Genomic DNA, 57,671 nt, shown 5'->3' with positions numbered 1-57,671 from the left:
ACGTCTGCACATGGATCTGCTTCTCGGCGCGCTCCGATGCGTCCCCAGTCAGGGATCCATGGTCTGGGGACCAGACCGCCGGTGGATAGGCGACATCGAGGGAGGAGAAGATGTCCTGATAGAAGTGCTCCTTGCCCTCAAGGAGTGCGGCGACGTCGGCCAGGAACTGACCGGACTCGGCCCCTTGGATGATGCGATGATCGTAGGTTGAGGTGAGGGTAACGGTCTTGGAGATTCCAAGCTCACCTAGGGTGCGGGGATCGGCGGCGCCGAACTCGACTGGATAGCCAATGGCACCAACGCCGATGATGGCGCCCTGCCCATTCATCAATCGTGGAATCGAGTGTTCGGTTCCGATCGTCCCGGGATTCGTGATGCTGACGGATGCTCCTTGGAAATCGTCGACCGTGGCTCGGTTCTCGCGGACCTTGGCGATCAGCTGATCGTAGGCGCTGAGAAACGCAACGAACGTTTTGGATTCGATGTTCTTTAAAACTGGTACCATCAGTGTTCGTTGCCCATCACGTCGTACGATATCGACTGCGACGCCGAGGTTGACGTGTTCGAAGGTCCGGATCGAGGCCGCAGTCCCATCAGTTGCGGGCACGAAGCTCGCGTTCATTCTGGGGTGTTTGGTGAGTGACTTGATGATGGCCCAGGTGATCAGGTGGCCAAAGCTGACCTTCGGGCGGCCCTCACGGCTCAGTTGGTTGTTGATGATGGATCGGTTGATTTCGAGTGCCTTCGCGGGTATCACGCGCACGCTCGTTGCGGTTGGCAAGGTGAGCGATTGATCCATGTTGCGCGCGAGGGCGAGGGCGGCTCCGCGGAGTGGACTCAAGGTGGCGTCGTCGACACTCTCTGGAGAGACTGGCTTGTCCACGGGCGACGTAGCTGGGGTAGCTGCGGTAGCTGCGGTGCGCGTCGGTGTGGTGCCATCTGTCGGCGAAGAGGTTTGAAGGTTGCCATTTGTCGCTGGTTGCATCGGGCGTACTGGTGCTGCTGGACTCGTGGGGGCTGCTGGACTCGTGGGTGCTGGACTCCGAGCGATATCGTCAGGCGCTACGGTGGTGGTGGTTGCTGGTGTGGCCCCGGTGGGGTTGGCAGCAGCTGCATGGCCGTTGCGGCCCTCGGTGGCAACCGCGTCGGTCACGGTAGAATTGGCGAACCTTGGTGCAATGTTTCGGCTCTTGAAGTATTGTTGCCAACTTGGTGGCACCGATTCAGGGTTGTCACGGTAGTGGTCGAGCATCTCCTCGACGAGCCAGTCATTGGGTCCAAAGTCAGTTTCAAAGGTATCTGCCACGCCTTATAAGTCTAGTCATCTTTGCCGGTCGAAGAAAACTCGATGCAGCTGCGACCGGTGGCGCAAGGCGACGACAGTTGGCAAAGGTTCGAGGGGCTGGGGTTGGGTCTACCTCGAACCTCGTTGGGATTGCTCCTGGCGCGTGTCAAGTATTTGACGCCATGCGTCGAAGTTCTAGGAATGGGTAATGGAAGACCACGTTTTGGTGTGATCGAAGGTACGGATACCGTTCAGAGCATCGAAACCACGCGACAGGATGTTCTTCAATTGCGCGAGTATGTCCGCACAATTTTGAGTGGCCAGCGTTCCTTTGAGATGCGGTTCCAATCGATCGCGAATGTCTTTGGGCCGAGAGTCGTGGGTTACGAGATGCTCACTCGTTTTGATGTTCCCGCGAAGATCACACCCGATCAGATCTTCCTCGAGGCAGATGCGATCGGGCTCGGCGCCGAATTAGAGGCTCTGATTCTCGCGCGGGCCCTCAAGGAGCGTCGTCGTGTACCCCGTGACTGTTTTGTCACGGTAAACGTCAGCCCACATCTGCTCGGTCAACCGATCCTGCGGAGGGTCTTCGATCGGGATCTGAGCGGTATCGTCGTAGAGCTCACCGAACACGTCCGTGTGCTCGATGTGGAGGCACTGCGCGACTCGCTGACATGGTTGCGTGCGCGTGGTGCGCTCATAGCGATGGATGACGCTGGATCAGGGTATGCCGGACTGCAGATGATCACGCAGGTCCGTCCAGATATCGTCAAGCTCGACCGGGAATTGGTGAGCGATATCGATACCGACGAGGTGAAGGCACTCATGTGCGCCTCCTTCGGCGATTTCGTGGGACGGCTCGACGGCTGGCTGTTGGCGGAGGGGGTCGAGACCCAAGCGGAGTTGGCCCGCGTGGTGCAGATCGGTGTGCCGTTGGTGCAGGGATGGGTGATTGGTCGCCCGGCACGACAGCCAGAACCCTTACGGGCCGACCTCGCTGAATGGTTGCGCTCCTATCACGACTCACGTCGCGCCCGGGTCGATTGCCTCTCGATGCTGATGGATCCCGTTCTGGTCAAGGCCGAGACACTCGTCGAGTCCAGCCCGACCTCGCCGGTGGATAGGGCGACGAGTCCCGTCGCTGCTGGTGATACCTGCGAAAAGCTCGCAGTCTGTGTCGTCGGGCGCAATCATGAGCTTGTTCGCGTGCTCGTTCCTGATCTGGGCGGATGGCGCGTATTGGTCACACCCATGGTGGCCCATCCGGAGGAGGGGATTCGAGAGGTAGCGGTGCGGGCGATCAATCGTCCGGTAGCTACTCGTTTCGATCCCATCGTCTGCGTTGGTGAGCAACGCGAGCCTGTTGGCATCATCCGGATGGAGCGGATTATCAGTTTTCTCGCTGATGTCTTCTCGGCCGGAGGTTCGGCAATGGAGGGTGTCTGTTAATCTGTGCCGCTCAGGCCTCAGCGTACGTCATGTTCGTTCGGCTTGGTAGAGCTTGGGGAGGAGGGCGATGAGTCGAGTCAGGGTACTCTGCGGTGTCTCACCCTCTTGTTCACGCAGCGTCAGCGAGGCCACCGATCGATAGATGGCGATCCGCGTCTCGAGTAGGGTTTGGAGATCTCCGCTGCGAGCGAGAGGGCGATCGGCGGTGGCTCCGATACGCCTGATGGCGGTCGTTGCACCGATCTCGAGGTAGATGATGTAGGTAGACCTGAGGAGCTCCTGGGTGTCCTCATGCATGATCGCGCCTCCTCCCAGTGCGAGGACGGTGGAACGCTGGGCGGCTACGGTCGCGATGACGTGGTGTTCGAGTTCGCGAAAGTTGGGTTCCCCCATTGTGGTAAAGAGGGCGGCGATGCTTTGGCTAGTCGCCTCCTCGATCAGGGTGTCGCTGTCGTAGAAGGCCGTCCCCAGATGGTCTGCGAGGAGGCGACCCAGTGTGCTCTTGCCAGCACCCATGAAACCAATGAGCACGATCTGGGGCCAATCTGGTGATTCCTTGTTGTTTGTAATCGTTATCGTTCTCCGCTGTCAGTGAATCATCGTGTAGGAGCCTAACGCCAAGTACGCAAACGATGATCATTTGCAGCTGGCTCGTTGTCGGGACGATCTTCGTGGTGTTGCCCCGTGGTGTTGATGGTGTGTCCTATGGATGACGACGCTACTTGCATGCAAACGATTGGCTCTTGCGAGGGTTCATGTTGGCGACCATTGCTACCTCGCTCGGTGTGGTAGGGCCTCGTGAAGCCCGCATGCGCCAAGGTTGGCTGCGCTCCTTTTTTGCGCTTCGCTCGCGCTCGTCAATAGATCACCAGGCGTTCTATAGGCGGCAGTCCATGGGTCGGTTGGCGGGTGAGCACCGCGGGGTGTTTGGGTCGAAAAACGATTAAGGGAATCAGCAAGTGTACCGAAGCTTTGGTAGACCTCGACCGAGGTCTGTGGGTTCCCAAGATGGAGGATGTCGACGCGATGAAACGGTTCGCATGTGGAGATGTGGTAGCGGGTTGTAACTGGACGATGCAGGTGGCTGATGAAGGAGAGTTGATGTCCCTGATCGCCGATCATGTGGCCGAGGCCCACGGCATTACCACCATCGATGATGAACTCGTGGCAGTCGTACGCGAGCATATCCAGCTGGTGAGCTAAGACTTCGCGCGCACATCCAGCCCAGAACTGGTCTGCCTGCTTCGGTGACTGGCGGGTGATCACGCTATGCGTTCGCCCTGACACATGCCCTGCGTAGAGGCTCACTTCATGCGACGCCGTGCTCGCTGACGGGTGGGAGCATAGTCGTTGCCACTAGGGTATCTTGGCGATAGGTTCGGTGGCCATGGTGAGGACGTTCGATTGAGTAGAGGCAGAACCCTCTCGATCAGGTGCGATGACCGATGGTGATGGCTGGTGGGAGAGGGAGAGATCGGTTATGACGTCCTATGATCCTCGGGAGTTCATCCCGCATCGTCCGCCGTTCTTGCTTGTTGACCAGATCACCGATCTCGATCCTGGTTCCTCGGGTCGTGGGATCTACCGTATCCCCACTGATCTCGCGGTGCTCGCTGGCCATTTCCCAGGTAACCCCGTCTTGCCTGGCGTGTACCAGGTGGAGGCGATTGCTCAGCTTGGTGCTGCCGTGGTGCTCAGTGATGAGCGCTATGCGGGGTCGCTGCCTCTCTTTGGGGGTATTGATCGCGCCCGATTTCGGAGAGTGGTACGGCCTGGCGATCTGCTGGAGCTGACGATTGAGATGACGAGCCTCTCGGCACGCGCCGGCAAGGGCCAGGGCCGCGCCACGGTAGAGGGTGAGCTATGTGCCGAGGTGGGCCTGTTCTTTATCATCGCTCCTGCTGGATCCTAAGATGCGGTTCGCAACCTGGAACGTGAATTCACTCCGAGCTCGACGTGAGTTGGTTGCTCAGTGGCTCCGTGAGCAGCAACCCGATATCCTTTGCCTGCAAGAGACCAAGGTGAAGGATGCGGAGTTCCCGGAAGATCTCTTCGCAGAGGTCAACTATCACGTTGCCCACTGGGGCGTTTCGGCTTGGAATGGGGTTGCTTTGGTCACCCGTGAACCAGTCGAGCAGCTTGGCCTCGGGATCGTTGACGATGCAGAAGAGGCGCGCTGCATCACCGGAATCGTTGGGGGTATCAGAGTATTCTCGGTCTATGTTCCTAATGGTCGCTCTCTCGATGACCCCCACTATGTCTACAAGTTGGAGTGGCTCGAGTTACTTCGCCAACGCGTCGCGGAGGAGCTACAGCGGGGTCCAGTGATCATCGCTGGGGATTTCAATATCGCCCCTACCGATGCAGATGTCTATGACCCAGCCGCTCTCGAGGGCGCCACTCACGTGAGTGAACCCGAACGGATGGCCCTGCAGCGGCTGCTCGATCTCGGGTTGGTCGATTGTGGGGCGAGGCAGCCCTCCGATGAACCCAGCTTCACGTGGTGGGACTATCGTCAGGGAGCCTTTCGGCGTGGCATGGGTATGCGGATTGATCTGGTTCTGGCGTCGGAGTCACTGCAGCAGAGAGTGCGTTCCGTGGCGGTCGATCGAGCAGCGCGCGCTGCGACCAAGCCATCGGATCACGCACCGCTGGTGGTGGAGTTCGAGGATCACGACTAGGGAACCCGAAGGAACTCTCCCCAGAGACGGTCGATGAGCTCAGGCGACTCCCTGACGAGCGGGGTACTCACGAGGGCGGCGACCGATTCCCTATCGGAGGGACGAAGGCGCGCGAGTCTGCGAACGTCGGCGTCTGAGAGGACGAGATAGGAGGCCAACTGACGCTCCTTGGCGACGGTTACACGCCAACGGTCCAATCGGGTTGCGATGGAGGGGTGGGCCTGCGAGTGGGGGATTCGTGTGTGGGGCTTCACCTCTGCGGAGTCGAGATGGGCGAGTAGGGTCGACGGTCCGCGACTGGGTTTTGACCAACTGATGGTGAGCGAGTCAGTCGCTCTCGTCATCGCCACATAGAGAAGTCGTCGTTCTTCAGCGAGTGCACTCGAGGAGAGCCCGTGGCGAGAGGGGTAACTCTTCTCGCCAATACCGACAAGGTGCACATGGTACCATTGGAGGCCCTTTGCGCGATGGAAAGTGGTGATGCTCACCGCATCGACTCCCTTGATCTGGAGTCCACGTAGCAGCTCTTCGAGGGCAAGATAATCTGACCTGGGGTCCTGCCGTCGGAGTTCGTTCGCCACTTCAAGCAGTATCCGTAGGTTGGGGGTGCGAGTCGGTGTTGAGGAGAGGAGCGCCTCCTCGACGGTGTCGCAGATCTCTGTGATCTGGAGGCGTTCTGTGCGCGCGCTTCGCATGAGTGCAATCACCTCTGGGGCTGAGGCGAGTGGGGTCAGCCCGAGGACACTGTGGGGGATATCGAAACGGCGAAAGGCCTCCTCGATCGGGGATAGTTGGCGAATGGTTCGCGCGAGGATCGCCATTGAGGAGTAGGGAATGTCGCGATGAGCCAGCTCCACCACTGCCCTGGCGGCACGCAATCCCTCCGCGGCTACCGAGTCCGTCCCGAAGAGACTGGGGAGCTGACCTCCCTGGCGCTGCGCCCGCATGCTGATTCGCCGATCATCACTGGCGACAGGGCTGGCCGCTGCAACGAGCGCGGCGGTGCTGCGATAGTTGGTGGAGAGGGTGAGGTGGGTCAGTGTTGGGATGTGGCTCGAAAGCTGCGTCATCAGCGCCGGATCCGATCCGTTCCAGCCATAGATCGCTTGGTTCGGATCTCCGACGACGGTAAGTCCTGAGAGGTTATTGCCCATCCATCTCTCAATGAAGCGAAGCTGGAGGGGGTTGACGTCTTGAAACTCATCGATGTAGACCCAGCGAGCCTGGAGGCGGAGGGCTTCGCCGACGCCGTCATCGCGTGTGACGAGTTCGGTGGCGATCCGTAGAACATCGGTCAGGTCCATGAGGCGTTGGCGCGCCTTGGCGCGCTCAAGAGCCACGAAGATGGCGATGAGCTCATCAGGGTTTGGCACTGCGATGATGGTTGGGTTGCGCTGGAGACCCTCAGCGTCATGGCCGAGCGCACGAAGGCGCTCGATCTCAGCCATGACGCCACGACGACGAGCCTCGGGGAGGCGCAACCCGAGGTCGGCTAGGAGTGTCGTCGTGTCACCGATGAGATGCGGGAGCGGCCTACCCAGCATCGCTGAACCCTCACGAACCAACCCAAGGGCATGGGAGTGAAAGGTGCCACAGGCCGGTGGTGGTCCGTCGAGGAGTCGATAGAGCCGCCGTGAGACCTCCCATGCGGCGGCCCGCGTGAAACTGATCGCGACCGTTTGGGTACTGCGGTTCGCTTGCGTGGCGATCTGGTAGGCAATTCTGTGAGTGATCACGCGAGTCTTGCCTGAGCCAGCCCCAGCAACGATGAGCACCGGCGCGGCCGCCATGACCGCTTCGCGTTGTTCGGAGCTCAGACCCTCAAGGAGTTGTGCTGGATTTGGCATCGGCTACCGTGGCTGCGCGGGGGCGGCACAGCAGAACCAAGGTTCGCTCATGATGGCGGTGCTCGGTGCACGTACCCGTGCCGTTGGAGCGCTCGGTGTAGACAATCCATTGGCCTCATAGGTTGCGGCGTAGATACGCCGAAACGTTGTGCCAAAGGTATCCTCACCGGCTTGGGCGGCAATCTGGTATAGCCGATCGCGCAGATAGGGTAGGCGCTCATCGCGGTAACGAACGGTGTAGCCCATCACTCGGGCATCGTAGGGGCCAAAATCCGTGTCATTGACTGGTAGCAAGGAGTTGGTCGGCGTGAGCAGTTCGATCGAGTACTGGATCGGTTCAACCACGTCAACTAAGTCGGAGTCGACGATGAAGTCAACGATAGCAACGAGGTCACTCATTGTCGTCCAGGGGGTAAATGGCACGAAGGTCGGATGTAGAGCGATGCCATTGGCATAGAGGAGATCTCTTGCGATTGGCACATCGGCGCCAGTGTGGCCCTTGTCCAGGTGACCGAGCACGTCATCGTTAAGGCTCTCCACGGCGGAGATGACGAAGTTGACGTGACTTGCCGCCAACGTGGGGATGAGGTCGCGGTGACGAAGGATCTCAGCGATTTTGGTGGTGATATCGAAGGTGACCCATGGCGCCTTCTCGGCCAAGGTGGTGAGCACCTTCAATGAGTGCTTGGGAGCGTTGAGAAAGTCCGGATCGCCAAAGCTGAGATGCTGGGCACCCGCTTCGATCTGCGCGAGACCATCCGTGATGACCGCCTCCGCATCGTTGATGGCAATTCTTCCGTTCCAGGTGGCAGCCACCGGGCAGTGAAGGCATCGGTGTCGGCAACCTACCGAGGTCTCGAGATAGCCGGTCACAAGGTCGTGGCCAGCGATGCTGACACTGCGATAGCTATCGAGTGGCATAAGCGGTGTTCGATTGACACGATAGGATCGTCGATTGGTCGCCTTGGCGGTTTGCGTGTGGGCTTGGGTATCGATGAAGGAGGATTGCACCAGCGCAGCAAGCTCGGAGGCGGTCGCTCGGTCCAGCCAGAGGGCCTCCGGTGGACGGTGGAGCGACTCCCGCAGTGCCGTGGCATAGAGCCCGACGACGATCAGCTGACGTTCTGGTTGATCGGGTTCGAGGGCGGCAAGGAGATCCCTGGCGACGAGCGCGCCGGTGAGCATCGGTGCCGTGAGGATGACACGTGTGGCATGGCTCATCGCATCGGCGGCGACCGTCAACGGAACCTTTGACAGGTCGAGAACTTCAAGACGTCCTTCAGGCAACTCCGCTGCGACCTCGGCGGCAAGCTGTGGCTGGTGGCCGAGTTCGTACGTGGAGATGAAGAGTACCGACATGAGACCAGTCTACCGGGCCGCGTTTACTGGATTGGTTTACTGGGTTGAGTCGATCACGATTCTGAGTTGGGCGCTCGCGTCTGCGAGGGTATGTTGCACGCTCGCATGGCTCAGCCCTTCTGCGAAAATAAAGCCGAGATAGCGATCGGTCAACGGCGGTGGATAGACCATGGTCCCTGGGTTGACGGTGATCTCGATACCGGTGACACCGCTGGTTGCGAGCGCCGCCTCGAGACCCCTGACCTCGCGGAAAATACCTCTCGCTGGTGTCGCTATCATGTAGATGCCCACCGACCGGTTCCGACGCCTGATGGGGCTCGTGTCTCCAAGGGCTCGTTGTAAGATGATGTCCTCAAGGCGCTGTCCGTCTCCAAAGCGAATCGCTGCGGAGCAACGGCCGCCGATCGATCGAGGGGCGAGTTCGAGGATGGTTGCATGCCCCTTGGCGAGACGCAATTCAGCGTGGAGAGGGGTGTCCGCCAACCCAAGGGCACGAGCGCCGCGCTCCACTGTGCTCGTGAGTTCGTGCTGCTGGGCCGGTGTGAGCCTGGCTGGCCCGACGTAGGTCGACTCCCAGAAGTACGGGCCTTCACCGATGTCGGGTTTTGCAAAGATCATGAGAACCTCAAGATCCTCACCGTTGAGGATACCTTCGATGGCGAACTCGGGCCCTTCGACGTAGCTCTCGAGGAGCAGCGGCGTGCCCGGGTCGATCACTCCGTTGAGGATCTCCAGATCCTGGCTAAGCGTTGCGCTGTTGACCCGGATGACCCCGCGTGATGCTGTTTCCCGTGGGGGCTTTACGATGAAGCGTTCCCCGAGATCTGCGACGAGGTCATCGATTGCCGCGGTGCCGAGCTGCGAAAGTGCCTCCAGCGTCGTGAAGAGGTGCTTTGGCTGGCTGAGTTCCGCTTCGTCGAGGGCTCTGCGTAAGGAGAGCTTGTCGACGGCACGCTCGACGGCCTGGGCTCGGCCGACGGTGAGGCCGAGTCGATCACTGAGGAGTGCAGCGAGGCGAGTAGAGGGTTCATCGATGCCAATGATGAGCGTCGGTGCGAGGTCGAAGAGTCGGTCGACGAGTTGTGCTAACTCCTCAGCATCTGGTGGCATCGTGCTCACATGAAGACTTGCATCTCCTAGGGGAAGGCTTGCGTCAGTGAGCAAGGTAAGCCGTTGTGTGGTGCGCGCCCCCGCCTGTAAAAAGGCGTCTGCTCGATAGCTCTCGGCTGGCACGACGAGGACGATGTGTTGCATGTGTCTAGAATGGTACTACGAACGATAGTGATTGCGTTCAACACGACGGGTCGGTGCTCATGTGCTTGGCTGTTTCGTCGTGGAGAGACCACTTCAAAGAAGTGAGGAATGGGAGCGATGAGCGATTTTCGGGTAACAGATGCGGCGGTAGGAGTGGTGTTGGAGGCGTTGGCCGACGAGGGCTCGTCTGAGACACTCGCACTTTGGGTCGAGGTCGCTGGTAACGACGGAACATCATTCATGTACGATGTCTATTTCCAGGAGTTAACGCAGGTGGATCCCCAGGACCTACAGCTCCGTTTTGGTGAGCTCAATGTGGTCATTCCTCAAGACTCCATCTCACGACTTGCAGGAGCGACCATGGAGGTCGGCAGCGACGGCGAGCTGGCCATCACGAACCCGAACACCCCAACCCCTGAGGCTACCGACCTACCCGATCTGGGTCCGGACGCACTCGCCAATGACCTCGCCCTGCGGGTTAACGCTATCCTCGAAGAGCAGGTGAATCCAGCGATTGCTGCGCACGGCGGGTATGCCGAGCTCGTGGGAGTCGTTGAAGAGCGTGCCTATGTGTTGATGGGCGGAGGTTGCCAAGGTTGTGGCTTGGCGGCCATGACACTGTCGCAGGGTATCGCCACGGCGATTCAGGATGCAGTTCCAGAGATCATCGACGTCGTTGATGTCACCAACCATGCTGCTGGCAACAATCCCTACTACCAACCTGCCAAGAAATAAGCGATCAGGCAACACGAGGGGGTTGCACGCAGGTTTGGTTGCGGTCGCATACAACTGCAACGCTCCAGCCAGACCTGACGCATGGTACATCGCCTTGTGAGACCGCTGAGCGCGCCAGCAGGCAGAGGTGTCAGCGGGTTCCCAAGCTGAGGCTATGGGGACGAATCGCACCGTGCTGCGTGGGGCGAGGAGTTCACGTCGTGATGAAGAGCCCTTTGCGGGCCGTCTGGAGCCAAGCGCGGTCATCGAGTCTGCCCTTCTCTCTGGCGTCGCTTGATCGCGGCTACCGTGCTGGAGTTGGGCCCATCATCAGTTTCGCCACTTGACTGCTCAGGTGCACTATGGTTGAGCGAGGAGGGCAAGGACGATGCCAGCCAATGCAAACACCCCGCCGGTGTCGGCGGGGTGAAGTGCGTTCTCGATCAGTGGTGCTTGTCGTTGGCGATTAGGCCTTAACGAGTTCGGCCTCTAGATTGATGGTCACCTTGTCTCCAACAACGACACCGCCGCCGTCTACTGCGGCGTTCCACTCGATGCCAAAGTCCTTCCGCGAGAGTTCACCGGTAGCGCTAAAGCCAGTGCGCACACCGCCATAGGGGTCGGCCTGTGTTCCATTGAACTCAAGGTCGAGTTCAATGGGCTTGGTGACCCCGCGGATGGTGAGGTTCCCAAGCAGCTTCCAGTCGTCCCCGTTGGGGCGGATTGCGGTGGAGGCGAATTCGATCGTCGGGTACTTGTCGGACTCGAAGAAGTCAGCACTTTTGAGATGGTTGTCTCGGGTCTCGTCTCGGGTCGTGATGGAGCTGGCATCGATCGAAGCGGTGACGGAACTCTTAGTGACATCCTCATCGATGGTGACACTCGCGGTGAACTTCTCAAAATGGCCACGAACCTTTGAGACCATGAGATGTCGAACGGTGAACTCTACGCTCGAATGGGCGGCATCGAGGTTCCATACCCCTGGCTCGATCCCAAGATCCTTTGCTGACGTACTTGCCATGTCTTCTTCCTTTCGCTTGTCGGTTAGACTGATGGTTCAATTGTAGACGAAATAATTGCGGGTGCAACCATTTATGCAAGAGTGTGCGAATTCATCAGTCCACGCAGTTACCTTGAACGCTTTCAGGTCGCTGCTCGGCGCCCATGCGCGACTTCTGTGGCAGCTTGATCTTCAACTCAATGAACGCCATGGGTTGAGCTTTGCCGACGTTGAGGTCATGTTGCATCTTCAAGCAGCTGTAGGTGGAGAGCTGCGTCTCTCTGAACTTGCACAACTCGCCTTGTTGTCGCGCAGTGCCCTGTCGCGAAGAGTGGATTCCCTCGTCGCCCAGGGCTGGGTCTTGCGTCGTAGCTGTCCTACTGACCGCCGGGGAACCTTTGCGGTGCTGACTGAGTCCGGCAGAGAAAAGCTCAAGGAGTCGGTCCCGACTCATGATGAGGTCCTAACGCAGATGTTGACCAATCGACTCGATGTGGCGGAATTGGACTCGCTGAGGGCGGTGCTTGATCGGGTTGTTGCGCATCAAGAGGAGCTTCGCCAACAGGCGTAGCCCAGATCCTTGAAGAAGAGGCCGGTCGCCAAGCAACTGTGACGCTTCGCCACGCTGGTTCGCACGCCTATTCGGTGATTGCAAGGCTGCGTCGCTGGCCATGTTCTCCACCAGCGGATGGGGGGAGACTGGTGGCGCTAGTTCAAATCGTTCTTGCAGGACCGGAGCTCTTGTACTGCGCCGAAACCCTTGTACTGCGATGTTGCGTTGCGTTTGGCGGCCGAGGTTGACCGGCTGACTCGCTGGTGCGTGAACTCAAGCTGATGGCATCGTGAAGGTCTCATGAAACCTGGCGAGAAGGTCGGGTTTGAGACCAAGTTCGATGAGGTAGTTAGTGACTGAGCCGTAGCTGGTGTTGAGGAAGTCGAGGGTCTTCTCGGCAGTCTCTGGGGTCGAGGCCACCACCGTTGCGGGGAGATCTTTCCAGCTTGCTCTGTCGATGTCGGGATCGTTCGCGGCGAGTACACGACGTAGCGCATACTGGGTGAGGGCGTAGTCGGCTGCGATCTGGGCATCTGGCACCTGTGCCATGGAGAGCGTCAACATCGCCACGATGCCAGTTCTATCTTTCCCTGCAGCACAGTGAAAGAGGAGTGGCCAGTTATCGGGGTCCAAGATGATCGCCATCGCTTCGCTGAGCGAGTCCGGTCGACTCGTCAGAATCGCTCGATACACCTGGGCAAGGTAGTCGGGGTCCAGGCGGTCGAGGTCGGATTCGACGGAGACATCGATGAGGGGTAGATGGAGGAGGCGCTGGCCTTGGGCTGACTCGAGATAGCCCTGTTCTTGGCGTTCTTCGTTCGATCGGAGATCGATCACGGTTTTGAGGCGAAGATTCGCGAACAGTTGGTTCCTCGACGCATCGGAGAGGCGAAAGAACGCCTCCGATCTGAAGAGGAGACCGCTACGAGTGACGCGTCCATCTACCGTTGGATAGCCACCGAGCTCTCGGAGGTTATAGAGGCCATCCCAGGGGAGGAACTGGCTGGGTAGGTCAGTGGTCATGGTTCCATGTTAGAGGCCGACCCCCTCAGATCGAGGAGGTCGGCCTGATGGTTTCATCAGAAGTGGTGAGCCAACAGGTGTTATCGGCCTACCAACCTGCGCTCGCAGCCGAGCTGTGCCAGCCAGAGCCAGCGGTGGTGCTAATGGTGGGTGTTGCTGCGCAGGATGTTATTGGGCTCGTTCCCGAGTAGTAGTAGGTACCTGCTCCAGCCCCGAGTGCGACATCTTCGATCGCGAAGCTGGTCCCGGATGCGGCTGTTTCCGCCAGACAGACAGAGGTCTCTGGTGTTGCGCTTGAACTCGAGCCTGACGAAGTGCTGCCGGATGAACTCGGAAGGAGGACGCTAATCGTGTTGTCAGTGAGTGCCTTCGTGTAAGCCGGATCGAGCTTTATCAGCCCCGCACTATCCACGTAACTCTGGTTGTTGGTATAGGCCACCGACTCCGAGGTCAAAAGGTTCCGTAGGTCGGTCTCTGTGGCCTTATTCTGGGCCGAGGTTCGGGCTCCGAGAAAGGTAGGGATCGCGATCGCGGCGAGAATACCCATGATCAGGATGACCACCATCAACTCGATGAGTGTAAACCCGGACTCATCACTTTTTGTTAATTTCCGATAGATCTGAGACATCCTTTTCTCCTTGCTGGCTTTCACGTCTCCGTGCACCGGAATTCCGGTACCTCCTCTGCTTCGGCGCGCTGGATGGGAAAACTTGAATGAAATAAACGCTGCAAGTGAGAATTATCTGTTGTGGGAGGCGCGGCTGCGGTTGGCGCGCTATTCAACTCGCCCGCGATTTCGTCCGAAGGCACTAATCATGGGTGTGGTGATCGGTCTTGTCTTTGGCCTCATTGGTGGATCGGCGATGACCTCACTGACCTATCGGATTCCCGAGGGGCTCCCGCTGATGATGGACCGATCGAAGTGTCCATCGTGTTCGCACCCGATTCGAGCTCGCGATAACGTGCCCGTGTTTGCCTATCTGTGGTTACGGGGGCGTTGTCGTGACTGTTCGGCGTCCATCCCGTGGCGCTATCCCCTGACGGAGCTAGCGGGTGCAGCGATCGGGGTGGTTGCGGCACTCACTCCCGTCGATACGCTCGACAAGTTCAGCTGTGGTCTGGCACTCCTGGTCGGGCTTGGGGCCGCCGTGATCGATCAGAGGACCTATCGGATTCCGAATGCGTTAACCTATCCAGCGGCACTCCTTCTCCTCGTGCTCGGCATCGCGAACGCGTGGATCTCTGGTCGGTGGAGCCCCTTCGTCCTCACCATCGGCCTTGCCGTAGCGATCCTCGTGTTCTTTGTTCTCCTGCGGGTTGTTTCACGCGGAGGCATGGGTCTCGGCGATGCGAAGCTTGCGGCAGTCTTGGTCCTTGGTGTCGCAGCGTTCGGTATTTGGAGTACCGTTCTCGCTGTCCTTGCGAGCTTTTTTGCTGGGTCAGTGGTGGGGGTTGGTTTGATACTCGCAAAACGGTCTAACCTTCGAGCACAACTCCCTTTTGGACCATTCCTCACCGTTGGGTTTGTGCTCACTACTCTTAGTGTTGTTATTTTTCACTGATAGCGGGGCAATTGGTCAACTTTGTCGCCGTTTTGGCCGATGCCCTCTTGGGAGTTTAGCGAGGATTCAAGGATGGAAAAACTCATACTCTTAGAGATCGGAGCATTCTCCATCAAGGCATGCGAGATCGAGGTGTCTCGGCGTTCGCGACCACCGCTTTGGCTCGCCCATCGCGTCTTGCCCGATGGGGCGCACGAGCATCCTGAGAAGGTGGTGGAGACGCTTCGAGGTCTGCTCCGAGAGGCAGGTACCCGAACCAAGGCGACACGGTTGATCGTGACCGATCCGGATCTTGTGGTGCGAAGCCTCAATGTTCCGAGCTCCGACAAGCATGAGCTGGAGATGACCTTTGGATTCGCGATGACAGAGGTCTTACCACTTCCCCTCGATGAACTTGTGGTCGATTATGAGACCGCGACTAAGGGGCGATCGCCGAACCCGAACGTCGTCATGGCCGGTGCTCCCAAGGCCACCATCGCTAAGGCGATCGATGTTGCCGAACGTAGTGGCTTGCGTGTCGATTGGGTCGATGTGGGGCCGCTGGCGGCGGCACGCGCCGTGAGTGAGCTCTCGAGAACCGAAGGCGAGGGCTATTACCTGGTGGTGGTCGGGGCCACCACCACCACGATCGAGGTGGTGGTGGGAGACCAACCACAACTCGTTCGTTCGATCAGGATGGGTGGCGAGCTCATCACCCAAGAGATCGCTCGACGCCTAGAGGTGGCGTACGAGGCGGCTGAGGGTCTCAAGAGAGCGATAGCGATCCAAGCATCAGAGGAGATCCATCAGCTCGACGGGTTCGCCACAGCAGATGGTATCGTCGCCGATGGTGTGCGCGCCATTGTGCAAGAGGTTGCCTCCTCGATCGATTACTTCGCTATTCAAAGGGGCTACACCGACATCGACCGGCTGGTGCTCGTAGGTGGCTCATCGGCGGTCGAGCGGCTTGGCGTGGAGCTGGGCGACAAACTCGCCCTGAAGGTGGAACGACCGGGACCACGACAGGTGCTCAGACTCATCGAAGCCGATGCTTTTGTGGAGGATTCATCGAGCAACTGGGTCGAAATGACTGGCGCGGTGATGCGCGCACGCACCCATGACAAAGGAGTCAAGTATGTCAATCTCCTCCCTGCGCGTGTCCGAGCACGCCGTCAGCATCGCCGCCAGCTCATGCTGGTCGGCGCGGCGGGCGTGGTGCTGATTGGCGCGGGTGCATTGTTGACCCTCCAGCGCTATCAACAGCTCCAACAGGTCCAAGCGACGCAAACATCGTTGACGACGCAGCTTGGCGTGCTAAGCGGCCAGATGGCTCGGTACGCAACGTACGGTGCCCTCGCCCAAGGAGTTCGTTCAGCTCGATCGACGGTGACCCAGCAGCTTGCGTCATCGATCGATTTTCCCCAGCTGTTGACCCAGATCGCCGGGGCTACCCCATCTGACTCGTGGCTGACCAGTCTCAGTATTGGCGCACCGACCACCTCGACGGGAGGTGCTTCAGGGCTAGGTGTCAGCTTTAGTCTCGAAGGTTGCTCACAGCTTGCACCCGCCCATTGGCTCGACTCGATGAGTAAACTCAGTTTCCTCGAGAACCTCTGGGTCTCCTCGTCGACCTTGACGCCACCAGGGAACACCACTCCGTCCTGTGGCGTCGGCGTTCCCTCTGCTGAGATGGTTGAAGCTGGCATGACAACCTATCAAGGGTCGGCCATCATCTCGAATAACTTTGCTCAGTACCGAAGTGCGTCGTACCTGCGACAGTTGGGGGCATCCTCATGAAAATCACTCGATCGACGATCACGACGGTTCTGGCTGGCGCGCTAGCCGTCATCATTGGAGTGGGGTGGTACTTTGGCCTGTATGCGCCGCTGGCTGCCCATATCGCCACTACGCAGACCCAGGTGGGTGTAGATCAGTCTCAGCTGGCCAACGATCGAGTGCAGCTGTCGCAGCTGATCGACGACAAACATCAGGCACCTCTTCTACGCGCACAGCTCAGAGCTCTTACTTCGGCGTTGCCCACCACCTTCTCTCTCGCCTCCTTCATCAGTCAGGCTGATGCAACGGCCAGTAAGGCTGGTGTGCCGTTGCTCCAGATCACCCCATTGCAGCCAGGTGCGGCGCCGAGTACTGGGGCCAGCTCGGCGATCGTACCAGGGGTCAGTTCGGTTGCCTTCACGGCAGAGGCGACGGGTACATTCGTGGCGTTGATGCATTTTTTGCACGGCCTTGATCATCTTGGAGAACTGGTCAATATCTCGACCATCCAGTTATCGTCACTCTCTGGTGGCGCTAGCAACAACCCCAAGATCAATCTTTCGTTTACCGGTGTCGTGTATTACCACCGCTAGGAGGTGTGAAGATGACCAGCATGGAGATCGCATCGCTTCTCGAAGAGCCCCGGGTGCCAGAGGTTGGACAAGAGGAGACACGGCATCGGCGACCACGCCTTCTGGTCGTGGTGGTAGGGGTAATCCTCCTTGTGGGACTTGGTGTTGGCGCGTACTTTGTGCTGGCGGGACACCCGCCATCGACTAACACCGCAGTGGCTGATACCCAACGCCCGAGCGTTCCCTCGTCCGAGACGGGACGATCAGCACCAGCGCCGGTGGTGGCCCACGCCACGGCCAGCGCACCGGTCCCGAGCAGTGAGTATTTCACTGTTAAGAACCCATTTGTGCCCAAGATGATCCAGACTGGTCCGGGATCCTCGACCCTGCCTTCTGGCTGATGCTGCCGGGGCGATCACGTTCGTGGGCTGCTAATCTCTAGCCATGCTTAGGTATCTCACGGCTGGTGAATCACACGGCCAATCGTTGGTCGTGATCGTCGAAGGGCTCCCTGCCGGTTTGGAGGTCACCGTTGAACAGGTTGGTGCCGAGCTTGCTCGCCGGCGACTCGGCTATGGTCGCGGCCCGAGAATGCGCTTTGAGGCGGACGAACTCGTGTTGCTGGCGGGGGTACGTCATGGCCGCACGTTGGGCTCCCCCGTCGCGATCGAGATCAAGAACTCGGAGTGGGAGCGCAAGTGGACCGAAGAGATGTCCCCTGCGCCGGGATATCCGACTAAGAAGTTGACCAAGCCGCGCCCAGGTCACGCGGACCTTGCCGGGATGCTCAAGTATGGTTTTGACGATGCTAGGGACGTGCTGGAGCGAGCCTCCGCACGAGAGACGGCGGCACGTGTGGTCGCTGGAGCGCTTGCGAAGGCGTTGGTTGCTCAGATCGGGATCCAGATCCTCTCGCATGTGGTGCAGATCGGAGAGGTCAAGTCCGATAGGAGTAGCATCCCGTCGCCATCGGACCTCAATCGTATCGATGACTCAGAGGTGCGCTGTCTCGACAAGGAAGTTGCGGGACGGATGATCGCCGAGATCAAAGCGGCCGCCAAGGTTGGTGACTCGCTGGGGGGGTCGGTCGAGGTCGTCGCTCACGGGGTACCCGTGGGCCTCGGTAGCCACGTGCATTGGGATCGCAAGCTCGACAGCCAGCTCGCCGGCGCCCTGATGTCGATCCAGGCGGTCAAGGCGGTGAGCATCGGTGCTGGCATCGAAGTCGCCAGACGTCATGGATCTGATGCACACGATGCCATCCAGTTCGATCCCACCACCGGGCAGTATCTGCGCCCCACCTGGCTTTCGGGCGGCATCGAAGGGGGCATATCCAACGGAGCTCCTGTCGTTGCCGAGGTGTGGATGAAGCCATTGGCGACACTGAATCGCCCAGTGCTTGAGACCGTTGACACCATGACCAAGGAGTCAGCATTGTCATTCAAGGAGCGCACAGATGTCGTTGCGGTGCCGGCGATGGGTGTGGTTGCAGAGGCGATGGTGGCACTGGTGTTGGCAAACGAGGTGACGCGCAAGTTTGGCGGTGATTCGGTGGCGGAGTTGGTGCGCAATTGGCAAGGATTTTGTGATCATCTTACGGCGACACCGTCGGCGGTGATTCGGTCTGATGCTGGGGAGTCGGCCGAGCATAAGCATCTCATAGATGAGTGAATTCGAGCCACAGCCGGCCTTTGTGAACGTCGCTGATCTCGATGGGGACCATGGCCAACCACGAGTGTACGACCTAAGCGTAGGTGGTGCGCAGATCCCGGTACTTCTTGGCGCCCATGCATGGGATTCCTTGGGGGAGTTGATCCCTACTCATTGGTCCCAAGTCGTGCTCATCACCCAGAGCGCGATCCCTGGGAACTTCGCACTTGATTCCGATGCGACGTGGGTGTTCATCCCCGCTGGCGAAGCGGCCAAGAAGGCATCCGTGGCCGAGGAACTAGCCCAGCGGTTAGTGGAGTTAGGGTTGGATCGCCGATCAGGACTGATCGCCGTGGGCGGTGGAGTCGTTACCGACCTCGTGGGCTTTGTCGCCTCAACCTATATGAGAGGTATCGAGTACCTGAACGTCTCTACGACGTTGCTTGGGATGGTGGACGCGGCCATTGGCGGCAAGACAGCGGTCAATCTGGCTGGAGGGAAGAATCTGTATGGTTCGTTCTGGCAGCCGAGTGCCCTCGTGTGCGACCTGACTTTCTTGACCACGCTGCCGCGGCGTGAATGGTTGAGCGGAGCTGGTGAGTTAGCGAAATACAGTTTTTTGACATCGGAGCCAATCGCAGGCTTGGGGTTGGCTGATCAGATCTACGCGGCTCAGCGTCTCAAGGAGTCCTTTGTCGCAGGTGACGAGCGCGAGGCGGGACGTCGGAGCCTCCTCAACTATGGGCACACCCTCGGACATGGCATTGAGGGAGCCATGCTTGCCAAGGGATCACATGGCGATATCTCCCACGGTGAGGCGGTGGCCGTGGGTCTGGTCTTCGCTGCGCGACTGGCGGAGCGTCTCGGCCGCATTGATGAGGGACGTGTGATCGAGCATCAGCGTGTCGTTGCGGCGTACGGGTTGGAATCCAAGCTTCCGTTCGGACTCGAGATCGACGAGCTGTTGCGCTACATGCGCCACGATAAGAAGAACTACGGGGGCTTCAGCTTCGTTCTCGATGGTCCAGCGGGACTTGAACTCGTCCACGATGTCGACGAATCCGTGATTCGCCGCACACTTGAGGAGTATCCAAGAAGGGAGGCCAAGGATGGAACCCACTGAAGCACGCCCTAGGAGCGGGGTCGCATTGCGTTTGATCGTGTTGGTGCATGGACCCAACCTGAACCTACTTGGTCTGCGACAACCCGAGATCTATGGAACCACGACACTCGATGAGCTTACGCAGTTAGCAGCGCAGACGGCCACAGAGCTAGGTTATGGGTTCGTGAATCACCAAACCAACAGCGAGGCGGAGCTCATCGATGTGATCCATGCGCTTGGTGCTGAGACTGCGGCACTGATCCTGAATGCGGGTGCCTTCACCCATTACTCTTGGGCGATCGCGGATGCCATCGCTGCAAAGCGTGTTCCCACGATCGAGCTGCATATCTCCAACCCGGCAGCGCGTGAGGATTTTCGCACTATCTCTGTGCTCTCGGCGGTAGCGAGTGGATCGATTGCTGGATTTGGCTCGATCGGGTATGTCTTGGCGGTCCAGGCGGCGGCCCTGCTCGACCAGGGAGGCGACAGCCGCCGCGGCTGAGGATTCGCTGGGTCTTGGCCATCTGTATCCAGATAGCGTCCACGTTGGCATTAGTATCGTCTAAGGATTCCCTAACTCGTGGCGTGGTCGCGCCGGATCCTTGCCAAACGATGGTATCGGTGGTGAACGCGGACAGCGGACCGACATGAGTGGGACATAAAGAAGGAGAGCCGTGTCGTCGAGACCGCGTAACAGAGCTGACTATACCCTTGCGGCGGAGACCCCAAAGAGGAAGCAACGGCGTCTGCTCTGGGCGGTGCTGATCGTGGCCGTCGCCGTCATCGTGGAGTTGTTGATTGTCTATCCCAACAAAATCACCAAGGTGGAACAGCAGGCGGACTTTAAGTCCTTTGTCGTCTCGATGCGCAGTGACGTGCTTGGATGCCAAGTCGCCTTGCAGGACGGCTATCATGCCCTTGCACGGATCCATGGTGGAGATACGAAGCAGCTGAGTGTGGCCAACACCATTCTTCAACAGGACGAGGCCTACTGTACGCTGGCCGTAAACTCGGATCTGTACAACCTAGCAACGCTTTCACCCCCGAATGATCTGAATCAGTTCAACTTGACCCCGGTCGCCCACAACCTCTATGCTTGGGCCTATCCCGGTGCGGCTGGCATCTTGGCTGACTCCGAGACGTTGCTCACCCAACCGGACAACCAGGGAGCGATCCAGAACTTGCGGACTCGTGTGCACAACATGGATATGCTGCTCAAGTCCGTCAACAGTGACTTAAGCAAGGTCTCAGCTCAGCTGCACCTTACGCCCCAAACGGTGAGTTTGAATCCCTTAACGGATATGCCATCCTTTGTCCGTGCCCAGCTATAGCATTTGGGTGGTGTTCGTATCCCGATGACCCTGAAGGGGGAGGGCCATGATGCTGACACTGGCGACCCTGTCAGTGATCGTTGCATCGTGTGACAGCGGGTTAGCGCGATGCTGGCGGATGAGGGCGATACTGGCTAGCGACCGCCCCAAGAACGCCATTGAGGAACTTGGGTGAGTCCTCAGTCGAGAGGAGGTCACCGAGTCTGAGCGCCTCTGCGATGACTACCGAGGTCGGGATCTCAGGTTTGAAGCGTAATTCCCAGACCCCAAGGGTCAGGATCGAGCGGTCGACAGGGTTGAGTCGACTGAGGCTCCAGTCATAGAGGTGCTCTGCGATGATTGCTTCGATGACGACCTGCTCGCGATCGATAGCCGCAATGCGCTCGGTCACAAAAGGGGGATAGGAGCGGGCCTTGTCCCCCAAGACGGCCATCGGGGACAGCTGGCGGAGCAAGGATTCATAGAGGATACTGATCACTTGTTCTCTGAGTACACGCGAATGCTCAACGGCATCGGCGTGTGAGCGGTGTTGCGTCATGGTCTAGGCACGGGTGAGATATTCACCGCTTCTGGTGTCAACTTTGATGCGGTCTCCCTGGTTCACGAAGAGCGGAACCTGTACTACGTACCCAGTCTCTAAGGTTGCTGGCTTGCGGGCACCAGAGACTCGATCCCCCTGGAGCCCGGGTTCAGTCGCTGTAATTGTGAGCTCGACGGCCGCAGGGAGCTCGACGCCGACGATGGTGCCCTCGTAGGTGGAGATCGTCGCGGTAGCGTTTTCGACGAGAAAGTTCTTGGTCGTTCCGAGGGCGGCATCGGAGACACTGAGTTGTTCGTAGGTCTGAGAATCCATGAAGATGTAGTCGACCCCATCGTTGTAGAGGTACTGCATCTCGCGCTTGTCGATGATCGCCTGCTCGATCTTCTCGTCGGCACGATAGGTGCGATCAATCACGGCCCCGGTGCGGAGATTCTTCAGCTTGGTGCGGACGAAGGCTCCCCCCTTGCCAGGCTTGACGTGTTGAAACTCGATCACCGTGAAGAGACCGTCGGAGATCTCCAGGGTCATTCCATTCTTCAAGTCGTTGGTGGTGGTTGAGACCGACATCGATTGCTCCTCGTATTGGGTGACTGGTACGCGTATGGCTAACGGCAGGAATTGCCCTGTCGGCCCATTCTACCTGTCAGATGGCTGATTCAGCCGAGGCTGATCCCCACTTCTGCGGAGTTGGAGAGAGCAATGGGCGAGGTTGACGTGGTCAGATACAGATCTTCAAGTCTGATCCCGAAGTCTTCGGCGTAGTACAGCCCAGGCTCGACCGTGATGCACATCGTCGGTTCAACGGCGATATCGACCGCTGTTGAGGTGAAGGGGAACTCATGGATCTCAAGACCAACCCCATGCCCGACCCCATGAAGGAGGTGCTCTTCGACTCCTTGATCTTGTAGATACGCACGGGTCGCCACCTCCACGGCATTGACGGTGTTGCCCGGTCGCAACTGGGCGACACCGGCGGCCTTCGCCGCCAGGACGATCTCATAGGCACGGCGATAACGGTCGGGGGGATCGCCGAGGTAGAAGGAGCGCGTCGAATCCGAGCAATAGCCATCAACCATCGCCCCGAAGTCGATGACGACTGGCGTAGGAGCCTCGATCCGCTGGCGAGTCGGTTGCGCATGGGGGAGTGAGGTGCGCCCACCAGACGCCACGATGGTCGGGAACGATACCCCTTCGCCTCCGCATTCACGCACGTAGTACTCAAACCAGCCGGCGAGTTCGAGTTCGGTGGGGGCGCCGGCTAGGTGGGAGAGCGTTTTAGTGATGGCGCGATCGGCAATCTCAGCGGCAGAACTGATAGAGGCGATCTCGCCATCCTCCTTGTGGGCCCGCATCATCGCAAGTGAAGCCGAGATGTCGGTGAGTCCCAGACCAGACTTCTCGAGTGCGAGATAGTTGGTCAGTTGAAGAGATGCCAAATCCACGACAATTTGGCCCGCTATTGCAAAGGTGATAAGTAATCCTTCAGGACCGAGGATCGGACGGGTGCCGATCTGAACATCAGCACCATGTCGTTGTGCCTGTAGGGCAGCTTGTTCGAGGTACCGTCCATCTGTACACAGATAGGTCGTCGGTTCTGGATGGCGTCGAAGCAGGAGGGTTCCGTTGGATCCGCGAAAACCGGTCAGGTAATGAATGAGCTCTAGATGGTCGCTGAACAGGAAGTCTGCACCACAATCATCCAGAATCTGGGTGATCTTAGCGAGACGGGTGGTGCCAGCAACGCTCCCAAGGTCTTCTGAGGGGTTCCTGTGAATTGCCCGGGAATTGCCGGTTTGCGTATGCAAATAATTTGATCGCATTGTCATCTAGGTTCTCCCTCTGTGCTAGATTGATCTCTATTGGTAGAGACTCTACTGCGTGCTGATGGGGTACCACGAGTGTGTCAGTAGTGTGTCGTGTGTGTGCAGGGGCTATGTGTGTTGAAACGCGAAGAGGATGAGGTCTAGATGAGAACCTTGCCGTTGTCTGAGGGCAGTTGGGACTGGACCAAGACGGTCAAAGGCTATGTCGGCCTCACCAAGCCACGCATCATCGAATTGCTATTGATCACGACGGTGCCAGCGATGGTGGTAGCCAAGCACGGGCTGCCCTCGCTCTGGTCCATCGTCATCACGGTGGCTGGCGGTACCCTCGCTGCTGGCGGTGCCAACGCAGTGAACATGTGGTACGACCGCGACATCGATGCGCTGATGAAACGAACCAAGAACCGGCCGCTGGTCACTGGTGCTGTCTCGCCGACCGGAGCCCTGATCTTTGCGATCGCTTTAGAGATCGTCGCCTTTACGATGCTCTCCGTCGGCGACAACGTGCTCTCCGCTTCACTAGCCCTCTCTGCCGCGCTCTTCTATGTCTTTATCTATACGATGTGGTTGAAGCGCTCGACTTCGCAAAACATTGTGATCGGCGGGGCTGCCGGTGCGGTCCCCGTTCTTGTCGGCTGGGCTGCGGTCACCGATTCGCTCTCCCTCGCTGCCTGGCTCATGTTCTTGGTCATCTTCATCTGGACTCCACCCCACTTCTGGGGTTTGGCCTTCCGTTACTCCGATGACTACAGCGCGGCGGGAGTGCCGATGCTTCCGTCGGTGGCGACGCGAAAGCGTTCTGCACGTGATATCTTGATCTACACCTTTGTGCTAGCCGCGACCACCGGCGCACTCGGATTCGTCGCTCATCTCGGATGGGTCTACGCTGTTGCTGCGATCGCTCTCAACGCCGGCTTTATCGGCTATGCGATCAAGCTCTACCGAGATCTCACCCCCAAGGTTGCGATGCGTATGTTCTCGTATTCGATCACGTACTTGTCGTTGCTCTTTGTTGGGATGGCAGTCGATGTGGCGGTGCGGGGTCACTGATGGCGGTTCATGAGCCTCTTGAGCGACCACGGGTCTCCCGTTTTGGCCCTCGAGTTTGGATCTTTTTGCTGGTGGTATCGGCGATCGTGGTGGTAGCCTATGCAGTCTACGCTGCATCGCTCTCTGGAGGCAGTTCAACGACCGCGTCGGCCTCGCTTGGCTCGCTCCCCGAGACCAGTTCTGGTACGTCGCCCCTCGTCGGCAAACCCGTCCCGGGCTTTTCGTTGCCAGAGTTGACCGCTGATGCCAAGCCAGCTTCGGGCTCAGTCTCCCCGGCGGATTTCGCGGGACATCCTCTGGTCATCAACTTCTTTGCCTCGTGGTGTACGGCGTGCCAGGCGGAGACGCCGATGGTGGCTTCCGTTGCTAAAGAGTTCGCTCAGAAGGTCGACTTCCTTGGGATCGATGAGAATGATACCGCGGCCAAGGCCGAGGCCTTTATTGCGAAGGATCATGTGGACTATCCTGTCGTCACCGATCATGCGTCGCTTCAGGGCAAGTACCTCCTGATAGGTTTGCCGACGACGGTCTTTGTAGCAGCAAGCGGCAAGGTAGTGGCAGTGGTACAGGGTCAGATGACCTCGCAGGTCTTGACGCATTGGCTTTCGCGGATTGAATGAGGCAAGTTTCTGGTGAGTCATCACCGGAACCGGCCAAGGGATCGTTGAGGTCCTTGGTCGCAACCCTTGTGAGGGGTGTCGGGTTGGATATGGGAATATTGGGATTGAGAAAGGGGGTGAAGGTTGAATAAGGGTGCAAGAATTTCGATTGTTCTTGTCTCTGCCGCAGTCGCTGTTGGATTGATTTTGTTTGGTATCTTTGGGTATCTGCGAACCTATCCGCCAACGGTTGTGTTTACACCTTCTCCTACACAACCACATACGGTTGATGTGACGTTACAGGTTGAGGGAGCAGTAGGAACAGGGCCTCACCCAAACTGGGTGGGCTGGTATGCAAAGGATGCACAGGGCAAGTGGGTGCGTACCACCCTCTACCAGGTGCCTGAGAAGACGTATGTGCACGTGACGGTCTATGAGTATGATTCGGGCGGTCCGCTTCGTAATCCATACTGGGGAAAGATCACGGGTACGGTTGGAAACGATGCTGTTCTCAATGGCAAGAGAGTGAGCGTGCTTGATGCGGCGGCAGGCAATGGCGTCGCGCATACCATGGTCGCTCCTGCGTTGAATCTGTCGGTCCCCATGTGGGGGCTGTCCGGTACCGAGAAGACCTTCTGTCAGTCGGGGCCGTGCACGCTAGCGAACGCGCACAACACCGAGACCTTTACCTTCTATACCGGCAACCATCCTCATAACTATCGTTGGCAGTGCTTCATTCCCTGTGGTGTTGGCTTCTTGAATGGGAATGGTGGTCCGATGGCCGAGACTGGGTATATGGCTGGTTTCTGGAAGGTGGTGGCCTGATGGCGGTAACCCAAGAGGACATGAACGAGCGCAAGGAGTATGCGAAGAAGGCCGGTTGGCGTATCTTTGCGATCTGGCTCGTCCTGTCGTTGATCGGTATAGCGCTGGTGCTCTACGTGTGGGGACCGCATATGCCCCCGGGCGATATGACGACTTCGGCTGCCAGCCAGCAGTTCGACTTCAAGGTGTTGACTGCGATGGTCGTTCCGGTGTTGTTGATGGTCTGGGTCTATGGGGCCTGGTCGTTGATCAACTTCCGTGCCACCAAGGAGGATCGTGGGGACGGGATTCCACTACGCGGAAACCGCAAGGTCCAGGGTATTTGGTACGTTGGTTCTGCGGTCCTGGTTCTCTTCCTAGCTGGATTCGGTACCTATGAGTTGATCAACGGGAATGGCGTTGGCACTGGCGAGGGACCTTCCCCGATCTGGAAGCCGACGGCGAAGCACATGTTGGTGGTGCAGGTTATCGCCCAGCAGTGGCGCTTTACCTACCGTTGGCCTCAGTTCGGCGGGATGGAGACCACTTCGATCGATCTCCCAGCGAATACGACCATCCAGTTCGACGTGACCTCACTTGACGTGATTCACGACTTCTGGGCCTATCAACTTGGCGTCAAGGCCGATGCGAACCCGGATGTCAATAATGTTGCCTACACCACGACCTCAAATCAGCTGGGTCGTTTCACGGTTCGTTGTGATGAGCTCTGTGGTATCTGGCATGGAGCTATGTATAACTATGGACACGTGGTATCGAAGTCGGCGTTCTACACATGGGCGTCGAATATGGAGGCACAGAACGCTTCGGTGACGAAGCTGTTGCCGCCTTTCGCGACTACTTATACTCCCTCGTACTCCGGTGCAGGTGGAGGTTATTATCCTTCGTATGACCCTAACGGTCATGCGGTGACGTACTAGAAGGAGCTTGTAAATGGCAATTGACATGACGCCAGCTGCCGGGGTGGGTTCTCCAACCGACCTCGAAGCTCGGGGCCTCAAAGCCGCCAAGCCTTGGTTTACTGGCAATATGCTGACCGCCCTCATTGGTGGAGCGATCGGCTACGCCTTTGGCCACTGGCTGGGTAACGCCATTGCTTCGAACTACTCCGTTGTGGCTGATGGTGCTGGCAATGAGGTGGCGATCTACCTCTCGCTGATCATCGGTTGTCTTGGGTGGTTCATAGGGCTTGGTGCGCTGAACTATCCTGTCCAGAAGCTTCTGGGACTGGAGCCGATCGATCCTCCGAAGAGTGAGAAGCGGTCGTTTTGGGAGCATTTCACGTACTCGACGGATCACAAGGTCGTCGGTGTGCAGTATCTGTTCGGCATGTTGCTCTACTTCCTCGTTGCAGGGTTGTTGGCACTTGGTATTCGCACCGAGTTGCTCTCGCCGGTGAACCATATCTGGGCACCGGATACCTACATCGAGATCGTGGGTGAGCATGGCACCATGATGATGATGATGATGACCTCTATCATCATGGGTCCGTTCGGTAACTATCTGATTCCGCTCATGATTGGGTCGAAGAAGATGGCGTTTCCACGACTCGAGGCCTCGTCCTTCTGGTTCACGGTTCCGTCGTTCTTGATCCTACTCTCTGCTCTGTGGCAGGGTGGGTTTCAGTCTGGTTGGACCGGGTACGCTCCGCTATCGATTCAAGGAGGTCCAGGTCAAAGCGACTATGATGTTGCCTTCGCCTTGATGGCCCTGTCGATGATTGCGGCGTCGATCAATATGACCGCCACCATTATCAACTACCGAGCACCGGGTATGCGCTGGTCGCGGATGCCGATCCTTGCCTGGGGTATGATTACGGTGGCCTTCACGATGTTGCTCTCTGTGCCGGTCCTCTTCGATGGGCTCTATGTGATGAGTCTTGACCGTGGAGTGCGTACCGCGATGCTCTATGCGGGCCATGGAGGGAGCTCCTTCCTTTGGGAGAATCTCTTCTGGTTCTTTGGACATCCCGAGGTCTACCTGTTGGCGTTGCCGGGCTTCGCCCTCACTGTTGAGTTGCTCCCCGTCTTTGCGCGTAAGCCGGTCTTTGCGTTGAAGACTTCGACAGCGGGTCTCATCGGAGTGGCGGTGTTGAGCTTCTTCGTGTGGCAGCATCACCTCTTTATGTCGGGGATGAACCCGGATATGCGTCCGTTGTTCATGTTGACGACAGAGCTGATCTCCATTCCTACTGGGTTCTTGTATCTGGTGGCAATGGGTACGGTCTGGCGTGGCAAGATCCGCTTCGAGGTTCCAATGCTCTTCCTGTTGGCAGTGTTCTGGAACTTCCTCTGGGGTGGTGTGACTGGCGTCTATAACTCTGACGTTCCAGTGGATGCATTGGTGCACGGAAGCTTCTTCGTCATGGCGCACTTCCACTTCACGATTATGGGGCAGCTCATCTTCGCGGTCTTTGCGGGCGTCTATTACTACGTCCCCTTGATCTTTGGTATCAGGTTGAACGACAAGCTTGGAAAGGTCAGTTTCTGGATCATCTTTGTGGCCTTTAACTCCACCTTCCTGCCGTTGTTCATGATCGGTCTGTTGGGTCAGCCCCGACGTGTCTTTGAGTATGCGATTCGTCTGCAGCACCTGAACCAGTGGGTCTCGGTCTCCTCGTATGTCTTGGGCTTCGGTATCTTGTTGTACGTGTTCAACCTCATCTGGTCGCTCGCGGTCACCAGGACGCCTGCTGGTCCGAACCCGTGGGAGTCTCGAGGTCTCGAGTGGCAGGTGGGTTACCCAGTGCCACGTGATAACTTCGTGAAGATTCCCGTCGTGCATCGTGATCCGTACGGTTACGGGACCGGTGATGATACGCCAGTGGCTGACTTGAATCCCGTGGGTGATAAGGCTGCTGTGGTGACTGGAGGTGATGCATAGTGGCAACTGATGTACAATCAGCCGATGCTCAGCCGGTCATCGATGAGGAGCAGTACTACCATGACGCCCAGTTAGGAGCGCTCTGGACGGCTTCGCGTACCTTGATACCGGTGGTAGCGGCGACCTTTGGTGGCATCTACTTCGCCTACTTCTACCTGCGGTCGCTCAACTCGAATGGGTTGTGGGATCCGCATGGGCAGACGGCGTCGAAGATCATCGGATTATCGATACTGTTGTTGGTCCTTGTTGGGACGGCCTTTCAGTTGATGGCGGGACGACGGCTACGCAGAGGATTCAGTACGGACTTCATCGTCGGTGCTGCTTCGAATGCGTTGTTCCTGGTGATCGCCACCGGTCTGCAGATCTGGGAGCTCACACGGCTCCCATTTCCGCCAGCAGCGAGCGGGTATTCCGGGGTCTTTATCGCGTTCGCACCAATTAATGCACTGGTTATTGGGCTCAGTGCCTATTGGGTGTTTACGTTGATGATGCGTGCGATCAGGAGCTATAACTTCTACCGTGCTGATGGTGGTATTGGGGTATCGGCGCATCGTGCAGCCGAGAACTTCCGGGCCAACCTCGATGGTTTCGGAGCCTATAGCATCTTCTTCGCGCTGTTGTCGATCCTGTCCTGGTACCTGTTCTACGTCCTGCATTAGGAGGGCGTTCGCACGGTCGATGTTGTTGGTTAATCGGTAGTTACGAGTTGGAATCAGAGGGAGTCGTGTTCACGATGGTGAGTAGAGAGGTGAGTGTTCGATGATTTCGTTTATTGTCATTGGTCTCCTCTCGCTTTCGTGCGTCCTCGGCGGCGGGTATCTCGTCCGGCGAGCAGGCAGCGTTCGGGGTATTCGGGGGAGGTTGGGACTCGCGGTGGTTGCACTCGGTGTCCTGATGAACCCTGTCGCCGTCGACTTTGCTACCCACTCTCTCTGGTTCCATTCGTTGCTGCTGGTGCTTGTCTCGCTCTGGCTCATCTTGGTGGTGCTCTCCAAGGAGGTTATCCGCGGTATCGACCGGATCAAGGATCGGGGTCGCTGGGCCGAGCTGGGTCTCCAGTGGGTCTGGGGGCTGGTCGTACTCCAAGATATCCTGCTCTGGGTTGGCTTCCAGGATGGCTTTGAACACGCTGCGGTGAATGACCCGTTACTTTTGGCAGTATTGACGTACCTTGAGGTTATTACCTCGGGTGCGATTATCTATGTGCTCTCTGGTGATGGTCGGCCACGGGTGACGCATGTACGTCAGGTGATCATCGCCTGGTCGTCTGCGATGGTGATCATGGCGTTAGGAGTCTCGTTGGGGCTCTCCGGTCCTTGGTTCGGTTTCGTCTCCGCTTCGGCTGCGGCGTTGCACCAAGAGGCGGAGCAACAGATTGCCGCCGTCATCTTCGTCATCCTGGGAGGTGCTCCGTGGTTCCTCATCGGTACGCAGAAGATGCGACTGTGGTTGGAGTCAGAGGAGCGTGAGGCGGTGGTGAGCTTTGCCTCTCCGGTGCATCGTTTCGGACGTTCGGTTAAGGTTAATCAGGTGAGGCGGGGGCGCGTTGAAGGGAGGTGAATGATGTTCGGAAGTGTAACTGGGTATACAGCTGGTGCTGATATGACTTTTGCCATCCCGATTGGTATCTTTGCTCTGTCGGTGCTCTATGGCTTCTTCGCTCGGAAGAAGTTGTCAAAGCGCCGGTAGGTCGGCAAGTGGTGAGGTGTGAGTCCCGGTGTTGCCGGGGCTCTTCCTCGTTTTGGGGCCCAATGGTCGGTCACCCTCGTGTTCTGGTTCGATAACGCGGCGGGTGCGTGAGCCGAATCGGTGTCGGCCGGATCTCAATGGCAGGGGCGTGTCAGGGGCCAGATGACACGACTAGGATCGTATCGACCGTTAACTGAGTCCCGTGAGGCTCGGACGGAAGGAGATGCATGTCGCGTAGTTCGGTACTGCTAGACGGGGTTGATGTGGAGCGCGTGGTTGCGCGCATGGCCCATGAGATTATTGAGCGGCTCCATCTTTCACCCGCCTCTGATCGACTGTCCTTGTCGGTCGTCGGTATACGTTCCGGTGGTGTGTGGTTGGGACAGAAGCTCAGCGATCGCTTGATCGAGTATGCGAAGCTTGAGATCGCCTTCTCCGAGATCAATATCGCCTCCTTCCGTGATGATCGTCCGAGGACGGCGGTCCTTGATGCGGCAGGGGTCGACCAGCGACTCCCAGCCGAGGGTGGCGTGGTGATCCTCGTCGATGACGTGATCCAGAGTGGGAGGACGGCTCGGGCTGCATTGGAGGCCATTCTCTCGAACTACCGGCCGGCACTGATTCAATTGGCCGTCCTGGTCGACCGCGGCCATCGGGAACTGCCGATCTGCCCAGATTATGTGGGGAAGAACCTGCCCTCGGCGCTGTCGGAGTATGTGGCCGTGACCCCTCAGGGTGTCACGATTCATCGGGCATAAGGAGGCATTCGGAGTGCAGACGCTCTTCACCGATGGGATCGTTTTTACGGGGCACGAACTTCGAGCGGCTGATGTCCTCGTAGTGGATGACCGTATCGTCGCGATCGGACCAGGCTTGAGTCGAGGTGATGTTGAACGCATTGTCGACTGTGAGCAGCGGGTGCTCGCACCCTCCTTCATCGATCTTCATGCGCATCTACGGCATCCAGGGATGGGTGAGGCTGACGATCCGGCCAGCATCGCCGCTGCCGGGCTTGCCGGTGGCTTTGGTGTGATTGTCGCGATGGCCAACACGGTACCCGCAATCGATTCGCTTCCTCGATGGGAGAAAGCGTTAGCATCCTACGTTGGGCTCCCGGTCGAGGTGGTCCAAGCAGCGGCCGTCACGATGGGCCGTGAGGGTCAGGAGTTGGTGGATTTCGCCGCGCTTGCCCAGGCGGGTGCGGTGGTGTTTAGCGATGATGGATCCGGTATTCAACGCAGTGATGTGATGCGCGATGCATTGGAGGCATCCGCGTCTTGGGATGTCGTCATCGCGCAACACAGCGAGGATGCGCTGTTGGCCTCCGGTGGGTCCGTCAACGATGGGCCTTTCGCCCAGGAGCTAGGGTTGTCCGCGATACCTGAGGTTGCGGAATCGGTGATGGTTGCCCGCGATATCGAACTGCTCAAGGTTATTCCGGGACGATTGCATCTCCAGCACGTGACCTCGCGGGAATCGCTTAACCTCTTCCGGCAGGCCAAACGTGAGGGCCTACGAATCTCGGCCGAGGTGACGCCCCATCATCTCCTGCTCTCTGATCGATACGTGGCATCGGGAGATCCGAACTTCAAGGTCAATCCTCCGCTGCGTTCGGTAGCGACGCAGATGGCGTTGGCCCAAGGGTTGTTGGATGGAACCTTTGATGTGCTCGCAACGGATCATGCCCCCCACCCTCCGTCGCGCAAGGATCTCCCCTTCGCTGATGCGGCCTTTGGCATGCTGGGTCTCGCCGAGGCCATGGCGGCCGCTTGGACGGCGCTTGGGCGTGGTTTTGGGGATGAACAGGTGCGGGTGGAGTTTGGCCACGAGCCTTCTGGGCCATCGTGGAAGGCGCTTGGTCGGTTGTTGGGCTCGCTCACCTCTGGGCCGGGCCAGATTTTAGGTCGCTCAATAGGCTTGGATGCTGGCAAGCCCGCGGATCTGGTAGTGATCGATCCCAATCGAGGGCCAAGGGAGGTCCCGAGTCGGTGGTACCGCTCGCCGAACTCCCCCTACCGTCAGGAGACTCTCATGGGTCGAGTCGATGCGCTTTGGTTGGCGGGTAGGCAGATGGTCGCAGATGGTGAGGTGATTGTCGGTGTCTGAGGGTAAGCGCAACGAGGATGATGCTTCACCGCTCCAGCAGCCCCACCCTGATCTTGGAGCCCAAGACTCCTTGAGGTACGCAGGATCGGAGCGGTTCAAGGGCGAGGATCTGCACACGACACCGGGTTGGCTCGTTCTTAAAGATGGCACACGCTTTCCTGGTGAGTTCGTGCATACCGCTCAGTCCACCCCGGTGGAGCCGGTTACGGCTGAGGTGGTCTTTAATACCGCGATGAGTGGGTACCAAGAGGTGATCAGTGACCCCTCGTACTACGGCCAGATGGTCTGTTTCACGACCGCCCAACTCGGAAACTACGGGGTGACCGCGGCTGATTTCCAGAGTGAGAGGGTCTGGGTGGGGGCGGTGCTTGCGCCGCGCTACACCACCCGCGTCTCGAACTTTGCGGCTGAGCGTTCCCTCCTTGAGGTGCTGGAGCTTGCTGGAGTGCCACTCTTTGTGAACTTCGATGCGCGGGCTCTAGTGCGCCATCTTCGCGATGTGGGTGCGATTCCAGGCCGGTTGACGACCGAGGATCCAGAGGTGGCCTTTGCCCAGGTCCGTGAGGCCGTCGGTACCGACGGCAAAAACCTGGTCGACGAGGTGTCGACGACGTCGGGGTATACCATCGCACCGCTCGCTGGGTCACCAGCTGGGTCGATGGCGCGACTTGTGGTGATCGACTACGGGATCAAGCGAGCGATGTTAGCGAGCTTGCGGGGTCCGTGGGAGATCGTGGTGGTCAACGCGGCTCTTCGCGCGAACCAGATCCGCTCCCTTAATCCCTCGGCGGTGTTTCTCTCCAATGGACCTGGCGATCCAGGTGCACTCGGTGAGAAGGTGGATACCATCGCCGCGCTCTTGGGGGAGGTACCGATTGCCGGGATCTGTCTCGGCCACCAGTTGCTCGGTCTGGCCCTTGGTGCTAGGACCTACAAGCTCAGGTTTGGTCATCACGGTTCTAATCATCCGGTTGCTCGTCTGGGTGATCAAAGCGTTGCGATCACCGCGCAGAACCACAACTATGCCGTCGATGAGGGTTCGCTCGCCGATCTATCGGTGAAGGTGGAGATCACCCATCGCAACCTCTTCGATGGTGTGGTCGAGGGCTTTCGCTGTCCCGAGCTACGGGCGCTCAGTGTCCAGTATCATCCGGAGGCGGCCCCTGGTCCCCTCGAGGAGCGCAGTTATATGGCGTCTGCGATCGCTGGCCTCATCGACGGGGAAGGAAACGCGCATGCCTAGGGTGGCGGGGATTGCATCGGTGTTGGTGATCGGGTCAGGGCCTATCGTGATTGGGCAGGCCAGCGAGTTTGACTACTCCGGCGTGCAGGCCTGTCGGGTGCTCCGCGAGGAGGGCATTCGGGTGATCTTGGCCAACTCCAACCCAGCGACCATTATGACCGATCCTGAGTTCGCGGATGCCACCTACCTTGAACCTCTCACCCTGGACGTCATGATCAAGATCATCGCAAGAGAACGACCCGATGCCTTGCTCCCGACGCTCGGTGGCCAGACCGCACTGAATCTTGCGATGGAGCTTGACGCCAGTGGCACCCTTGCGCGCTATGGCGTGCGGATGATCGGCGCGAAACCGGAGGCGATTCAGGTCGCTGAGAGTCGTGAGGACTTTAAGCAGCTGCTCATCTCGATGGGTTATGAGCAGGCTACCATCAAGGGCGGCATCGCTCGCTCCATGGAGGACGCGAGGGGTATTGTGACCAGCCTCGGTTTCCCGGTGATGCTACGGCCATCCTTTATTCTCGGGGGAGCAGGCACGGGCATTGCTCGCTCCGAGGAGGAGTTCCAGTTGATGATGGAGGCCGGTCTGCAGGCCTCTCCGGTCAACGAGGTGCTCATCGAGGAGTCGATCGCTGGCTGGAAGGAGTTCGAGCTCGAGGTCATGCGCGACGCCCGAGATAACTGTGTGGTCGTCTGCTCGATCGAGAATTTTGACCCGATGGGGGTCCACACTGGGGACTCCATTACGGTGGCACCGATCCAGACGCTGACAGATGCTCAGTACCAGGAGATGCGATCGCTCTCCTTTGCGGTACTCCGTGGGGTGGGTGTCGAGACCGGTGGATCCAATGTCCAGTTCGCGGTCGACCCCGCTACCGGCCGGATGGTCGTGGTGGAGATGAATCCTCGGGTATCGCGCTCCTCGGCCTTGGCCTCGAAGGCGACGGGCTTCCCGATCGCGAAGATCGCAACCAAGCTCGCCCTCGGCTATACCCTGGATGAGATTCGCAACGATATTACGGTGGTGACACCAGCGAGTTTTGAGCCAGCGCTTGACTATGTGGTGGTCAAGATCCCGCGTTGGGTCTTTGAGAAGTTCGAGGGAGTTCCCGAGGTCCTCTCGACGTCGATGCAGTCAGTTGGCGAGGCGATGGCGATCGGCCGTAGTTTTGCTGAGGCGCTACAAAAGGCACTCCGTTCCATTGAGCGCTCGCGGGATGGACTCAACGCCGACGAGGGCGAACGACCCTTTCGGCAGCTGCGTGATGAGGAGCTGCGTGAAGAGTTGGCGATCGCCTCGCCGAGTCGTATCTTCTTGGTCGCCGAGGCGCTCTATCGTGGCGTGGGCATCGATGAGGTGCACGCCACGACACGTATCGACCGTTGGTTTCTGGGTGAGATCGATCGCATCGTTCGCATTCGGCGTTGGTTAGAGGGTCTGTCGGGAGACCTCGCGAACCTCGGTCGTCGCGAGCTGCTCACCGCACGGCGTGCCGGTTTCGGTGATGCACAGCTGGGTTATCTCTTCGGGGTCGACCCATCGCAGGTGCGGTCGCGGCGCCTCAGTCTTGGGTTAGCGACGACGTACCAATCCGTTGACACCTGTGCAGGGGAGTTCGAGGCCCACACGCCCTACTTCTACTCCTCCAATGAGGAGGCGACGGAGGTCACCGGGTTTGGGGTCCCGACGGTGATCATCCTCGGCTCTGGCCCGAATCGGATCGGTCAAGGGATTGAGTTCGACTACTGCTGTGTGCACGCGAGCTTCGCGCTCCAGGAGATGGGGTACCGGACGGTGATGGTGAACTCCAATCCTGAGACAGTCTCGACCGATTATGACACCTCCTCACGGCTCTACATGGAGCCTTTGGCGCTCGAACACGTATTGGACGTCATTGAGACTGAGCGGGCGCAGTCGGATCTACGTGGGGTCTTTGTCGCCTTCGGTGGGCAGACACCTCTCAAACTCGCTCGTCATCTCGATCCGGAGCTCATCCTTGGCACCTCTGGTGCAGCGATCGACCGTGCAGAGGATCGGAACCGGTGGTCAGCGTTATGTGAGTCGTTGGGTATTCTCCAGCCACCCGGAGCTACGGTGACGAACCTTGAGGAGGCACTCGCAGCGGCAGCCAAGGTCGGTTACCCGGTACTCATTCGCCCTTCGTATGTCCTTGGTGGCCGGGCGATGGAGATCGTGGCGAACGAGACTGACCTGCGTCATAGCTTCGCTCGCCTCGCTTCGCTCGCCGATGAGGGCCAGATCTCGCAGTCGCGCCCCGTGCTCATCGACCGGTTCCTCGAGGATGCGATCGAGGTGGATGTCGACGCTGTGCGCGACAGCACGGGAGAGGTGCTTATCGGTGGCATCATGGAGCACGTTGAGGAGGCCGGCATCCACTCTGGTGACTCCGCCTGCGTACTACCACCGGTGACGCTAAGCCCGACAGTGTTGGCGCGGGTTGAGGAGATCATACGGGCGGTCGCCAATGAGCTAGAGGTCGTCGGTCTCATCAATATGCAGTTTGGCATCAAGGATGAGACGGTCTATGTGATCGAAGCCAATCCGCGTGCCTCTCGCACCGTTCCCTTCGTCGCCAAGGCCACCGGCATCCCCTTGGCCAAGATTGCGGCGCGGGTGATGGTGGGAGAGACCCTTGCCCGGCTGCGGGATAGTGGGGTTCCGACCAGTCGACGCGGTTCGCATTACTCGGTCAAGGAGGCGGTCCTTCCCTTCCATCGTTTCCCGGGGGCCGATTCGTTGCTGGGTCCCGAGATGCGATCGACCGGTGAGGTGATGGGGGTTGATACGACCTTTGAGCTCGCTTTTGCAAAATCACAGATCGCCGCCGGTACCGTGCTCCCCCATGACGGTATGGTTTTCTTGTCCCTCGCCAATCGGGACAAGGCGAGTGGCTTAGCCCTGGCTCGACAGCTCGTTGATCTTGGTTTTACACTCGCTGCGACCTATGGCACGGCAGGCTTTCTTCGAAGCAACCAGGTCCCGATCGAGATCCTTGTTGACAAGGTACACGAGGAACGGGTCAAAGATATCGGCACCGCTCGGGACGGCTCTGTTGACGCCGTTTGGCTGTTGAACTCGAGACAGGTCGTCTTGGTCATCAACACACCGGAGGGTTCGGGGCCGAGAGTTGATGGCCAGCGTATACGAGCGAGCGCGCAACGCCTCCGGGTCCCCTGTATCACGACGATGTCAGCTGCGCTAGCGGCCCTCGGTGGGATTCGTGCGCTACGGGCCTCTGGGTACGCGGTGGCGCCAATTCAGGAGTATCACGGGTGACCGACGCGGTTGACCTTGGTGTCACCCTCGGTACACAACGCCTGCGGAACCCTATTATGACGGCGGCGGGTACCGCTGGCTATGGGGTTGAGTTCTCCAACGTCATCGATCTCAGTGTGCTTGGTGCCCATGTGGTCAAGTCGCTCGCTATCTTTGCTCACGCGGGTAACCCGAGACCACGACTCGCACCCCTGCCAGGTGGCATGTTGAACGCGGTGGGATTGCCAGGTCCTGGTGTTCAGGGTTGGTTGCGCGAGTACTACCCTCCGCTGCTCCGGTCAGGTGCGAACTTCGGGGTGAGTATTTGGGGGAGGACCATCGACGAGTATGTCGAGGCGCTCGAGGTGTTGCTCGCGGGAGCCCCAGAGGTCGCCTTTGTCGAGCTCAACATCTCCTGTCCGAACACTGAAGCAGGTGATCGGCTGTTTGCTCATGATGCCAAGGCAACCACGGCTATCGTTCGTCGATGCCGGCGGGTCTGCACGCAGGATCTCTTTGTCAAGCTCTCTCCCAATACCGAGCACGTGGTCGAGGTCGCAACCGCGGCGATAGAGGCCGGGGCGAGCGGTCTCGTCGCCATCAACACCGTCTTTGGGCAGTGGTTGCGAGGTGGGGAACCTGTGCTCGGTACGCGCCGCGGTGGCGGTCTCTCTGGCTCGCAAATTCACGGAATCGCTTTGCGTATTGTTGCTGACCTACGAGCCCACTTCCCTGATATTCCTATTGTTGGGGTAGGCGGTATTAGTACCGTGGATACTGTTATTAGCATGCTGGCGGTAGGGGCGGATGCTGTGCAAATCGGGACGGCCAACTTCGTCGACCCTCGCCGCCCGCAATTGCTTGTTGAGGAGCTAGCGGCTAGGCTGAGAAGCATCGGCAGTGACTCCCTTCGCGAATATCTGATGGATCTCCGAAACTCATAGCTGCTTCGTTCCGCCTGTTGGGCAAGCGGTCTGGCAGATGATCTCGGGTGTGTCGGTGTTGCGAGGGGACTCAATGGTGAGTGGGGCATCTTGTGAGATGGAGTGTCTCGTACCAGGCACTGTGAGCTGGAGTCGTCTTGTGCCAGCGGTGCTCGATGTGGCTCATGGAGAAGGCGGTTGACACTGGGAGGGCGTCGATCGTCTTGGCGGTACATGACGTTCGTAGGTGGTACATGACGTTCGTAGGTAGGGTGGCGAGAGGAAGTAATGGGAGAAGCAATGCATGCACCAACGCGAGAACGCTTTGCGTTAGCATTAGATCGTGATGACGCCGTCGCGGCGCTTCGATTGGCAAGTGGCCTTCGAGAGTATTTTGCGATTGCAAAGGTGGGTCTGGAACTTTTCACGGCAGCCGGGCCTTCAGTGGTTTTTGCACTGAGGGAGGCAGGGTTCAGGGTCTTTATCGACCTTAAGCTCCACGATATTCCTACGACGGTGTATCGTAGTGCTCGTGTCTTAGGATCACTTGGACCGGCTTTTGTTACCATGCACGCCGTTGGCGGTGTAGAGATGCTGCGCATGGGCGTCCAGGGGTTGATGGAGGGTGCCACTAATGCAGGCGAGGATATGCCCATTGCCCTGGCGGTAACGGTCTTAACCTCTGAGCCGACCGAGGAGGAGGGCCGGCTTGAGACGCGCATCTCAACGGCGCTCGCGGCAGGCGTCCAGGGGTACGTTGCTGGTGCAGAGGATCTCAGCGTGACAAAGAGAGTTGCACCGAGGATGATCTCGATGGTCCCTGGTATTCGTGCAGAGGGTGGTCCGGCTCACGATCAGGCACGCTCGGCCACCGTTAAGGAGGCCTTCGCAGCGGGGGCCGACTATCTCGTCATCGGGAGGATGATCACGGAGGCAGCGGATCCGATCGCGGTCGCAGCGTCCCTTCTGGCAGGGCTCGAAGGGTGAGAAACCTGGGTTTTTTCTGTTTTCTTGTCAAAACGGTCCCTTTCGGCCCTGGTGTCTGCTAATTTGCGGTTATGCCATTGCCACCACAGTTGACACCAGAACAGAGGGCCGCAGCACTTGCAAAGGGTGCTGAGGTGAGAAGGGCCCGCGCCGAGGTGAAGGAACGCCTGAAGTTGGGGAGCTTGCCGCTAGCGGACTTGCTCGCCGATGCTGAGAACGATGAGGTCGTCGGGAGGATGAAGGTGCTTTCAGTGCTCGAGTCACTTCCAGGGATCGGTAAGGTCAAAGCCCGCCGGATTATGGAAGAGATCGGCATCGCCGAGACTCGACGTGTCCAGGGGCTAGGAGCGGTGCAGCGCAAGCGTCTCATTGAGGAGACCAAACGCAAGCCTCCCGTCGAGGAGTAGGATCAGGGCCACTGATCGTCGTCCTCTGTGGGCCCGGAGGGGTCGGTAAGGGGACGGTCGCAGGCGAGGTGGTCAAACGACTTCCGGTACTGTCACTCTCCCGGTCGTGGACGACCAGGGAGGCTAGGCCCGGTGAGTCGGTTGATGCCTATACGTTCGTGAATCGCGAGCAGTTCTTAGCGGCTGCTCGCGATGGGTTCTTTCTGGAGTGGGAGGAGTTCAACGGGAATCTCTATGGGACTCCACGTGCCTCTCCTCGTCCTGGAAGCGTGCTCCTGTTGGAGATTGATGCCAAGGGTGCGCGTACGGTTCGACGCCTCTCGCCCACTGCGTTGATTATCGGCCTTGAACCACCTTCCTTGGCGACGTTGGGTGAACGGATGGCCCAACGAGGCGATGATACCCGCCATATCGAGCGTCGACTCGCTATCGCCGCCGACGAGATGCGTGTCGCGCGAGACGTTGCCGATTGGATAATCGTCAACAACGACCTTCCAGAGACGGTCGATTCGGTGGTGGAGAGGATCGAAGACTGGTTGGCGACGAGGACGCGTGGTGAGTGAGAAGATTGTGTGGTGGCACCATATCCCTCGATGGAGCTGCGCGAGCGATCGCTAGAAGGTTCCTCGTCCCCGTTCCACTTCCTTTGTGGGGAGAGTGTTCTTTTTCGAGCCGCTGGTTCGACTCGGTAATCGCCCGCGGCGTACAAGTTCCGATACATAGCTGACCGGGCGTGCACTACTGCGTTCCCAACGTCACGTAGTATCGCAACCGGTTGCAAGGATAGCCAAAGCCTCAGCCCTGTGCATGCTTGACGCATGGGCGATGCGCTCGCGACCGCCCTATTCCTTGGTCCGTAAGCGCCGTGCCAGATGAACAGCTCTGCATGCGTGCACCATCGATCAACTGCTAATTTCCGCGGGCCCTGCTTGCTTCGATAGTATTGGGAGTATTGCAGCGAGGAAGGTAGACCATGGAGTGTGAGAAGCGAGTGGGGCGTGGACAGCAACGACGGTCGAATCAGGGGTCATGGTGTGCTGTTCGCAACGTCATCATCTGGAGAACGGTCAGAGGGGATGCTCGTAAGGAGCTGGGGAACCGATGACCCTGCCTGACATCACTCCGTTACCCGACTTGTTGCGCGGACGATCGCTCACCGGACCAAGCCGTTCGAGGAGGCCAATCTATCTCGATCTGCTACCACCTTGCAATGTCGCCTGTCCCGCTGGGGAGAACGTGCAATCGTGGCTTGCTCATGTCGACGCTGGTCAATTCGAACAGGCATGGCGCCAGCTCGTCCTCGATAACCCGTTTCCATCAATCCATGGCAGGGTCTGCTACCACCCGTGCGAGAGCAGTTGTAATCGGGTAGAGCTCGACAGTGCAATCTCGATTCATGCGTTAGAGCGATTTCTTGGTGACAGCGCTTTGGATCATGGTTGGGAGTTTGAACGTCCCAGCGAGCATACTGGTAAGCGTGTTCTGGTCATCGGTGCGGGACCGAGTGGCCTCTCTGCCGCCTACCACCTGGCACGACGTGGCCATGAGGTCGAGATTCATGACGCCGGTTCGGAGCCTGGTGGGATGATGCGCTATGGCATTCCCGCCTATCGGCTCCCCAGGGAGGTACTCACTGGAGAGCTGGAGCGCATAGCTTCCCTTGGCGTCCGAATCATCGGAGACCACAGAGTCGTCGACCTAGAGGAGGAGCGTCGCGAGGGCGGTTTCGACGCGGTATTTGTGGCGATTGGTGCACACCTCTCCAAGCGGGTGGATATACCAGCCCGCGACGCTGGTCGCATCCTTGACGCGGTCTCGTTCTTAGAGGATGTTGCTGCGGGTGAGTCTCCAGTGATAGGGAGGAGAGTCGCTGTCTACGGTGCTGGCAATACCGCTATGGATGTGGCCCGAACCGCCCGACGGCTTGGAGCGGATGAGGCGATGATTGTCTATCGCCAAACCCGTGCGCAGATGCCAGCGCATGAAGAAGAGGCCACCGACGCCGAACAGGAAGGGGTGCGAATTAACTGGTTGCGGACGATTACCGCCTTCGATGCTCCCGAACTCACCGTCGAGGTGATGGAGATCGATGAACAGGGAGTTCCACATCCGACCGGCCGTTTTGAGCATCTTGCGACGGACACCCTGATCCTGGCGCTGGGCCAAGAGACCGAGAGTGGTTTCTTGCGTTCGATTCCAGGGGTGGAGTTTAGTGCCGACGGAACCGTGAAGGTCTCCGACTCGATGATGACCGGTCACCCGGGGATATTCGCCGGTGGCGATGCTGTCCCTGCTGAACGTACGGTGACGGTAGGAGTTGGACATGGCAAGAAGGCGGCACGACACATCGATGCGTGGCTCGCACATCGACATGATGTGGACCAACCCAAGCCACAGACCGCCACCTTTGATACCCTCCATCTCTGGTACTTCGGTGCTACACAGCGCCGCACCCAGGCCGAGCTTGCGCCGGATGAGCGGGTCGTCGACTTCGCTGAGGTTGTGGCGGGGCTATCGGCAGAGGAGGCGACCTATGAAGCTGCTCGTTGTCTCTCCTGCGGGAACTGCTTTGAATGCGATGGCTGCTTAGGGGCCTGCCCGGAGGATGCGGTGATCAAACTTGGGGTGGGTCAGCGCTACCGTTTTGACTACGACCGTTGTACCGGCTGCGGGAGCTGCTTCGAGCAGTGCCCGGTTCACGCTATTGAGATGATTCCTGAGGTGCGGTGATGCGAGTAACGGTAGATGGGAACGAGGCTGCGGTCTTCGTAGCCTATCGGCTCAATGAGATTTGCTGCATTTACCCGATCACCCCGGCCTCACCGATGGCGGAGCTTGCTGATCAGTGGTCGAGTAGAGACGTGAAGAATGTCTGGGGCAGTGTTCCCACGGTGATCGAGATGCAAAGTGAGGCCGGCGCTGCCGGTGCGATGCACGGGTCCCTGCAGGGTGGTGCGCTGTCGACGACATTCACGGCATCACAGGGACTCCTGCTGATGATCCCGAACATGTACAAGATCGCTGGCGAGTTGACCTCAACGGTGTTCCATGTCGCTGCACGTTCAATCGCTGCGCAGGCGTTATCGATATTCGGCGACCATTCCGATGTCATGGCGGTGCGCCAAACGGGCTTTGCCATGCTCTCCTCCGCCACCGTGCAGGAGGCGCACGATCTAGCGGTCATCGCGCAACGAGCCACCCTAGAGGCTCGTGTCCCCTTCGTCCACTTTTTTGATGGCTTCAGGGTCTCGCACGAACTCAATACCATCGAGACCCTCTCGGATGAGGATCTTAAGGCTCTGGTTCCGGTTGAACTCATCCGAGCGCATAGGTCCCGGTCGATGTCGCCTGAAAACCCCTTCATCCGAGGTACGTCACAGAACCCCGATGTCTACTTCCAAGCACGTGAGGCGGTGAATCCGTACTACGCCGCGACGCCTGGGATCGTTGCAGCCGCGATGGACCACTTTGCCGAGAGGACCGGTAGGCGTTACCGCTTGGTTGAGTACGTGGGACACCCTGAGGCTGAACGTGTGGTGGTCGCTATGGGCTCGGGTGCGGTGACCCTTCGTGAGACGGTGACCAACCTATGTGCCAACGGCGAGCGGGTGGGAGTTCTCACCATACGTCTCTATCGGCCGTTCCCTGCCGAGGATATTGTCCAGGCGCTGCCAGCTAGCGTTCGAAGCATCGCGGTCCTCGATAGAACGAAGGAGCCAGGGTCCTTCGGCGAACCGCTCTTTCTCGATCTCCTCGGCGCGATCGCGGAAGCCCACCAGTGCGGTGAGGTTGGTGTCATGCCGTTGGTGATCGGCGGGAGATATGGTCTCTCCTCCAAGGAGTTTACCCCGGCAATGGCGGCCGGTATCTTCGCCGAACTCGCCCGTGATGAACCAAGACGGCGCTTCACGGTTGGCATCAACGATGATGTCACTGGAACCAGTATCCCCTACGACGCATCGTTTGATATTGAGCCAGCGGACACCGTGCGAGCAGTGTTCTTCGGTCTTGGCTCCGACGGTACGGTTGGGGCCAACAAGAATACGATCAAGATTATCGGGTCTGAGCCCGATATGTTTGCCCAGGGCTATTTCGTCTACGATTCTAAGAAGTCGGGTTCCGAGACGGTATCGCACCTACGTTTCGGGAATCATCCCATCCATGCCCCTTATCTGATCACCGAGGCTAGCTTCATCGGATGCCATCGTTTCGAGTTCCTATCGCACCCGGAGGTACTCAACATCGCTGGGCATGGTGCGACGCTGTTGCTGAACTCGCCCTACCCGCCAGACAGGGTGTGGCAGATGCTGTCTCGGCAGGTGCAGAAGCAATTGATCACCAAGCATATCCAGCTTTTTGTGATCGATGCGGGTCGCATTGCCACGGAGGTGGGACTCGGTGGTCGGGTCAACACCGTACTGCAGACGTGTTTTTTTATGTTGTCGGGTGTGATGGACAGAGAGCGGGGTATCGAGCAGGTCAAAGCCTTCATACGCAAGAGCTATGCGCGACGTGGAGAGCGGGTGGTCGAGGCCAACCTTGCGGGGGTAGAACGCGCCCAGCAGGAGCTCAAGAGCGTCCATATTCCCGAGGAGGTGAGTTCTACCAGCGAGGTAGCGCCCCGTGTCCCTGCGAGTGCACCGGAGTTCGTGAGGAATGTCGTCGCCAAGATGATGGCTGGGGGCGGTGACGAGTTGCCGGTGAGCGCGATGCCTGCGGATGGTACCTGGCCCAGCGGTACCGCCGCCTTTGAGAAGCGCAACGTCTCTGATATCATCGCCGACTGGGATCCCGAAACCTGTATTCAGTGCGGGAACTGTAGTTTTGTGTGCCCGCACAGTGTGATTCGGTCGAAGTACTACTCGACATCCCGGCTTGTGGATGCACCGGTCGGATTCAAGACGGCTCCGTTGAGGGCGAAAGGTTTGCCAAGAACCTCCTACACGCTTCAGGTGTACGCAGAGGACTGTACTGGGTGCGGACTCTGCGTTGAGGCTTGTCCGGTTACGGTCCCAGGTGGACAGGGCCGACGAGCCATCAATCCAGCCCCCAGGGGTGAGGAGATGGAGTCGGTGCGGAGCGCGGTGGCGTTTTTCGAGTCGCTCCCGCCCATGAAGCGATCCAGGATTGACTTTGGTACTGTCCGTGGTACGCAGTTTCTCGAGCCGCTATTCGAGTTCTCTGGAGCGTGTGCGGGTTGTGGTGAGACCCCCTATTTGAAGCTGCTCTCGCAGCTCTTTGGTGAGCGAGCCGTCATCGCCAATGCGACTGGTTGCTCCTCGATCTACGGTGGCAACTTGCCAACCACACCGTGGACGAAGGATTCCACCGGCCACGGGCCAGCCTGGTCAAATTCACTTTTCGAGGACAACGCCGAGTTTGGACTAGGTTTTCGCCTGGCCGCTGACCAGCACACCGAGCTCGCCAGAGAGCGCGTTGGCACGCTGCGCAATGAGCTGGGGGCCGATCTGGTAGATGCGATCCTCCAAGCCCCCCAGCGGACAGAGTCAGAGCTCCAGGAACAGCGCGAGCGTCTCGATGAACTCAAACGTCGCCTTGCACAACTCGATACCCCGGTCGCGCGTGATCTCTCGAGTGTTGTCGATCACCTCCGAAGGCGGAGTGTATGGATTGTTGGTGGGGACGGTTGGGCGTACGACATCGGTTCTGGTGGTGTCGACCACATCCTGGCCTCCGGTCGTGACGTCAACATCCTTGTTCTCGATACAGAGGTCTACTCGAACACCGGCGGGCAGATGTCAAAAGCGACACCTCTTGGGGCCGTAGCGAAATTTGCGGCGGCGGGGAAGACATCAGAGAAGAAAGACCTTGCGTTGCAGGCCATGGCCTATGGAAGTGTCTATGTTGCCAGGGTGGCGATTGGAGCGGATCCGCAGCAGACGTTGCAGGCGTTTCGCGAAGCAGAGGCGTATGAGGGACCATCGTTGGTGATTGCCTACAGTCACTGTATCGCCCATGGGATCGACATGAGCAAGGGTTTGGACCAGCAGTATCGGGCTGTTGCCAGTGGCTACTGGCCCTTGGTGCGTTACGATCCGATTCTGCGCGCTGTTGGTGAAAACCCATTTCTGCTGGATTCGCCGCGACCTCGCTTGGCGTTCTCCGAGTACGCACAGCGAGAGCTCCGCTACTCGATGCTTGCCTCTTCGGATCCTAGCGAAGCGGCTCGTCTGGCTAGGTTGGCCCAAGAGGCGGTCGACCAACGGTGGGCAACCTACGAAGAGATGGCAACGCGCCCGGCCCATCGCTTCCCAATGGATGGGCGCAGGGACCGAGTATGAATGTATCGACCACCTACATGGGTATTGACCTGAAGAATCCCATTGTCGCCTCGGCATCGTCGTTGACCTACACCCTCGACGGGGTGCGACGTCTCTCCATGGGAGGCGTCGGTGCGATTGTCATGCACTCACTGTTCGAGGAGGAGTTGCTTGCCGATGCAGAGCAACGAGCTCGACTCCTGGAGGTCGGATCCGAGAGCTTCGCTGAATCGTTATCCTACTTTCCTGATCCGTTGCCATCCAAGAAGGCTACGCACTATCTCCGGTTACTCGAACAGGCTGTGACCACGGCTGAGGTGCCGGTGATCGCGAGTCTCAACGGCGCGACACCTGGCGGTTGGACCGCGCATGCCCGAGAGATTGAGGACGCTGGTGCGGCGGCGATTGAGCTCAACATCCATATGGTGCCTGTTGGTCCAGGTATCGATGGACGCAGAGTCGAGGACCTCCATGTCGAGATCCTCCAGCAGGTGAAGGCCGCGGTGCGCGTGCCCGTTGCGGTGAAGTTGAGCCCCTTCTTTAGCTCCGTTGCGGAGATGGCATCCCGTCTCGATGAGGCTGGCGCCGATGCGGTGGTGCTTTTTAGCCGGTTCCCGCATCCTCGGATCGACCCCGAGGCACTGGAGGTGATTCCTAGCGTTGATCTCTCAAATCCTGTCGAGTCTCGTCTTCCACAGACCTGGGTGGCGCTGTTGCATGGACATCTCCAGGCTGCCATCGGAGCGAGTGGCGGGGTCGAGGGGGTTGAGGACGTCGTGAGCTATCTTCTTGCCGGTGCTGATGTGGTGATGACCACCTCAGCGCTCCTTCGTCATGGGCCAGCGTATGCCGAGAGTCTCGCGGAGGGGCTTACACTATGGATGGCCCGGAAGGGGTTTGTGGCACTTGATCAGGTTCGGGGCCTACTCGCGGTTTCCCAGGGCAACGATGCCGCCACATGGCAACGGGCACAGTACGTGGATACCCTTCGCGTCGCCAATGCGAATTGGCAAGGCCCTTGGTGATGTCGCAATAGGGGCACACGGTCGTGGTCTTGCGTCGCATACGTGAATAGCGTCACTGCCTTCTCCGACCTCGAATGACCTCATGGCCCCTTGTCGGCATCCGTGAGAAGCTGCTGATCGTGTGAGGGCCGGCTAGTGATAACCGTAACGGGATCTTCGGAAAGAAGCGCTTGGGCGACATCAGAGGCGACGAGGAATCGGTAGCTGGTTGCGAGGGTGGTTGGTTGGAGCGGGACCTTCATTTCAGGGCGACCCGGTATGTTCTGCTGTACACTTTTCCTCACCACAGGAAGGCAATTGTTTTCAGGCGATCTTGCTGAGGTGAACTTGCTCACCCCACCGCGGTGGCGTTGCGAAGAACGGTACGCAAGACGCAGCCGGTAGGAACCGGCCAGATCGAGGCCAATAACCGTGAGATCTCTTGGGGACGCCTTCTCTTGCGAGGATGGAGTTGCGATAGTACAGGTGAAGCTTCGCTCTGTGGTGCTTGTCCGGGCAGGCCCATGGGCGAGGTGGATCGCGACTACCATACAACCCTCTGGTTTGCTCCTTTTACGGTTGATGGAAGATCCTGTGACTCCCTAGTCTTCGCCAACGTACTGCGGGTACCGCCTCACCCTTAGCGTCTTGCAAGGTTATCCATTGCCAGGTTGCCCGACCATCTGGACCGCTAAAGCTCCACGTCATCTCGAAGACACCCGGAGCGTTCACGACGGGCTTGACGCGCAGGTTGGCTGGCCACGTAGCCAGACCCTTAGTCTCGACGAATCGTTCACAGGCTATGTTAAACTGGCGAGCCGCATCGCGAAATAGCTGGCGTTCTTGTTCGGAGAGTCGCCGATAGTCGGCCTTGAACGGATCGGTTCTCTCGAATCTCACGAGTCAAGTTCGCCCAGCAGTTCGTCGATGCCGTCCGCGTCAGTGACATGCCCGGAGGCGATGGCTTCGTCGGCCTCGCGTTCTAGCTGCTGCCAACGCTCGGACCAGAACCACGCCTGGTCCATTGGCACTGCGAGGTGTGGACGAAGAACGATCTCTCCGTCGCGCTCGATCACCTCGACCTGTGCACCTGCCTGGTCCAAGCCTAAGCGGCGCCGGATCGCTGGTGGAATTGCGATTACCCCCCGACTCTGGACCACGATAAAAGTCTTCTCTTTAGCCACATTGACAGCATAGCAGTAATGCCGCATTATTTGCCAGTTGTAGATACCCGAGTCAAGCCACGGGAATCGGATTGCCCAACCGTGAAAAGTTTTGAGAGCAACCGCGAGCTTCATTGCTCAAGCGTTCCGTGATGTTTGTGTGATGTTCAATTTCCCCGGGATCTCTGTCTATGGATCGTGCTTGCGTCAATGCTGTGCTTAGGCCTCATCGGTTGCGCTGTGTTTGGCATCGATCTTCCCGGCCAACTCGGTGCCGTATACGAGAGTCGCCTCCATCAGTTCTCGGCACAATCCGAAAACCGCTGCCACTCATGTGATGCGTGTCGCCACAGGAAGGGCATCGCCTGCCAAACCCTTCATGACCTGCCATATTTCGGGAATACTGATGGCATAGGCAAGGCGAGGGGCAGTTTCATCGCGAAAGCTCATCAGGGTTCCAACAGTTGTCGTAGAGATACACCATAATGATAAGTAATGAACCTGCGTGATTGGGCACTGTCCCAGGGTATACATCCACAAACCGCATATAGATGGTATCGGACAGAGAAGTCGCCTGTCCCAGCACCCAAGGTTGGCCAGCTCATCCTGGTTGGAGATTTAGCATCGGAAGATCCAAAACATGGATCGTCGGTTATCTATGTGCGAGTATCCTCCTCTGACCAGAAACCAGACCTAGACAGACAAGTGGCACGAGTACTAGCTTTCGCTACCGAACATGGTTATTCGGTGGACCGCGTAGTAACCGAAGTTGGCTCCGCTCTCAATGGACATGGACGCAAGGTTTTGTCACTATTGAGTGATCCAGAAGTGGAAAACATTCTGGTTGAGCACCGAGATCGCCTCTGTCGGTTTGGAGCCGACTTCATAGAGGCCGCGCTTGCGGCCCAGTCAAGGAACTTGGTTGTGGTAGACTCAGCCGAGGTAGACAACGACCTTGTCCGCGATGTCACAGAGTTACTCACATCGTTGTGTATCCGACTACATGGACCTAGGGATCACCTTGGCGGGCGATGTAGAGTCACAGCCGTCTATATCCAAGTCTGCCGTTATATCTGCGCGAGTGTCTTCCGCGGATCAGAAACAAGACCTAGACCGTCAGGTAGCCAGAGTCCTTGCCTGGGCAACAAATCACGGGTACTGAGACCGAGGGGCCGCGTGCGAAGAGACCTCAAGCTCTGTCCATTAGTGGGCAGATGTTTTAGCACAGAGATGATTAGCACAGAGGTGAATCCATTGCAGACGACTAGAATAGCGGTCGTGGTAGGCCGGTATTTGCTGGTGTGTCACGGAGCGTCCGCCCCGGTTGCAGAGTTCTACATCATACAGAGCTCTACGACAGACAGAGTTCTACAACATTGAGGAGCCAACTATGGAACGTTCAAGATCGATGCTTATGCCACCGATCGAGGTCCTTCTTGAGGAGACAGGATCAAAATTTATCCTCGTCTCCCTTGCAGCCAAGCGAGCGCGCCAGATCAATGAGTACCGTAGTCGGCTCGGCGATGGCCTTGGAACGTTGATCCCACCGCAGATGGAGTCAGATGCTGCGAAGTCACTCTCCCTGGCCTTCGATGAGATCGCCGCTGGCAAGATTGTCCCAGAATTTCCTGAGGAAGTAGTCGAGGAGCCGATCGACGACGACGAACCAGAGTAATACCCGAAGCCCCCGTGTCGTCGTTCTCATCACCGGGGGTGTCGCGGCGTTCAAGTCACTTGAGGTCATTCGCACGCTGATCGACTCGGGTTACGAAGTGGAGACGGTCCTCACTGAGGCTGCGGAGCAGTTTGTCGGGGTTCAAGCCGTCGCCGCTACGGCCCATAGGCCCCCCTACCGTGTGATGTTTGGGGCCTCACCATCCCCGCACACCGAGTTAGCCGAGTGGGCTGACCTTGTGGTGGTGGTGCCAGCCACCGCTGATTTCCTGGCCAAGATGGCCAATGGTTTTGGGGATGATCTTGCTTCGACACTGATCCTTGCTTTTGATGGCCCGGTCGTGCTCGCACCAGCGATGCATTCAGCGATGTGGGAAGCCAAGGCGACCCAACGCAATATCGCCACCTTGATCGCAGATGGCGTGCATGTCATCGGACCGACACAGGGCCGACTCGCTGGTGGTGACGTCGGTGTTGGGCGTCTCGTCGATCCCTCGTGGGTTGTCGAGGCAGTCCGATACTGGCTCAAGCCAACCGCGAAGTCGTTGTCGGGTTGGCGGGTGACGGTATCGGTTGGCGGTACCCGCGAGCCGATTGACGCTGTCCGCTACGTCGGCAATCGCTCGAGCGGACGTCAGGGGTATGCGCTCGCCAAAGTGGCAGCCGTCGCCGGTGCATCGGTGCGCTGTGTCGCCACCGTGGATCCGCCGATGCCGCCCGATCTGATCGAGGTGATCCGGGTTGAGAGCGCCGAGGAGATGTTGGCGGCCATGCGCAGCGCGCAGTCGGAGGCTGACCTGTTGATCATGAGTGCTGCTGTCGCTGATTATCGGATCGCAGAGCCCTTCGCTGGTAAGGTCAAGCGGGCCGATCGGGATCGGCTGGAGTTATCGTTGACTCCGAACCCGGATATCTTGGCTGAGCTTGTCGCCCATCGTACCAAAGGGCAGCTCATTGTCGGATTCGCGGCTGAGGTTGAGAGGCTTGAGGAGAGCGTGGCTCATAAACTTGCCACCAAGGGTGTCGACCTCATGGTGGGCAACAATGTGGCTGTTCCAGGGTCGGAGTTTGGTTCTACGACCAATGCGGTCTATCTCCTCGATCGTCTGGGGCGTTCCCAACACCTCCCTCTCGCCAAAAAGACGGAGATCGCGAGTGCTATCCTCACGGCGATTGCCGCACTGACTGAGGTCTAGACTGGGTGCAGATTTGCAACTGTTGGGAGCATTATGCGTTCATACCTATTCACTTCGGAGTCCGTGACTGAGGGGCACCCCGATAAAATGGCCGATCAGATCTCTGACGCCATTCTCGATGAGATACTCACCCAGGACCCGGTCTCTCGTGTCGCCTGCGAGACACTCCTTACCACCGGTCTCGTCGTCGTAGCGGGGGAGATCACTACCGAGGGTTATGTGGACATCCCGAAGATCGTGCGTCGCACGATCTGTGATATCGGTTATGACAACGAGACCTATGGTTTTGACGGCAACACCTGTGGCGTGGTGGTCTCTCTCGACGAACAGTCGCGTGACATCGCTAACGGTGTGCTGACGGCCTACGAGCGGCGGGCCGGTCAGGGTGATCCACTCTCGTCACTCGGTGCTGGTGACCAGGGGATGATGTTTGGGTTCGCCTGTGATGAGACCCCTGATCTGATGCCGTTGCCGATCTGGATTGCTCACCGCCTCGCACAGCGATTGACGGAGGTGCGACGCGCGGGACTGTTGCCGTACCTGCGTCCAGATGGTAAGACTCAGGTCACGGTCGAGTACGAGGGTTATCGTCCGGTCCGTATCGATAAGGTGCTCATCTCTACGCAGCATCAGGCGGGTATCGACCTAGAGACGTTACTCAAGCCAGACTTGACCTCCATCGTCATCGAACCAATGCTCCCTCGCGGTATCGACGTAGACGGCATGGAGGTGCTGACGAACCCCACCGGCCGGTTCGAGATCGGTGGGCCCCATGCGGATACTGGTCTGACCGGTCGCAAGATCATCGTCGATACCTATGGTGGGGCTGCAAGGCACGGCGGAGGGGCCTTCTCGGGGAAGGATCCCTCAAAGGTCGATCGATCAGCTGCCTATGCAGCCCGTTGGGTTGCCAAACATGTGGTCGCCTCCGGAGCGGCGAGTCGTTGTGAGGTCCAGATCGCTTATGCGATCGGTGTTGCCCACCCGGTCTCCATTATGGTCGACACCTTTGGCACTGAGGTCGTTGACCCCGCCAAGATCGAGACAGCGATCCGCACGATCTTCGACCTTCGCCCTGCCGCCATTATTGAGGCGCTTGATCTTCGTCGTCCCATCTATCGACGTACTGCCGCCTATGGACACTTTGGTCGCACCTCGGCTGGTTTTACCTGGGAGGAGACCTCGCGATTGGATGCCTTCAAGGCGGAGCTTGGCCTCTAGCGTCGTTGAAGTCGTCGTCGAGATTGTCGGGCGGCCGGGACCGTACCGCTACCGCTGGCCGACGCAACTCGGCACCCCCCAGCTTGGTGATGAGGTCATCGTCGAACTGCAGACTAGGCGCATTGTCGCATGGGTGGTTGCCATCACCGTCGATGACACCACGGCGGAGCTCAAGGAGGTCCTGCGGCGTCGGCGTCCAAGTGTCAGTCGCCGCGTCTTTGAACTAGCCCTGCTGGCATCGCGGTGGTATGTCTGCTCACCGGTCTATTTTCTTCGTAAGTCGAGGAGTCGCCGGATACGAGATGCAGCCTCCGTGATTGCGGTGTTGAACGAGCGCTACGCCGATGGGGTGGGGGATCCAATCGACGTCTCTCAAGAGGGTGCTCCGGGTCGTGGCATCTCGGCTGATGGCGGCAGGAGTGCTAGCGACTTCGCCAGCTGCACCAGTGCTAACGGTACCCGTTCCAACGCCAACAGCGCCGACACTCCAGGTGGAGAAGGCGAGGGGGATGACGAGGCACCGTTGTGGTATGGTGCCCTCGGTGAGCTACTCCCCTGGCCGGTCACGTTAGCCCCTATTGATCTCCTTTGGCACGCGATTGGGGTCAGTTCGGTTGAGGCGGCACTGACCTATGTGCGCGCGCATGCGGGGGCCAACGGCATCATTGTGTGCCCGACGCAGCGCCAACGCGAACGGATGTTGCTGGCGCTGATGCAAGAGGGCCATAACGCTGGCGATGTGGAGACTGACTGGTCCAAGATCGCGTTGGGGGAGATCGAGGTTGTGGTGGGGAGCCGTTTTGCCGCCTTCGCGCCGTTGGACCCGGTCGACTATCTCGTCGTTCTCGATCCTGTCGACCCAAACATGCGAGAACAGTCGTCTCCGTATGCTGGTGGTCTCGAGGTCACCCGACTACGAGGGGCTCTCGAGGGGATCCGAGTGACGGTCATCACTGCCGCTCCACCGTTGGCAGTGGCGGCCAGCGCGAAGGTCTATCGCGAACCGTTTCGGATTGAGGCCCAACGGTGGCCGAGATTCGATATCGTACGGACGGCGGAGCTCGATCCGGGTCGCGGCGTGGTCGGTGCGATCATCGATCGAGGTCTGGGGCGCGACCCGTCGCGGCGTCTAGCGGTGATCGTGCCGAGTGCTGGCTGGCGTGGCTGGCTTCGTTGTCAGAGTTGTCAGACACTCCAGCGCTGTCCAACGTGCCACATCCCCCTTGCACCACTGCCTCTCGAGGTAGAACGTCCGGGGGTGAGTGAACGCCTCGCGTTGGTGCGACACGGCATGGTTGTCGATGCGATGCGGTGTCCAAGTTGTCAGGATCGCTTTCCGCTGCGCTGTCTTCAGTGCGCAAGTCGGAAGGTAGCGATGAGTTCGCTCTCGGCGGAGCGGGTGCGCGCGTTGCTGGCTGGCGCTACCAACGTCGCGGTGGAGGTGATCACTGGCGATGGGGATCCCTCACCGACATGGAAGATCGTCGTTGGTGGCTATGGTCTGCTCGACCGCATTGAAAAGAGTGACGTGGTTGCACTCCTCAACGTTGAGTCTTTCTATGGTGTCTCCTCGCTGGAGGGCCTCGCTCTTGCACTCTACTATTGCAATCGTGGTGCGGCGCTCGCCGATCATCTCCTTCTCTTCACCGATGGCGCCGACGATGATCTCCTTGGCGGTCTCACCGCACGCAATCTTCGACCGCTCTATAAGCGGGAACTGGCGTCACGCCAACGTTTGGGGTTGCCCCCATCGAGGTCCATCGCACGGTTGAGCGGGCTACGGGCCCGCCAGCTTGTGGATGCACAACCGCGTGAACTGTTCGAGGGTATTGAGGTGATCATCGAGTCTGATTCGAGTTGTCTTTTCGTTGCTGATAAGGCTATTGACCTGCATGAACGGCTGGCCAAGGGCAACTGGCCAAGCGATAGCCGCAGCTGCCGCTTCCGCTTCGACCCGTTGGAGTTGTGAGAAAACTGAAGGTTTTCGGTATACAGATGGCGGCATCGTCGAGTTCGAGGTTCTTGGTTACTGGGATGAGTACGGTAGAATCGGAGGAGTCGCGGCTCGCGCCGTGGATGCATAAAGGAGTAAAAGATGCCTGGGATGGGGAATCCGAGCCTTGGCTCATTTGGGCTAGCGGCTCCGTTCTATCACCGTGTCGCGTTGGAGGCACTGTTGCTGGCGGTGGTCGCCTTTGTCTTGATTGCCGCGCGTTTCCTGCTCTATGGTACCGCGTTTCGTAGCACGCCGGCACTCGCGGTGCGAGGTGGAGATGAGGCCGGTGTCGCTGTGCGGGTTCGGGAGCCGCGTGCACGTGCCGTCTTGCGTTATGGTTTTGGCGCACTCTGGATTCTCGATGGGCTGCTGCAGCTGCAGAGTGCGATGCCTTCGTCGATGATCTCCCAGGTGGTAACGCCAACCCAGGTGGGTCAACCCCATTGGCTGGTGACCCTCATGGGGTGGGGGACCGACGCTTGGATTCGTCACCCTATCTGGTCGGCCTCAGGGGTGATCTGGCTGCAGATCGCGATTGGGCTCTGGCTTGTACTGGGGCGAGAGGGCTGGTTCGCTCGCCTTGGCTATGTCTTGGCAGCCGGATGGGGCCTCTTTGTCTGGGTTTTTGGGGAGGCGATGGGGCAGACCTTTGGTCACGGTGGCTCCTGGCTCTTTGGCGCTCCTGGTGGAGTCTTGTTCTATGCCGTTGGGGCGCTCATCCTGCTCGCGCCCTATGCCTGGTGGCAGCGGGACAAGCTCCCCCGTTGGGTGCTCGCTGGTATCGGTCTCATGTTGATCGCTTTTGGGGTTCAGGAGGCGTTGCCTGGTCGAGGCTTTTGGAGTTTCCAGATCCCTGACATGGTCAAGTCGATGGCGGCCGTTCCCCAGCCCGCCATCATCGCCGGGAGTCTACGAGGATTCCATCGGCTGTTGGGCGCTCATGGGAGCGAAGTCCTCAACGGCCTGACGGTGGCGATACTCGTCATGGTTGGTATCTCGTTGATCTTACGACGGGGTCTCCGAGTAAGCGTCCCCGTCTTTGCCGTCTTTTCCGTCTTGGTCTGGTGGTTCGTTCAAGATCTCGGTTTCCTTGGAGGTACCGGCACTGATCCCAACTCGATGATCCCCGAGTTGCTCCTGGTGGTTGCGATGGTGATGGGGCTCTCCTCTGCGGAGGTGCCCGAGCATGCGCCAGTGCATCTGTGGCCAGAGACGCTGGGTCAGGCGGGCCGACTCTTTGGCATGTGGGTCGTCGTCCTCGCCGCCGTGGGCTTGGTGCCGCTTGGTTTCTCGGCAGCCGATACCAGCTACTCGATCGAGGCGGCGCTAGCGACCTCTGGTGCGCCTTTTCAGATCGATCGGCCGGCGGCACCCTTTACACTGCTTGACCAGTCGGGTACTCCGGTCTCATCGTCGCAGTTTAAGGGTAAGACGTTGATCGTGACCTTCTTGGATCCGGTCTGTACCGACACCTGTCCTCTCATCGCCTCTGAACTGCGGCAGGCTGATGAACAGCTCACGCCGGCTGAGCGAGCCAACACGGACGTAATCGCTGTCGCGGCTAATCCAATCTTTCACTCGGTGAGTGCAGTGCATCTGTTCACCGACCGCGAAGGCATGGCATCCTTGCCGAACTGGTACTTCTTGACCAGTCCATCGCTCAAAAGCTTGGCTGCTGTTTGGCAGAGCTATGGTGTGGGACTCTCGGTGCCCCAAAATGGGGTGATGGTGGTCCACCCTGACCTGGTCTACATCGTGGATCGTGCGGGAGTCGAGCGGTGGATGATTCCGGCAGATCCCTCCGATACCAATGCGATCCAGTCGAGTTTTGCCTCATTGGTGGATTCACTCGTGAAGGGAGTGCAGTGAAGGATCTCCAAGCCCCAGGCGCGCCTCCTGCTACTGGAAGTCCATGCCGTGCATGGAGGGTGAGCGTCGCCTGGTGAAGATTCGACCACTTACGAAGTTGGCCCTCTCTCTGGGGGTAGGGAGTCTTGTCCTGGCAGCGTGTGGCAGCTCGTCGGTTGCGGTGAGCGCTCATCGTGGACCGCAATCACTCGCTGCGAACTATGCCACGGTGCTCGAATCACCATCGGGTAACCTCTTTACTGAGGCGCAGGCCTACCAGCACGGGCAAGTCCTTGAGGCAAAAAGTGGCGTTCTCCGCCTGATGACGCCGCAGGGAGTCTCTACCCGCGGTGGAGTGAGCCTCGCGCTGACCCCAGGTGGGAGAACCAGCTGGGCGGCGGTGATGGCTCACCTTGAGCTCTATGTGAGCCCGATCTATGTCGGGCCCATCGATGACTGGCACGCCGCTGAGCTTCCCACGGCGGTGGCGCCCTTCCCCGGATCGATCCTTCCTGTCGATGGCAACAATGCCATGGCGATCGTTGGTTCGAAGGCGCATGGGGCTGGTAATCAGGAACTCGTCAGAATTAGCGCGACGGGTTCGGTGACGCAGATGCTGGCCACGAATCCCACCCTTTTGCACCTTGGGGCCACGGTGCACTGTGGAGCTCCCGTGTACGAGAGCCTTACGGGCTCCTTCTCAAATCCAACGCTGCTCGCGGCGTGTCGCTCCGGTTCGGAGGTCGCGTTCGTCTCCCCGTTGACGAGAAGTATCGTCGCCGAGCGTCCCCCAAAGGGGTACCGATACCTTGGATTCTCCGCAGTGGGGGACCTTACTAACGGAACCGAATCGGTGGCGGCAGCGGTGCTCGCCCCCGTTGGGGGTGGCGCCGATGAGGTCAGTCTGGTCGGATCGCCTGCTGGGGCGCCGATGGCCAAGCTTCATGGACGACCCATCGCCTCTCCCTCCTTTGCGGTCTCTGCGAGTGGCGACTGGGTGCTGGTTCCCTTGGCGGGCGGGAAGAGTCAAGTCATCGAGTACTCGCCAACCGGAGCCCTCCTCGCCGACCGAAGCGGACCAAAGGAGGGTCAGGGAATTGGGATCTCCAGTGGTGGTCATGCTCTCGTCGTTGCGGCTAATCCAAATGACACCACGATCACGCTCTGGCGTGATGGAACGCGCGGATTTGTCAAGAGTGGCTCGCTCTCGATTCCAGAGGGTGTGAACGGCTAAGCGAGACTGCTAGGGCTCGAGCGTGGCGGCGTCGCTTGATCCTGGCTGGATCTGGCTTCGTCTGTATCGGCGTCCCCGGCACCGTGACCTCTCGGCGTCGAGTGACTCACCCGGCACCAACCACGATCGTTGCTTCGACCATCGTGCGTGCGTGAGCAAGCTTTACCGACTCACGCGCTGGTCGCGCCCGCCCAGGCGACGTCGGCTGTGATATGGCCCAGTTTGTTGTGCGCTGGTGGACCCAGGCACCCATGGTTGTAGGATCGCCTTGCTCTAGAAGATGACGACCCCTATGCTACGACAAGTTGAGATGATCATCGGTCTCCGAGGCGACCCGATGAACGAAAAGTGATCGTGAGCCGGTGACGCCCGTTTCAAGAGCGCGAAGGACTGAGAGAGCTATGCCCGAGATCCCAGTCCAGAACTGCTAGACCATGGTTGCGGTCATGAGTCCGATCATGGTGTAGATGATGTGACTGGCTGCGATCGCGGTGATCTCAGCGTGGTCGTAACTCGGTGAGACCTCAACGAGGTCGGCACCGACGAGGTTGATACCCCGAAGTTGGC

At 58.9% G+C, this 57,671-nt stretch carries 54 protein-coding genes and 3 pseudogenes (1 of these 57 running past the window's edge); 42 read left to right on the top strand and 15 right to left on the bottom strand.

The features are described 5' to 3' along the window. On the bottom strand, positions 1–1,306 hold the start of the coding sequence (locus M7439_RS09305) for a multifunctional oxoglutarate decarboxylase/oxoglutarate dehydrogenase thiamine pyrophosphate-binding subunit/dihydrolipoyllysine-residue succinyltransferase subunit (RefSeq protein ID WP_298347730.1). 2,561 nt of this gene lie to the left of the window's left edge; the window shows 1,306 of its 3,867 coding nt (coding positions 1–1,306); the start codon lies at positions 1,304–1,306; the stop codon falls past the left edge of the window. A gap of 180 nt (positions 1,307–1,486) precedes the next feature. Here M7439_RS09305 and M7439_RS09300 point away from each other — a divergent pair, with 180 nt between their 5' ends. After that, complete coding sequence (locus tag M7439_RS09300) at positions 1,487–2,737, top strand: EAL domain-containing protein (RefSeq protein WP_298347728.1); 1,251 nt, start codon at positions 1,487–1,489, stop codon at positions 2,735–2,737. Between the two features lie 27 nt (positions 2,738–2,764). Here the strand turns inward: M7439_RS09300 and M7439_RS09295 are convergent, their stop codons facing one another. Next, on the bottom strand, positions 2,765–3,268 hold the full coding sequence (locus tag M7439_RS09295) for a shikimate kinase (RefSeq protein WP_298347726.1): 504 nt from the start codon (positions 3,266–3,268) through the stop codon (positions 2,765–2,767). Positions 3,269–3,763: 495 nt separating this feature from the next. On the opposite strand from M7439_RS09295, the gene M7439_RS09290 reads away from it, so the two are divergent. The 3 genes from M7439_RS09290 to M7439_RS09280 all read left to right on the top strand — a co-directional run bounded on the left by M7439_RS09290 (position 3,764) and on the right by M7439_RS09280 (position 5,418). Further along, complete coding sequence (locus M7439_RS09290) at positions 3,764–3,940, top strand: DUF1059 domain-containing protein (protein WP_298347724.1); 177 nt, start codon at positions 3,764–3,766, stop codon at positions 3,938–3,940. A 277-nt stretch (positions 3,941–4,217) separates the two neighbouring features. Further along, positions 4,218–4,649, top strand: coding sequence for a 3-hydroxyacyl-ACP dehydratase FabZ (gene fabZ, locus M7439_RS09285; RefSeq protein ID WP_298347722.1), 432 nt, complete (start codon positions 4,218–4,220; stop codon positions 4,647–4,649). 1 nt (position 4,650) lies between these two features. Next, positions 4,651–5,418 (top strand): exodeoxyribonuclease III, encoded by a 768-nt coding sequence (locus M7439_RS09280; RefSeq protein WP_298347720.1) that lies wholly within the window; start codon positions 4,651–4,653, stop codon positions 5,416–5,418. Here M7439_RS09280 and M7439_RS09275 read toward each other — a convergent pair. Genes M7439_RS09275 through M7439_RS09265 form a run of 3 tightly spaced genes read right to left on the bottom strand, consistent with a single transcriptional unit; the run spans position 5,415 to position 9,878 of the window. Then, positions 5,415–7,265, bottom strand: coding sequence for an ATP-dependent helicase (locus M7439_RS09275; RefSeq protein WP_298347719.1), 1,851 nt, complete (start codon positions 7,263–7,265; stop codon positions 5,415–5,417). The two genes, M7439_RS09280 and M7439_RS09275, sit on opposite strands and share 4 nt — an antisense overlap. Positions 7,266–7,268: 3 nt before the next feature. Further along, complete coding sequence (locus tag M7439_RS09270) at positions 7,269–8,624, bottom strand: hypothetical protein (RefSeq protein ID WP_298347717.1); 1,356 nt, start codon at positions 8,622–8,624, stop codon at positions 7,269–7,271. Positions 8,625–8,660: 36 nt separating this feature from the next. Then, a complete protein-coding gene (locus M7439_RS09265; RefSeq protein WP_298347716.1) occupies positions 8,661–9,878 on the bottom strand; it encodes an ATP-grasp domain-containing protein in 1,218 nt (405 codons plus the stop codon). A 117-nt stretch (positions 9,879–9,995) separates the two neighbouring features. Between M7439_RS09265 and M7439_RS09260 the strand changes: the two genes are divergently transcribed. Together M7439_RS09260 and M7439_RS09255 are read left to right on the top strand one after the other, a co-directional pair. Beyond that, entirely contained in the window at positions 9,996–10,613 is a 618-nt protein-coding gene (locus M7439_RS09260; RefSeq protein WP_298347715.1) for a NifU family protein, read from the top strand. A gap of 154 nt (positions 10,614–10,767) precedes the next feature. Next, positions 10,768–10,890, top strand: coding sequence for a hypothetical protein (locus M7439_RS09255; RefSeq protein WP_298347713.1), 123 nt, complete (start codon positions 10,768–10,770; stop codon positions 10,888–10,890). Between the two features lie 168 nt (positions 10,891–11,058). Here M7439_RS09255 and M7439_RS09250 read toward each other — a convergent pair whose 3' ends face one another. Further along, a complete protein-coding gene (locus tag M7439_RS09250) occupies positions 11,059–11,613 on the bottom strand; it encodes a YceI family protein (protein WP_298347711.1) in 555 nt (184 codons plus the stop codon). A 112-nt stretch (positions 11,614–11,725) separates the two neighbouring features. Here M7439_RS09250 and M7439_RS09245 point away from each other — a divergent pair, with 112 nt between their 5' ends. After that, complete coding sequence (locus M7439_RS09245) at positions 11,726–12,163, top strand: MarR family winged helix-turn-helix transcriptional regulator (RefSeq protein ID WP_298442610.1); 438 nt, start codon at positions 11,726–11,728, stop codon at positions 12,161–12,163. A gap of 255 nt (positions 12,164–12,418) precedes the next feature. On the opposite strand, the gene M7439_RS09240 is transcribed toward M7439_RS09245, so the two are convergent. Then, a complete protein-coding gene (locus M7439_RS09240; RefSeq protein ID WP_298347709.1) occupies positions 12,419–13,168 on the bottom strand; it encodes a tyrosine-protein phosphatase in 750 nt (249 codons plus the stop codon). Positions 13,169–13,256: 88 nt separating this feature from the next. After that, positions 13,257–13,796 carry a type IV pilin protein gene (locus tag M7439_RS09235; protein ID WP_298347707.1) on the bottom strand — a complete coding sequence of 180 codons (540 nt, stop codon included), beginning with the start codon at positions 13,794–13,796 and terminating at the stop codon, positions 13,257–13,259. 187 nt (positions 13,797–13,983) lie between these two features. Here M7439_RS09235 and M7439_RS09230 point away from each other — a divergent pair, with 187 nt between their 5' ends. The 8 genes from M7439_RS09230 (at position 13,984) to M7439_RS09195 (ending at position 21,140) form a co-directional block, all read left to right on the top strand. Beyond that, positions 13,984–14,730, top strand: coding sequence for an A24 family peptidase (locus M7439_RS09230; protein WP_298347705.1), 747 nt, complete (start codon positions 13,984–13,986; stop codon positions 14,728–14,730). Positions 14,731–14,802: 72 nt separating this feature from the next. Next, entirely contained in the window at positions 14,803–16,506 is a 1,704-nt protein-coding gene (gene pilM, locus M7439_RS09225) for a pilus assembly protein PilM (RefSeq protein ID WP_298347704.1), read from the top strand. Then, positions 16,503–17,078 carry a type 4a pilus biogenesis protein PilO gene (pilO, locus tag M7439_RS09220; RefSeq protein WP_298347702.1) on the top strand — a complete coding sequence of 192 codons (576 nt, stop codon included), beginning with the start codon at positions 16,503–16,505 and terminating at the stop codon, positions 17,076–17,078. Before pilM ends, pilO begins: the two co-directional genes overlap by 4 nt. 11 nt (positions 17,079–17,089) lie before the next feature. Then, complete coding sequence (locus M7439_RS09215) at positions 17,090–17,458, top strand: hypothetical protein (protein ID WP_298347700.1); 369 nt, start codon at positions 17,090–17,092, stop codon at positions 17,456–17,458. 43 nt (positions 17,459–17,501) lie between these two features. Continuing rightward, complete coding sequence (gene aroC / locus M7439_RS09210) at positions 17,502–18,728, top strand: chorismate synthase (RefSeq protein WP_298347698.1); 1,227 nt, start codon at positions 17,502–17,504, stop codon at positions 18,726–18,728. Beyond that, the gene (locus M7439_RS09205; RefSeq protein ID WP_298347696.1) at positions 18,721–19,830 is read left to right on the top strand and encodes a 3-dehydroquinate synthase family protein; all 1,110 of its coding nucleotides are present in this window, start codon (positions 18,721–18,723) and stop codon (positions 19,828–19,830) included. Before aroC ends, M7439_RS09205 begins: the two co-directional genes overlap by 8 nt. Further along, entirely contained in the window at positions 19,817–20,311 is a 495-nt protein-coding gene (locus tag M7439_RS09200; RefSeq protein WP_298347695.1) for a type II 3-dehydroquinate dehydratase, read from the top strand. The genes M7439_RS09205 and M7439_RS09200 overlap by 14 nt, the downstream gene beginning before the upstream one ends. A 172-nt stretch (positions 20,312–20,483) precedes the next feature. Beyond that, positions 20,484–21,140 carry a hypothetical protein gene (locus M7439_RS09195; protein ID WP_298347692.1) on the top strand — a complete coding sequence of 219 codons (657 nt, stop codon included), beginning with the start codon at positions 20,484–20,486 and terminating at the stop codon, positions 21,138–21,140. Positions 21,141–21,240: 100 nt separating this feature from the next. Here M7439_RS09195 and nusB read toward each other — a convergent pair whose 3' ends face one another. From nusB to M7439_RS09180, 3 genes are all read right to left on the bottom strand, one after another. Next, positions 21,241–21,678: a transcription antitermination factor NusB gene (gene nusB, locus M7439_RS09190; RefSeq protein WP_298347690.1), complete on the bottom strand. Its 438-nt coding sequence runs from the start codon at positions 21,676–21,678 to the stop codon at positions 21,241–21,243. 3 nt (positions 21,679–21,681) lie between these two features. Further along, entirely contained in the window at positions 21,682–22,248 is a 567-nt protein-coding gene (efp, locus tag M7439_RS09185; protein WP_298347688.1) for an elongation factor P, read from the bottom strand. 89 nt (positions 22,249–22,337) lie between these two features. Further along, positions 22,338–23,507, bottom strand: a complete 1,170-nt coding sequence (locus M7439_RS09180; RefSeq protein ID WP_298347686.1) for a Xaa-Pro peptidase family protein — start codon at positions 23,505–23,507, stop codon at positions 22,338–22,340. 141 nt (positions 23,508–23,648) lie between these two features. On the opposite strand from M7439_RS09180, the gene M7439_RS09175 reads away from it, so the two are divergent. The 19 genes from M7439_RS09175 to M7439_RS09085 all read left to right on the top strand — a co-directional run bounded on the left by M7439_RS09175 (position 23,649) and on the right by M7439_RS09085 (position 46,793). Beyond that, positions 23,649–24,554, top strand: a complete 906-nt coding sequence (locus M7439_RS09175) for a heme o synthase (RefSeq protein ID WP_298335448.1) — start codon at positions 23,649–23,651, stop codon at positions 24,552–24,554. Beyond that, positions 24,554–25,174: a TlpA disulfide reductase family protein gene (locus M7439_RS09170; RefSeq protein WP_298347685.1), complete on the top strand. Its 621-nt coding sequence runs from the start codon at positions 24,554–24,556 to the stop codon at positions 25,172–25,174. Before M7439_RS09175 ends, M7439_RS09170 begins: the two co-directional genes overlap by 1 nt. A 123-nt stretch (positions 25,175–25,297) precedes the next feature. After that, on the top strand, positions 25,298–25,978 hold the full coding sequence (locus tag M7439_RS09165) for a hypothetical protein (RefSeq protein WP_298347683.1): 681 nt from the start codon (positions 25,298–25,300) through the stop codon (positions 25,976–25,978). After that, entirely contained in the window at positions 25,978–26,895 is a 918-nt protein-coding gene (locus tag M7439_RS09160; RefSeq protein ID WP_298347681.1) for a cytochrome c oxidase subunit II, read from the top strand. The genes M7439_RS09165 and M7439_RS09160 overlap by 1 nt, the downstream gene beginning before the upstream one ends. 13 nt (positions 26,896–26,908) lie before the next feature. After that, entirely contained in the window at positions 26,909–28,858 is a 1,950-nt protein-coding gene (locus tag M7439_RS09155) for a cbb3-type cytochrome c oxidase subunit I (RefSeq protein ID WP_298347679.1), read from the top strand. Then, positions 28,858–29,517, top strand: coding sequence for a hypothetical protein (locus M7439_RS09150; protein WP_298347677.1), 660 nt, complete (start codon positions 28,858–28,860; stop codon positions 29,515–29,517). The genes M7439_RS09155 and M7439_RS09150 overlap by 1 nt, the downstream gene beginning before the upstream one ends. Positions 29,518–29,617: 100 nt before the next feature. Continuing rightward, positions 29,618–30,418, top strand: coding sequence for a hypothetical protein (locus tag M7439_RS09145; RefSeq protein ID WP_298347676.1), 801 nt, complete (start codon positions 29,618–29,620; stop codon positions 30,416–30,418). Further along, complete coding sequence (locus M7439_RS09140; protein WP_298209331.1) at positions 30,419–30,547, top strand: hypothetical protein; 129 nt, start codon at positions 30,419–30,421, stop codon at positions 30,545–30,547. A gap of 227 nt (positions 30,548–30,774) precedes the next feature. Continuing rightward, positions 30,775–31,305, top strand: coding sequence for a bifunctional pyr operon transcriptional regulator/uracil phosphoribosyltransferase PyrR (pyrR, locus tag M7439_RS09135; protein ID WP_298347672.1), 531 nt, complete (start codon positions 30,775–30,777; stop codon positions 31,303–31,305). A 13-nt stretch (positions 31,306–31,318) separates the two neighbouring features. Further along, the gene (locus tag M7439_RS09130; protein ID WP_298347671.1) at positions 31,319–32,653 is read left to right on the top strand and encodes a dihydroorotase; all 1,335 of its coding nucleotides are present in this window, start codon (positions 31,319–31,321) and stop codon (positions 32,651–32,653) included. Further along, a complete protein-coding gene (carA, locus tag M7439_RS09125; protein ID WP_298347669.1) occupies positions 32,646–33,896 on the top strand; it encodes a glutamine-hydrolyzing carbamoyl-phosphate synthase small subunit in 1,251 nt (416 codons plus the stop codon). The genes M7439_RS09130 and carA overlap by 8 nt, the downstream gene beginning before the upstream one ends. Then, positions 33,889–37,191 (top strand): carbamoyl-phosphate synthase large subunit, encoded by a 3,303-nt coding sequence (carB, locus tag M7439_RS09120; protein WP_298347667.1) that lies wholly within the window; start codon positions 33,889–33,891, stop codon positions 37,189–37,191. Before carA ends, carB begins: the two co-directional genes overlap by 8 nt. Next, a complete protein-coding gene (locus M7439_RS09115) occupies positions 37,188–38,114 on the top strand; it encodes a dihydroorotate dehydrogenase (protein ID WP_298347665.1) in 927 nt (308 codons plus the stop codon). Before carB ends, M7439_RS09115 begins: the two co-directional genes overlap by 4 nt. A gap of 279 nt (positions 38,115–38,393) precedes the next feature. Then, on the top strand, positions 38,394–39,080 hold the full coding sequence (gene pyrF / locus M7439_RS09110; protein WP_298347664.1) for an orotidine-5'-phosphate decarboxylase: 687 nt from the start codon (positions 38,394–38,396) through the stop codon (positions 39,078–39,080). 71 nt (positions 39,081–39,151) lie between these two features. After that, a complete protein-coding gene (gene mihF, locus M7439_RS09105) occupies positions 39,152–39,487 on the top strand; it encodes an integration host factor, actinobacterial type (protein WP_298347663.1) in 336 nt (111 codons plus the stop codon). Between the two features lie 11 nt (positions 39,488–39,498). Continuing rightward, complete coding sequence (locus M7439_RS09100) at positions 39,499–40,050, top strand: hypothetical protein (RefSeq protein ID WP_308464471.1); 552 nt, start codon at positions 39,499–39,501, stop codon at positions 40,048–40,050. A 538-nt stretch (positions 40,051–40,588) separates the two neighbouring features. Beyond that, a complete protein-coding gene (locus M7439_RS09095; protein ID WP_298347661.1) occupies positions 40,589–42,217 on the top strand; it encodes an NAD(P)-binding protein in 1,629 nt (542 codons plus the stop codon). Continuing rightward, positions 42,214–45,789 carry a pyruvate:ferredoxin (flavodoxin) oxidoreductase gene (gene nifJ, locus M7439_RS09090; protein ID WP_366525259.1) on the top strand — a complete coding sequence of 1,192 codons (3,576 nt, stop codon included), beginning with the start codon at positions 42,214–42,216 and terminating at the stop codon, positions 45,787–45,789. Before M7439_RS09095 ends, nifJ begins: the two co-directional genes overlap by 4 nt. Then, entirely contained in the window at positions 45,786–46,793 is a 1,008-nt protein-coding gene (locus tag M7439_RS09085; RefSeq protein WP_298347659.1) for a dihydroorotate dehydrogenase-like protein, read from the top strand. The genes nifJ and M7439_RS09085 overlap by 4 nt, the downstream gene beginning before the upstream one ends. Before the next feature lie 80 nt (positions 46,794–46,873). Here the strand turns inward: M7439_RS09085 and M7439_RS09080 are convergent, their stop codons facing one another. The 3 genes from M7439_RS09080 to M7439_RS09070 form a co-directional block, all read right to left on the bottom strand. After that, positions 46,874–47,035 (bottom strand): hypothetical protein, encoded by a 162-nt coding sequence (locus M7439_RS09080; RefSeq protein WP_298347657.1) that lies wholly within the window; start codon positions 47,033–47,035, stop codon positions 46,874–46,876. A gap of 310 nt (positions 47,036–47,345) precedes the next feature. Further along, the gene (locus M7439_RS09075) at positions 47,346–47,672 is read right to left on the bottom strand and encodes a hypothetical protein (protein ID WP_298347655.1); all 327 of its coding nucleotides are present in this window, start codon (positions 47,670–47,672) and stop codon (positions 47,346–47,348) included. After that, positions 47,669–48,070 carry an AbrB/MazE/SpoVT family DNA-binding domain-containing protein gene (locus M7439_RS09070; RefSeq protein WP_298347653.1) on the bottom strand — a complete coding sequence of 134 codons (402 nt, stop codon included), beginning with the start codon at positions 48,068–48,070 and terminating at the stop codon, positions 47,669–47,671. The genes M7439_RS09075 and M7439_RS09070 overlap by 4 nt, the downstream gene beginning before the upstream one ends. 360 nt (positions 48,071–48,430) lie before the next feature. On the opposite strand from M7439_RS09070, the pseudogene M7439_RS09065 reads away from it, so the two are divergent. The 8 genes and pseudogenes from M7439_RS09065 to M7439_RS09030 form a co-directional block, all read left to right on the top strand. Next, positions 48,431–48,949, top strand: a pseudogene (locus tag M7439_RS09065) (IS607 family transposase); the annotation flags it as partial. A gap of 58 nt (positions 48,950–49,007) precedes the next feature. Continuing rightward, positions 49,008–49,082 (top strand): annotated as a pseudogene (locus tag M7439_RS09060) (IS607 family transposase); the annotation flags it as partial. Positions 49,083–49,325: 243 nt separating this feature from the next. Further along, the gene (gene rpoZ, locus M7439_RS09055; protein WP_298347651.1) at positions 49,326–49,610 is read left to right on the top strand and encodes a DNA-directed RNA polymerase subunit omega; all 285 of its coding nucleotides are present in this window, start codon (positions 49,326–49,328) and stop codon (positions 49,608–49,610) included. A 25-nt stretch (positions 49,611–49,635) separates the two neighbouring features. After that, a pseudogene (gene coaBC / locus M7439_RS09050) lies at positions 49,636–50,805 on the top strand (bifunctional phosphopantothenoylcysteine decarboxylase/phosphopantothenate--cysteine ligase CoaBC); the annotation flags it as partial. A 33-nt stretch (positions 50,806–50,838) separates the two neighbouring features. Further along, a complete protein-coding gene (gene metK, locus M7439_RS09045; RefSeq protein ID WP_298347649.1) occupies positions 50,839–52,026 on the top strand; it encodes a methionine adenosyltransferase in 1,188 nt (395 codons plus the stop codon). Continuing rightward, positions 52,016–53,995, top strand: coding sequence for a hypothetical protein (locus tag M7439_RS09040; RefSeq protein ID WP_298347647.1), 1,980 nt, complete (start codon positions 52,016–52,018; stop codon positions 53,993–53,995). Before metK ends, M7439_RS09040 begins: the two co-directional genes overlap by 11 nt. Positions 53,996–54,121: 126 nt before the next feature. Then, complete coding sequence (locus tag M7439_RS09035) at positions 54,122–55,891, top strand: SCO family protein (RefSeq protein WP_298347646.1); 1,770 nt, start codon at positions 54,122–54,124, stop codon at positions 55,889–55,891. A 73-nt stretch (positions 55,892–55,964) separates the two neighbouring features. Beyond that, positions 55,965–57,104 carry a hypothetical protein gene (locus tag M7439_RS09030; protein ID WP_298347644.1) on the top strand — a complete coding sequence of 380 codons (1,140 nt, stop codon included), beginning with the start codon at positions 55,965–55,967 and terminating at the stop codon, positions 57,102–57,104. A 427-nt stretch (positions 57,105–57,531) separates the two neighbouring features. Here M7439_RS09030 and M7439_RS13085 read toward each other — a convergent pair. Further along, the coding region (locus M7439_RS13085) for an arginase family protein (protein WP_366525260.1) at positions 57,532–57,671 on the bottom strand (140 nt) is incomplete at its 5' end.

It is taken from the genome of Ferrimicrobium sp., assembly GCF_027319265.1.
In the GTDB taxonomy this organism is placed as follows: domain Bacteria; phylum Actinomycetota; class Acidimicrobiia; order Acidimicrobiales; family Acidimicrobiaceae; genus Ferrimicrobium.
Note: the sequence above shows the minus strand (reverse complement) of the source record. Positions and strands in the feature narration are given on the sequence as shown.

Bases quoted from the DNA above. Each gene is read 5' to 3' on its own strand.
- M7439_RS09300 (WP_298347728.1), top strand. From the start codon at position 1,487: ATGGGTAATGGAAGACCACGTTTTGGTGTGATCGAAGGTACGGATACC.
- M7439_RS09290 (WP_298347724.1), top strand. From the start codon at position 3,764: ATGAAACGGTTCGCATGTGGAGATGTGGTAGCGGGTTGTAACTGGACG.
- fabZ (WP_298347722.1), top strand. From the start codon at position 4,218: ATGACGTCCTATGATCCTCGGGAGTTCATCCCGCATCGTCCGCCGTTC.
- M7439_RS09280 (WP_298347720.1), top strand. From the start codon at position 4,651: ATGCGGTTCGCAACCTGGAACGTGAATTCACTCCGAGCTCGACGTGAG.
- M7439_RS09275 (WP_298347719.1), bottom strand. From the start codon at position 7,265: ATGCCAAATCCAGCACAACTCCTTGAGGGTCTGAGCTCCGAACAACGC.
- M7439_RS09270 (WP_298347717.1), bottom strand. From the start codon at position 8,624: ATGTCGGTACTCTTCATCTCCACGTACGAACTCGGCCACCAGCCACAG.
- M7439_RS09265 (WP_298347716.1), bottom strand. From the start codon at position 9,878: ATGCAACACATCGTCCTCGTCGTGCCAGCCGAGAGCTATCGAGCAGAC.
- M7439_RS09260 (WP_298347715.1), top strand. From the start codon at position 9,996: ATGAGCGATTTTCGGGTAACAGATGCGGCGGTAGGAGTGGTGTTGGAG.
- M7439_RS09255 (WP_298347713.1), top strand. From the start codon at position 10,768: ATGGGGACGAATCGCACCGTGCTGCGTGGGGCGAGGAGTTCACGTCGT.
- M7439_RS09250 (WP_298347711.1), bottom strand. From the start codon at position 11,613: ATGGCAAGTACGTCAGCAAAGGATCTTGGGATCGAGCCAGGGGTATGG.
- M7439_RS09240 (WP_298347709.1), bottom strand. From the start codon at position 13,168: ATGACCACTGACCTACCCAGCCAGTTCCTCCCCTGGGATGGCCTCTAT.
- M7439_RS09235 (WP_298347707.1), bottom strand. From the start codon at position 13,796: ATGTCTCAGATCTATCGGAAATTAACAAAAAGTGATGAGTCCGGGTTT.
- M7439_RS09230 (WP_298347705.1), top strand. From the start codon at position 13,984: ATGGGTGTGGTGATCGGTCTTGTCTTTGGCCTCATTGGTGGATCGGCG.
- pilM (WP_298347704.1), top strand. From the start codon at position 14,803: ATGGAAAAACTCATACTCTTAGAGATCGGAGCATTCTCCATCAAGGCA.
- pilO (WP_298347702.1), top strand. From the start codon at position 16,503: ATGAAAATCACTCGATCGACGATCACGACGGTTCTGGCTGGCGCGCTA.
- M7439_RS09215 (WP_298347700.1), top strand. From the start codon at position 17,090: ATGACCAGCATGGAGATCGCATCGCTTCTCGAAGAGCCCCGGGTGCCA.
- aroC (WP_298347698.1), top strand. From the start codon at position 17,502: ATGCTTAGGTATCTCACGGCTGGTGAATCACACGGCCAATCGTTGGTC.
- M7439_RS09205 (WP_298347696.1), top strand. From the start codon at position 18,721: ATGAGTGAATTCGAGCCACAGCCGGCCTTTGTGAACGTCGCTGATCTC.
- M7439_RS09200 (WP_298347695.1), top strand. From the start codon at position 19,817: ATGGAACCCACTGAAGCACGCCCTAGGAGCGGGGTCGCATTGCGTTTG.
- nusB (WP_298347690.1), bottom strand. From the start codon at position 21,678: ATGACGCAACACCGCTCACACGCCGATGCCGTTGAGCATTCGCGTGTA.
- efp (WP_298347688.1), bottom strand. From the start codon at position 22,248: ATGTCGGTCTCAACCACCACCAACGACTTGAAGAATGGAATGACCCTG.
- M7439_RS09180 (WP_298347686.1), bottom strand. From the start codon at position 23,507: ATGACAATGCGATCAAATTATTTGCATACGCAAACCGGCAATTCCCGG.
- M7439_RS09175 (WP_298335448.1), top strand. From the start codon at position 23,649: ATGAGAACCTTGCCGTTGTCTGAGGGCAGTTGGGACTGGACCAAGACG.
- M7439_RS09170 (WP_298347685.1), top strand. From the start codon at position 24,554: ATGGCGGTTCATGAGCCTCTTGAGCGACCACGGGTCTCCCGTTTTGGC.
- M7439_RS09160 (WP_298347681.1), top strand. From the start codon at position 25,978: ATGGCGGTAACCCAAGAGGACATGAACGAGCGCAAGGAGTATGCGAAG.
- M7439_RS09155 (WP_298347679.1), top strand. From the start codon at position 26,909: ATGGCAATTGACATGACGCCAGCTGCCGGGGTGGGTTCTCCAACCGAC.
- M7439_RS09145 (WP_298347676.1), top strand. From the start codon at position 29,618: ATGATTTCGTTTATTGTCATTGGTCTCCTCTCGCTTTCGTGCGTCCTC.
- M7439_RS09140 (WP_298209331.1), top strand. From the start codon at position 30,419: ATGATGTTCGGAAGTGTAACTGGGTATACAGCTGGTGCTGATATGACT.
- pyrR (WP_298347672.1), top strand. From the start codon at position 30,775: ATGTCGCGTAGTTCGGTACTGCTAGACGGGGTTGATGTGGAGCGCGTG.
- carB (WP_298347667.1), top strand. From the start codon at position 33,889: ATGCCTAGGGTGGCGGGGATTGCATCGGTGTTGGTGATCGGGTCAGGG.
- pyrF (WP_298347664.1), top strand. From the start codon at position 38,394: ATGCATGCACCAACGCGAGAACGCTTTGCGTTAGCATTAGATCGTGAT.
- mihF (WP_298347663.1), top strand. From the start codon at position 39,152: ATGCCATTGCCACCACAGTTGACACCAGAACAGAGGGCCGCAGCACTT.
- M7439_RS09095 (WP_298347661.1), top strand. From the start codon at position 40,589: ATGACCCTGCCTGACATCACTCCGTTACCCGACTTGTTGCGCGGACGA.
- M7439_RS09085 (WP_298347659.1), top strand. From the start codon at position 45,786: ATGAATGTATCGACCACCTACATGGGTATTGACCTGAAGAATCCCATT.
- M7439_RS09080 (WP_298347657.1), bottom strand. From the start codon at position 47,035: ATGAAGGTCCCGCTCCAACCAACCACCCTCGCAACCAGCTACCGATTC.
- M7439_RS09070 (WP_298347653.1), bottom strand. From the start codon at position 48,070: ATGAAGCTCGCGGTTGCTCTCAAAACTTTTCACGGTTGGGCAATCCGA.
- rpoZ (WP_298347651.1), top strand. From the start codon at position 49,326: ATGGAACGTTCAAGATCGATGCTTATGCCACCGATCGAGGTCCTTCTT.
- metK (WP_298347649.1), top strand. From the start codon at position 50,839: ATGCGTTCATACCTATTCACTTCGGAGTCCGTGACTGAGGGGCACCCC.
- M7439_RS09035 (WP_298347646.1), top strand. From the start codon at position 54,122: ATGCCTGGGATGGGGAATCCGAGCCTTGGCTCATTTGGGCTAGCGGCT.